The sequence below is a fragment of the Micromonospora sp. CPCC 205561 genome (assembly GCF_036906775.1).
In the GTDB taxonomy this organism is placed as follows: domain Bacteria; phylum Actinomycetota; class Actinomycetes; order Mycobacteriales; family Micromonosporaceae; genus Micromonospora.
The window spans coordinates 1-57671 of the sequence record NZ_JBAKHV010000012.1; the positions used below are offsets into that span (position 1 = coordinate 1).

Here is a 57671-nt window from a genome sequence, read left to right on the forward strand (position 1 = left end):
CGACGCGCGCCCCGCACCCGCGCGACCCGCGCCGGGTGCCGGCGAGACCGGCACCGAGGCCCGGCCGGCGCCCGGCCGCCCGACGGAGGCCGAGCCCACGGACGCCGAACCGACCGAGGCCGAGCCGACGGACCCCGAACCGCCGCGCGGCGGCACCGCCGCCGAGCCGCCCACCGAGGCCCGCCCACCGGCAGCGCCCTGGGGCGGGGCCGGGGCGCGCCCCGCGGGTGCCGTACTGTCCTGTGCGGCCGACCAGCCGCTCCCACGGGCGTCACCGCCGGGTTCGCCCTGCTGGCCCGGGATCTGGGCCCGCCCGCGCGGGGAACTGGGATCGCCGTACGAGTTCATTCCTCACACCCTGCCGTTGCGATGGGGCGGCGCTGCGCCGCCATCGGTTTGCCGTGAGATGGGACACCCGTCACCGCGGCACGCGCGTGCCGGTCGACTGGCGCCACTTGCGAATCATTCGGGCTAATCAGACCAACGATCCGTCGGTGACCCCGGGTCCACGGGTGCTGGCCGGGGTCGGCCGATCGAGCGGAGATCACCTTTGCGCCTCTCGCCTCCGTCGACCGGCCGCACCGGCGCCCGGGGCGGCCGTGCCGCCCGCCGCCTCCTGGTCGGGCCCGCTCTCGGGCCCCCCGGCCAGCCCGTCCCGGCCGAGCAGGTACTGCTCGACGAGATGGTTCCAGTCACAGCCGAGGCACACCTCCACCACGAAGACCTGGAACTCACGCACCGTCATCGCCAGCACCGGCAACTCGGCCAGCGTCCGGGCCTGGCCGGCGGACTGCCTGAGTTCGTCGCCGTAAATGTAGTGGACGTGGATGAGGTTCTCGCTCCGGCAGACGGGGCACCGCTCGTCGGTCGGTTCCCCGTGGAAGCGGGCAGCGTTCTTCAGGTACGGGGACGCGTCGCAGACGTCGTACGTGCCGACCCTGCCGGCGAGGAGTTCACGCAGCACCGCTCGCTTCCGGAGCGAGTAGTCGACAACCTGGCGCTGCGTACGCATGCGGAGAAGGGTACGCGGTCCCGCCCGACGGGGCGACCACGGTGACGATGAGTGACCGCGACACCCCGGAACGGGGATTTGCCCTGATCAAGACGATCCGCTAGCGTGCGATGTATCGGTCCGATACATCGCGGCGGTCATGGCCTCCGCGACGAGGGTACAGAGGGGATGGCCCGTGCTCGAGCTCGCCATCCTCGGCCTCCTCCAGGAGGCTCCGATGCACGGCTACGAGCTGCGCAAGGAGTTGGCCGCCAAGCTCGGTGCGATCCGGGCGGCGATCAGCTACGGCTCGCTCTACCCGACCCTGCGCAGGTTGCAGGCGTCCGGATGGATCACCGAGGCCGCCGAGGCGACAACCACCGCCGAGGAGGTCCCCGCGTTGACCAGCCGGCGAGGTCGGGTGGTCTACAAAATCACCGCGGAGGGCAAGGAACGCTTCGCCCAACTGATCGCGCAGACCGGGCCGGAGACGTACGACGACACGGGCTTCGGAGTGCACTTCGCGTTCTTCGCCCGGACCGACCAGGCGACCCGACTGCGCATCCTGGAGGGTCGCCGGCGGAAGATCGAGGAGCGTCGTGAAGGGCTTCGCGACGTGCTCGGCCGGGCGGCCGAGCGTCTCGACGCCTACACCCTGGAACTGCAGCGCCACGGCCTGGACGCCTGTGAGCGCGAGGTCCGCTGGCTGGAGGAGCTCATCGCCAACGAGCGCTCCGGCCGTGCCCCGACGGTCCCGGAAACCGGGACGGCCGGCGGCCGACGAGAAGACAACAGCCCGCCCCCGCCTGGAGAGTCCAGGACAGAGCGGCCGTGATGAAGAAGAAGGAGGCAGACGCTATGGGCTCCGTCCGCGTCGCCATCGTCGGTGTGGGTAACTGCGCCTCGTCCCTCGTGCAGGGCGTGGAGTACTACCGGAACGCCGACCCGAACGACCGCGTCCCGGGTCTCATGCACGTCACCTTCGGCGACTACCACGTCTCGGACGTGCAGTTCGTCGCGGCGTTCGACGTGGACGCCAAGAAGGTGGGCATGGACCTCGCCGAGGCGATCGTCGCCAGCGAGAACAACACCATCAAGCTCTGCGACGTGCCGCCGACCGGCGTCACGGTGCAGCGCGGTCCGACCTTCGACGGTCTGGGCCAGTACTACCGCGAGATCGTCGAGGAGTCCGACGCCACGCCGGTCGACGTCGCCCAGGCGCTGCGCGACGCGCAGGTCGACGTCGTGGTCTCGTACCTGCCGGTCGGCTCCGAGCAGGCCGACAAGTTCTACGCCCAGGCCGCGATCGACGCCGGCTGCGCGTTCGTCAACGCGCTTCCGGTCTTCATCGCCTCCGACCCGGAGTGGGCCAAGAAGTTCGAGGACGCGGGCCTGCCGATCGTCGGCGACGACATCAAGAGCCAGGTCGGCGCCACCATCGTGCACCGGGCGCTGGCGAAGCTGTTCGAGGACCGGGGCGTCGAGCTGCTGCGCACGTACCAGCTCAACTTCGGCGGCAACATGGACTTCATGAACATGCTGGAGCGCAACCGCCTGGTCTCGAAGAAGATCTCGAAGACCCAGTCGGTCACCTCGCAGATCCCGCACGAGATGAGCAAGAGCGACGTGCACATCGGCCCGTCGGACCACGTGCCGTGGCTCGACGACCGCAAGTGGGCGTACATCCGCCTGGAGGGGCGCTCCTTCGGCGACACCCCGCTCAACGCCGAGCTCAAGCTCGAGGTCTGGGACTCGCCGAACTCGGCCGGCGTCATCATCGACGCCGTACGCGCCGCGAAGATCGCGCTGGACCGGAAGATCGGCGGCCCGATCCTGTCGGCCTCGTCGTACTTCATGAAGTCCCCGCCGGTGCAGTACGCCGACCACGACGCGCACGCCGCCGTGGAGGCGTTCATCGCCGGTGACGTCGAGCGCTGACGCGCGACCACCAGCACCGCCGTCGAGGGCCGGGTCCACGGGACCCGGCCCTCGACGCGTCCGGCCCCGCAGCCGTACGCGCGACGACCATCGCCGTCACACGGGGTCGAGCGGTCGGCGACCTGCCGTTAGGCTGACCGACGTGGCATCCATCGCTCGCCGCGGCTCGCGCGGCGCGGCACTACGGGTCATCGGGGCGGTCGCCGGCGCGGTGTTCCTTCCGGTCCTCGTCGGCTGCGCGGCGCCGGGCACCGATCCGGCCACCGCACCGGCAGGCGGCGTGGCATCGGCCCGTCCGGCCACCTCCGCGGCGCCGGCCGAGGCCGACTGTGTCAGGGCGGGGGCGCCGGTCGCGCGCCCCGGGAACGTCGGCCGGCCCGGTGGCGGTGCCCCGGCGACCACGTCGCGTCCACCCGGCACCCGACATCCGCTGACCGACGAGCAGCGCCGCGCGGAGGAGTTCCGCCGCCAGCAGGCGACCAACGACGCCTTCCGGCAGCGCGGCACGCTCGACGAGGAGGCGGCCAGCGGTGCCCGGGCCTGCGCGGCGGACGTCAGGAGAAGCCTCAACCTGCTGTCCGCCGGCGGTCGGGACGAGCCCGGGCAGGAGGCCGTCCGGCGCGCGATCGTGGCTACGGGGCTGACCGAGGTCACCGTGCGGCCACCGGGTCGACTCGACCTCGGCCCCGCCGACGGGCTGATCTTCGCGGGCTGGACCGGCCGGGCGTGCGTCTTCGGCAGCGTCCGGCCGGGCGACGTCGCGGTGGAGATCGGCGCGCGCATCGCCGACGGCGGCTGCCTGCCCGCCCCGGGCTGACCCGGCCGGTGGTGGGACGGGCGGCCCGCCCCGGGATCAGGACCAGGCGTGTCGCAGGGCGACCCCGGCCTCCAACTCCAGCAGCTTCACCTTGCGGTCCAGGCCGCCGCCGAAGCCGACCAGTTTGCCGCCCGCGCCGACGATCCGGTGACACGGCACGAGCACCGGGATCGGATTGCGGTTGCAGGCCATCCCGACCGCGCGGGCCGCACCCCGGTCACCGAGCCGCCGGGCCACCTCGCCGTAGGTGAGCGTCTCGCCGTACGGGATGGTGCTCATCTCGCGCCATACGCCCCGTTCGAACTCCGACCCGCCCGGCGCCTTCAGCGGCACCGCGAAGTCGGTCAGCTCGCCGGCGAAGTACGCCCGAAGCTCCGCGATCGCCTGGCGGGCGGCGTCGTCGCCCGGCTCCTGGGTGGCGTCCTCGACCCGGCCGAGGCGGGCCCGGCAGACGTGGGTCCCGTCGGTGCCGACGGAGAACTCGCCGATCGGGGAGTCGAGCACGGTCCAGCGCATCCGCCCATTATCCCCCGGCGGCCCGACACGTCCCTCGGCCCGAGCGCCGCCGAGCCTGCGTCGCCGCGGTCCTGCCGGAGAGCCGGATCGCCAGCGGCTTCGGCGGCGGCGCGTTGCGGGGCACCGATACCGTGCGGGCCGTGGCCACGGGGACGCTGATCTTTCTCATCATCGGCGGTGCGGGCGTCGCGGTGCTCGCGCTGGCCCTGCTCGGTGCCGAGCTGCTCCACTTCGGCAATCCGGACTTCGACGGCCCGGTGTCGGTGGAGGCGGTCGCCGGGTTCACCGGAGCGCTCGGCTTCGGTGCCGCGATCGTCAACGAGCTGCTCGGCGGGCGTACGCCCGGAATGATCGCGGTGGCCCTGGCCGGCGGCGTTGCCGCGGCGGTACCCACCGCCTGGGCGGCGTCCCGGCTGAGCCGGGCGGCCCGCGACATGCGCACCGACCCCACCCCCACCCGTCACCACCTGGTCGGCGCGCTCGGCCTGGTGGTCACCCCGGTGCCGGCCGACGGCTACGGCGAGGTCCGCGTCCGGGTGGCCGGCCAACCGGTCAAGCTCAACGCCCGCGCCGACCGACCGATCGCGGTCGGCGCCCAGATCTTCGTGGTCGAGGCGCTCAGCGAGACCAGCGTGCACGTCGAGACCTACTGAACCCCCACAAGAAACAGGACGGTCACATGCCCCTTCTCATCGCCATCGGCGGCGCGGTCCTCCTCATCCTCGTGCTCGTGCTCTTCGTGCTCTCCCGGATCAAGGTCGCCGGGCCGAACGAGGCGTTCATCGTCACCGGCCGCAAGGGCCGCACCACCCAGACCGCCGACGGCGGCCGGTCGACCGACAACTCCGGGCAGAAGGTCGTGCTCGGCGCGTCCGTCTTCGTCCTGCCCGTGGTGCAGAAGCTCCAGTCGCTCGACCTGTCGAGCCGGCGGATCGACGTCGGCATCAAGGGCGCGGTCAGCAAGCAGGGCATCCGCGCCGACCTGCACGGCGTCGCGATCGTCAAGGTCGGCGGCACCGAGGACGCGATCCGCGCCGCCGCCCAGCGCTTCCTGCACCAGCAGGACGAGATCGAGGACTTCACCCGGGAGGTGCTGGCCGGCGCGCTGCGCTCGATCGTCGGCCGACTCACCGTCGAGGAGGTCATCCGGGACCGGGCGGCCTTCGCCAGCGCGGTCGCCGAGGAGGCCGAGCACTCGATGACCAACCAGGGTCTGGTGCTGGACACCTTCCAGCTCCAGGACATCCTGGCCGAGGGTTCCTACCTCCAGGACCTCGGCCGGCCGGAGGCCGCCCGGGTGCTCAAGGACGCGGCCATCGCCGAGGCGCGGGCCCGGCAGCAGGCCGAGCAGGAGCGGCTGCTCGCCGAGGAGGCGATCGCCGAGGCCAACCGGAACCTGTCGCTGAAGCAGGCCGCCATCCAGGCGGAGATCGACGCGGCCCGGGCCAAGTCCGCCGCCGCCGGGCCGCTCGCCCAGGCCGAGCGGGACCAGGCGATCCTCTCCGAGCAGCAGAAGGTCGCGGAGCGCAACGCCGAACTCAAGCAGCGCCAGCTCGACACCGAGGTGCGCAAGCCGGCCGACGCCGCCCGGTACAAGGTGGAGCAGGAGGCCGAGGCGTCCCGCAACGCGGCCGTGCTGAACGCCGACGCGCAGCGCCAGGCCGTCATCGCCGCCGCCCAGGCCGCCGCCGAGCAGGCCCGCCTCACCGGTGAGGGCGAGCGGGCCCGCCGGGCCGCGCTGGCCGAGGCCAACGCGATCGAGGGCGCCAAGGAGGGCGAGGCCGAGCAGCGCCGCCGCTCCGCGATCGCCGAGGCGGTCGAGCGGGAGGGCACGGCCGAGGCCGCGGCCATCCTGGCCAGGGGTCAGGCCGAGGCCGACGCGATGGCCCGCAAGGCCGAGGCCTTCGCGGCGTACGGCGAGGCGGCCGTGCTGGATCTGCTGGTCAAGGTGCTGCCGCAGGTGGTCGAGGCGGCCAGCGCCCCGATCGGCGCGATCGACAAGATGACCGTCATCTCCACCGACGGCGCCTCCTCGCTGACCAAGTCCGTGGCCGGCAACGTGGCCCAGGGGCTCCAGCTCGGCAGCGACCTCACCGGCATCGACCTGGCCGGCCTGCTGGCGAAGCTCGGCTCGGCGTCGGCGACCCCGGGCAACGGCCAGCCGTCGGTCGACGGCACCGCGGTCGAGGCCCGCTGACGCGACGCGATCGGCAGCGGCCCGGTCCGCTGACGCGACAGGGCGCCGTCCCCCTCCGGGGCGGCGCCCTGACCGTGTGGCGTGGCGCGCGGTACGCCTCCCCCGCCGACCGTCGGGACTACCCGGTGATGCCCTCGTCGCGGGCCCAGCGCCGCAGCTCCGCCTCGGCCTCGTCGCGGTCCAGCGGGCCGCGTTCCAGCCGCAGCTCCTTGAGGTGCTTCCAGGCGCGCCCGACGACGGGCCCCGGCGGCACGCCCAGCAGCTCCATGATGGCGTTGCCGTCCAGGTCGGGCCGGACCCGCGCCAGGTCCTCCTCGGCGGCGATCCGGGCGATCCGCTCCTCCAGCGCGTCGTAGTCGGCGGCGAGCTGGGCCGCCTTGCGCCGGTTGCGGGTCGTGCAGTCCGACCGGGTCAGCTTGTGCAGGCGCGGCAGCAGGTCGCCGGCGTCGGCGACGTAGCGGCGCACCGCCGAGTCGGTCCACTCGCCCCGGCCGTAGCCGTAGAAGCGCAGGTGCAGCCCGACCAGCGCGGTCACCTTGGAGGTGATCTCCTTGGGGTACCGCATCGCCTTCATCCGGGCCTTGGTGAGGCGGGCGCCGACCACCTCGTGGTGGTGGAAGCTGACCCGGCCGTCCGTGCCCACCGCCTTGGTGGCGGGCTTGCCCACGTCGTGCATCAGCGCGGCCATCCGCAGGACGAAGTCCGGCCCCTCCGTCTCGTACGAGACGGCGTTGCTCACGACGGTGAGGGTGTGCTCGTAGACGTCCTTGTGCTGGGCGTGCTCGTCGATCTCCAGCTTGAGCCCGGTCAGCTCCGGCAGGAAGCGCTCGGCGAGCCCGGTGTCGACCAGCAGCCGCAGCCCGGTGATGGGGTCGGCGCCGCAGAGCAGCTTGGTGAACTCGTCACGGACCCGCTCCGCGGTGATCCGGTCCAGATCGGCGGCCATGCCGACCATCGCCGCGTACGCCTCGGGGTGCACCGCGAAGCCCAGCTGGGCGGCGAACCGGGCCGCGCGCAGCATCCGCAGCGGGTCGTCGCCGAAGGACTCGGCCGGGGTGCCCGGGGTGCGGATCACCTTGGCGGCCAGGTCGTCCAGCCCGCCGTGCGGATCGGTGAACCGGTGCTCGGGCAGGCTGACCGCCATCGCGTTGATGGTGAAGTCGCGCCGCCGCAGGTCCTCGGCGAGGTCGGTGCCGTACTCGACGACCGGGTTCCGGCTGACCTGGTCGTAGGACTCGGCGCGGAAGGTGGTGATCTCCAGCCGCAACCCGTCGCGCTGGCACCCGATGGTGCCGAACTCCCGGCCCGTCTCCCAGATCGACTCGGCCCAGCCGCGTACCACGCGCAGGGTCTCGTCGGGATGCGCGTCGGTGCAGAAGTCCAGGTCGTCGCCGAGGCGGCCGAGCAGGGCGTCGCGGACCGAACCGCCCACCAGGTGCAGCTCGTGGCCGGCCCGCGCGAACCGGCGGCCCAACTCGTCGGCGACCGGGGAGACCCGGAGCAGTTCGGCGACGGCGTTGCGCTGTGCGGCGGTGAGTTCGCGGCGGTCGGCGGCGTGGGGAGCGGAGGCTTCGGACATGGGAGCGCCAGCCTATCGGTCCGGGCGGGGATGTGGTCCGCCGGGCGCGGGTAACGGGTGGCCGTTGACTATCGTCTGTGACGTGCGGGCCGTGCCCCGGCTCCGACGTACCTCTCTGCCTTGGAGGCGACAGAATGAGCGGCGGTCTCTACCGCAGCGCGAACGCCGCCCAGGGCGGTTCCGCGCCCGGCCGGCCGTCGGACGGCGCCACCTTCATCTCCGCCGAGCCGCTCAACCAGCCGGCGCTGGAGTCGACCGCGCCGCCGCAGGAGCAGGTGGGCGAGGCCAGCGCCGCGACCAACAGCGCGGTGATGGCGATCGGCAGCCTGGTCAGCCGGGGTACGGGCTTCCTGCGCAACCTGGTGATCGCGGCGGCGCTCGGTGGCGCGCTGGTCGGTGACGCCTACACCACCGCGCAGATCCTGCCCGGCATGGTCTACGAGTTCCTGCTCGGCGGCGTGCTCACCAGCGTGCTGGTCCCGGTGCTGGTGCGCCGGCGCAAGTCGGACGCGGACGGCGGCCAAGCGTACGCCCAGCGGCTGCTCACCCTGGCGGTGCTGGCGCTCGGCGTGGCCGCGTTGTTGGCAGTGCTGTCGGCATCGTGGTTGACGATGCTCTACGGCAGCGGCGAGTCGGCCGGCGAATATTCGAAGCTGGTCACGTCGTTGGCCCGCCTGATGCTGCCGATGATCTTCTTCTCCGGCCTCAGCGCGCTGATCAGCGCGGTGCTGAACACCCGGGGGCACTTCGCCGCCCCGATGTGGGCGCCGATCCTGAACAACCTGGTGGTGATCGCCACCGCCGGCCTCTACATCGCGATCTTCGGCGCGGACATCATCAAGCCGGACGAGATGACGACCGGGCGGATCCTGCTGATCGGCGGCGGCACCCTGCTCGGCGTCGCCATCCAGGCCGCCGGCCTGCTGCCGGCGCTGCGCAAGGTCGGCTTCCGCTGGAGGCTGCGCTTCGACTTCCGTGAGCTGGGCCTGCGCGAGCTGGGCCGGCTCGGGGCGTGGATGTTCTGCTACGTCGCGGTCAGCCAGATCGGCCTGATCGTGCTCTTCAACCTGCTGAACCGGGCCGGCCGGGAGAACGCCGCCGGCCCGCTGATCTACAACAACGTCTTCCTGCTGCTGATGACGGCGCACGGCATCATCGCCGTCTCGATCATCACCGCGCTGATGCCCCGGATGAGCGCGGCCGCCGCCGACGGCCGCTACGCGGACCTGGCCGCCGACCTGTCGCGGGGCACCCGGACGGTCACCGCGGTGCTCGCGCCGATCGCCGTCTGCTACGCCGTCCTCGCCACCCCGATCGCGTTCACCCTGTTCCGGTGGGGCGCCTTCGACGCGGAGAACGCCACCGCCACCTCGGTGGTGCTGCTCGCCGCCGCGCTCGCCCTGGTCCCGTTCGCGGTCAGCCAGCTCTTCACCTTCGCCTTCTACGCGCTGCCGGACACCCGCACCCCGGCGCTGATCAACATTCCGGTGGTGGCGCTGCGCATCGGGGTGCAGATCGTGCTCTTCGTAGCCTTCTCGGCGAGCTTCGCCGGCGCCGGCATGATGATCGGCAACGCCGTCTCCTACCTGGCCGCCGCGATCGCCTCCGCCTGGCTGCTACGCCCCCGCGTGGGCCGGATCGGTCTCGGCGAGATCATGCGGACCGGCGGGCGGGTCGCGGTGGCGGCGCTCGGCGCGGCGCTGGTCGGCCTGCTCGTGGTCAAGCTGCTGCCCGGCGACGACACGCCGACCCGGGTACAGGCCATCGTCCAGCTCGTGGTCGGCGGCGCGGTGATCGGCGGGACCTATCTCGGGCTGGCCACCGTCCTGCGGATCAGCGAGATCACCGAGGTCGTGGGCATGGTCCGGCGCCGGCTGGGCCGCTGACCGGGTCGCCTCCGGGCGTCGGCGCGACGGCGGCGGACGGACTGCACGCTCTGTGAACGAGGATCACCAGCCTGGGGATGCGCCTGTGGATAACTCCCCGATCCACCGCTCAGGCACCGAAAAGGCCTGTGGATAACCAACCGTACGGCTGAGCATGGCGACCCGGGCGGAGGGGAACCCGACGGCGTCGGCGCGTTCGCCGGAGCCCGGGGCCCTCCCGGTCGCCGCTTGTGGCCGACCTCTAGATTGGCTAGTACATGTGCCAGCAACGTGGCCGACAACGGTCGCAACCGGACAAGTCGACCGCCTGCTGGCAGGTCGACCCGGGAGCGGCGCGAAGATGACATGTCGGGGAGACGGCCAACCCGGGTAAGGTCGCTCTCGACGGGTACGGCAGGCGCCGACGCTCCGCGTCGACACCGGTCGGCCTGTTCCTTCGAAGGCAGAGCGGGAAGCCACATGCCCAGCAGCGCGGGTCCATCGATCGACACGATCACCGAGGGAGGACGGGTGACCCAGGTCGGCGAGGGTCAGGAGGCGGAGGAGAGCGCTCCTCAGGTCATGACCTTCGGTGCTCCCACGGCCGGTGAGATCCTCGCCGAGCGTTACGAGCTGGTCGAGCACATCAACAACGACAGCGCCGGTCGGCTGGTCTGGCGCGGGGTCGACGTCATCCTGCGCCGCCCCGTCGCGGTCGTGCTGCGCTACCCGGGCGGCGATTCCGCCACCGAGATGCTCCAGGGCGCCGTCGCGGCCAGCCGCGTGATCCACCCCAACCTGGTCGGCGTCTACGACGCGATCGACGAGGCCGAGCGGGCGTACGTGGTGCGCGAGTGGGTCGACGGGCAGTCGCTGCGCGAGCTGATCGCCGACGGCCCGCTGGACCCGGCCCGCGCCACCACCATCGGCAACGCCGTCGCCAGCGCCCTCGCCGCGGTGCACGCCACCGGCATGGTGCACGGCAACGTCCACCCCGGCACGGTGATGATCAGCGATGACGGCCGGGTCGTGCTGGCCGACGCGCGCACCGACGGCGCCGACAGCCAGCAGAGCGACGTCCGCGCCATCGGTGGCGTCCTCTACTTCGCCCTGACCGGCCACTGGCCGCACGCCGAGGCCCCGCTGCGCGGCGCCACCGCCGGCCACGGCCGGGCCGCCATCCCCGATGCCGTACGCGACGCGGCCGGCACGATCGCCGCCCCCCGGCAGGTACGGGCGGGCGTGCCGGCGTACCTCGACGACCTCACCATGGACCTGCTCGACGCCGAGATCGAGCCGCCCTCGTCCGACGTGCTCGCGGCCGAGCTGGCCCGGCTGGACGTGCCGGCCGACGAGCAGTTCCTGGAGAACGCCGGCCCGCTGCGCTTCGCGGCCGAGACCGGCGAGGAGCCGTCCCCGCTGGCGGCCGCCGGCGGGCGCAAGGTCGCCATCGGCATCGCCGGCCTGCTGGCCGTCGCCCTGGTCGGCCTGCTGATCGGCATCAGCACCCTGCGCGGCGGCGACGACCCGAAGCCCAGCCCGGTCGCCGCGCCCTCGTCGAACGCGCCCGTCGGCGAGGCCGCGCCGGCCGCCGTCACGGCCGGGCCACTGAAGATCAGCACGGCGCGGATCATCGACCCGGACAGCAAGAGCCGGGACGAGCTGGACGGCGCCGAGAAGGTCCACGACGGCAACGAGGACGAGGGCTGGGAGACCGACACCTACGAGAACCGGCCCAACTTCGGCAACCTGAAGAAGGGCATGGGGGTCTGGATCGACCTCGGCAGCCAGCGCACCGTCAAGTCCGTGCAGGTGATCCTCTCCGCCCGGGGCGCGTCCGCCCAGCTCCTCGCCGGCGCCAGCGACCAGCCCTCCACCTCGTCCGGGGACAAGACGCTGGTCGCCGAGTATCAGCGGACCCGGATCGGCCAGCCGTTCGAGGAGCACGAAGGCACCAAGATGACCTTCAACGGCTTCAACGCCGACCAGAAGTACCGCTACCTGCTGTTCTGGATCACCGAGCTGCCCGAGAGCGACGGCGGCTACAGGCTCGGCGTCCAGGAGATCACGGTCCAGGGGTCGTGAGCCGGAAGCCGTACCCCGGGCGCCGCACCCGCCGGACGCGGTGACGGGCGTGGGCGCGGAGCGGACGACCGGCGGACCGGTGGGCGGAGCGAGCGGCCCACCGGTCGCGTCGTCGGTGCCACCCCCCGGCTCGGCGGACCTCGACCTCCTGCACGCCCACGTGGCCGGCGACCGGGACGCGTTCGCCGAGCTCTTCCACCGGCACCGCGACCGGCTCTGGGCGGTGGCGCTGCGCACCCTCAACGACCGCGAGGAAGCCGCCGACGCCCTCCAGGACGCGCTGCTCTCGGCGCACCGGGCCGCCGCCCGCTTCCGGGGCGACTCGGCGGTCACCACCTGGCTGCACCGCATCGTGGTGAACGCCTGCCTGGACCGCATCCGCCGCCGCCAGTCGCATCCCACCGTGCCGCTGCCGGACGGCGTCCGGGACGACGCCGGCTTCGCCACCGGAGGCGTCGAACCGGCGGCGCCCGTGCAGGACCACGACACCGCGCTCGTGGTCCGTCAGGCGCTCGCCGGGCTGCCGGTCGAGCAGCGGGCGGCACTGATCCTGGTCGACGTGCAGGGCTACCCGGTCGCCGAGGTGGCCCGGATCCTCGGGGTGGCCGAGGGAACGGTCAAGAGCAGGTGCGCCCGGGGCCGGGCCCGCCTGGCGACGCAGCTCGGGCACCTGCGCCCCCGACCCGTGCCGCAGCCCGCCCCGCGACCGGCGGAGTCGGGCCTCGCGTCCGGCCCGGACGTGCCGGCCGTCACCCGAGGGAACCCGGGGCCGCCCGAGGGCGTCCGATCGGGGTCGGGACGATCCCGGCGGGACAACCACCAGGAGGACGCGTGACGGCCGGGGCGTTCAGGGAGGTCGACCACGACCTGCTCGCCGACTACCTCGGTGGGGCGCTGGACGGCACCCCGGAGGAGGAGGTCGTCGCCCGGCTGGTCGACGAGGACCCGGCCTGGGCGCAGGCGTACGCGCTGCTGGCCCCGGCCATGGCGGACGTCGGCGCCGGCCTGGCCGCCTGGGGCTCACCCGCACCCGAGATGCCGGCGGACGTCGCCGACCGGATCGTCGCCGCCCTGTCCCACGCCACCGGTCCCGCCGACCCCACCGCGATCGACTCCGAGCCGGACCACTCCGAGCCGGGACACGATGCCGGGCCGTCAGCGGGCAGGACGGGCGTCGGCGCGGTGCCGGCCCAGCCGCTCGGCGGTTCCGGGCGACGTCCCGCCGGCGTACCCCGGTCGGAGTCCGGCGGCCGGAGCACCGGGCCGGGCCGACGGCGACGCCGCTGGACGCGGCTGGCCGGGCCCGTCGCGGTCGCCGCGGCGTCGATCGCGGCGGTCGGGCTCGGTATCGGCCAGCTCACCGGAGACCAGCGGGGCGACGGGGCCGCGGACAACGCGTTGTCCGCCCCGGGGAGCCGGGAGAGCACCGGTCCCGTCCTCGGCACGCCGTTCCGGGTCCACGGCGAGCCGTCGGTGCGCAGCGGCAAGGACTACTCCCCGCGCTCCCTGACCGACCTTCCCGCAGCGCCGAAGTCGCTGCGTCCCACCGCCGCCTCGCCCGGCGGGCAGCCCGACGTCGAGGCGGAGCGCGGGCGGGTGCCCGGCTCCGCGACCGGCCTCGACCGGCTCACCGCTCCCGTCGCGCTGGACGCCTGCATCGCCGCCATCACGGCCGAGCACGGCAGCGGGCCGCTGGTGGTCGAGGTGGTCGACTACGCCCGGTTCCAGGGCCGGCCCGCGCTGGTCGTGCGCTTCACCGACGCCACCGGAGCGACCTGGGCCTGGGCGACCGGGCCGGAATGCGGTGTCCCCGGGTCCGGCTCGGACAGCCGCTACCGCACGCGGGTAGGGTGAATTCGCGGTCACCGGGCGGTTGCCCGTCCACGTGACCTGACCCACCGGCTGACCGGCTCGGGAATTCCCGGTTCGTACGATGACGTTCTGCACATCAGACTGCCGGCACCGCGAGGGGCGTCGGCACCGGATCGGCATCGGTGCGCGCCGATGACGAACAACACAATCGGGAGACGGCAGTGGACGAGGTCCGCAACCTGATCATCATCGGCTCCGGGCCCGCCGGTTACACGGCGGCGGTCTACGCGGCGCGCGCCAACCTCAAACCGCTCATCATCGAGGGCGTGCAGTCCGGCGGTGCGCTGATGACGACCACCGAGGTGGAGAACTTCCCCGGTTTCGCCGACGGCATCCTCGGTCCCGAGCTGATGGACAACATGCGCAAGCAGGCCGAGCGGTTCGGCGCGGAGTTCCTCACCGACGACGTGACGCGGGTCGAGCTGAAGGACACCGGCAGCCTGGGCTCCGACGCCGTCAGCACCGTCTGGGTGGGTCAGACCGCGTACCGGGCCAGGGCCGTGATCCTCTCCACCGGCTCCGCGTGGCGCCCGCTCGGGGTCCCCGGCGAGCAGGAGTACCTCGGCCACGGCGTCTCGTCCTGCGCGACCTGCGACGGCTTCTTCTTCCGCAACCAGCACATCGTGGTGGTGGGCGGCGGCGACTCGGCGATGGAGGAGGCCAGCTTCCTCACCCGGTTCGCCGACTCCGTCACCATCATCCACCGCCGGGACTCCTTCCGGGCCAGCAAGATCATGGCCGAGCGGGCGCTGGGCAACGACAAGATCAAGGTCGAGTGGAACACCGTGGTCGAGGAGATCCTCGGCAACGACGGCAAGGTCTCGGGGGTGCGCGTACGCAACACGCACACCGGCGAGGCCAAGGTCCTCGACGTCACCGGCGTCTTCGTGGCCATCGGTCACGACCCGCGCAGCGAGCTCTTCCGGGGGCAGGTCGAGATGGACGACGAGGGCTACGTCAAGGTCGAGGCGCCCAGCACCCGGACCAGCGTGCCCGGCGTCTTCGCCGCCGGTGACCTGGTGGACCACACCTACCGGCAGGCGATCACCGCCGCCGGTACGGGCTGTGCCGCCGCGCTGGACGCCGAGCGCTTCATCGCCACGCTGCAGGGCTGAACAACCGAACACACCCGGAGGAGGGTCATAGTGGGAGCAACGAAGCCGGTCACCGACGCGAGTTTCGCCGCCGACGTACTGAAGTCCGACAAGCCGGTTCTGGTGGACTTCTGGGCCGAGTGGTGCGGTCCGTGCCGCAAGGTGTCGCCGCTGCTGGAAGAGATCGCCGGTGAGATGGGCGACCAGGTGACGATCGTCAAGCTGAACATCGACGAGAACCCGGAGACCGCCCGCGCCTACCGGGTGATGTCGGTCCCGACCCTCACCGTCTTCAAGAACGGCGAGCCGGTGCAGTCGATCGCCGGCGCCAAGCCGAAGGGCGAGCTGGTCAAGCTCATCGAATCGGCTCTCTGAACAGCGCGGACACGCGTCGACCCCGTCCCCGGTCCGCCCGGGCACGGGGTCGACGTCTTTTTCCCGGCGCGCCGCACCTGGAGCCGCGGAACCGCATAACCTCAAGCCGGGGCCGCCCGGCCAGCAACCGTCCGCGCAGAGGGGGTCGTGCGTGCGTCCGATCCGACCCGGTGACCGGGGACCCGCGGTGACGGAGATCCGTACGGTGCTGACCGGCCTCGACCTGCTCCCTCCGGCGACGCCGGACGCCGACGAGTTCGACGCGCACACCGAGCGCGCCGTGCGCGCCTTCCAGCAGTCCCGAGGGCTCAGCGTGGACGGTCGGGTCGGCGCCGAGACCTGGCGGGCCCTGGACGCCGCACGCTGGCGGCTCGGCGCGCGCACGCTCTACCACGCGGTCCCCGAGCCGCTCACCGGCGAGGACGTCCGCTCGCTCCAGGAGCGGCTGCTGGAGATGGGGTACGACGTCGGGCGCGCCGACGCCATCTACGGCGTACGTACCTCCCGGGCGGTGGCGCAGTTCCAGCGCGAGGTCGGGCTGACTCCCGACGGCTCGTGCGGGCCGCACACCATGAACGCGCTGCGCCGGCTCGGCCGCAAGGTCGTCGGCGGGCGGCCCCAGTGGCTGCGCGAGTCCGACGCCATCCGCCAGTCCGGCCCGACGCTGGTGGGCCGCACCGTCGTCATCGATCCCGGGCACGGGGGCACCGACCCGGGCGTGGTGGTGCCGGACGGGCGGCTGCGCTGGACGGAGGCGGACCTGGTGCACGACCTGGCCAGTCGGTTGGAGGGCAGGCTGGCCGCCTCCGGGGTCCGGGTCCAGCTCACCCGTGGGCCGGCCCCCGAGGAGTGCCTGCCGGACGTCGGCCGGGCCGAGCTGGCCAACTCGCTCGGCGCCGACGTCTTCATCTCCCTGCACCTCGACGGGCACGACAACCCGGAGGCCGAGGGGGTGGCGACCTACCACTACGGCACCGACAACGGGGTGACCTCGGCGACCGGGGAGCGGCTGGCCGGGCTGGTACAGCGGGAGATCGTCGCGCGCACCGGGCTGCGCGACTGCCGTACGCACGCCAAGGCCTGGGACCTGCTCCGGCTCACCCGCATGCCAGCCGTACGGGTGGAGGTCGGCTACCTCACCTCGCCCGGCGACCGGGCCCGGCTGACCGATCCCCGGTTCCGCGACCGGGTGGTCGAGGCCGTCGTGGCCGCCGTGCAGCGGATGTACTTCCCCGTCGAGCGCGACGTGCCCACCGGCTCGATCGACGTGAGCGAACTGCGGGCGGTGGTGGCCGCCGGCACGGTGGTGGACTGAGCCGCCGCCTGCCGGCCGCCACAGGTTCCCCGGCCGGCACGCGCCTGGCCGGACGCGCCGACGCGGCGTCAGCCGGCGGACGTGCGGGTGGCCGGGGCCGGCCGGACCGGGCGGAGCAGCGTCTCGGGGCTCATCGAGCCGAGCAGCTTCTCCAGCGCGTACTCGACGTCGGACTTCCAGCTCAGCGCGGTACGCAACTCCAGCCGCAGGCGCGGGAAGCGCGGGTGCGGGCGGACCGTCTTGAAGCCCACGGAGAGGAAGAAGTCGGCCGGTGCGACGCAGGCCCCGGCCGGGTCGGCCGCGTCACCGAACTTGGCGTCGCCGAAGGCCTCGATCGCCTTGATGCCCCGCTTGGTGAGATCGCGGGCGACGCCCTGCACCAGCATCCGGCCCAGTCCGCCGCCCGCGAAGGCGGGCACCACGTTGGCCGTCATCAGCAGCGCCGCGTCGGCGGAGACCGGCGAGGTGGGGAACGCCATCGAGCGGGGCACGTAGGCCGGCGGGGCATAGAGCACGAACCCGGCCGCCATGCCGTCGACGTATACGAGCTTGCCGCAGGAACCCCACTCCAGCAGCGTCTGAGAGACCCAGGCCTCCTTCTCCAGCCCCGGGTCGCCGGTGGCGCAGGCCCGGTCCGCAGAAACCGGATCAAGCTCCCAGTAGACACACTGCCGGCACGGGCGGGGCAGGTCCTCCAGGGTGTCGAGGGTCAAGCTGACCAGACGTCGCGACATTCGTGCATCCCCACATTAGGCTCGGAGGTGAGACCGGCACGGAACGACAAGGCCGCCTTCCTGCCCCCGACGAGCGATCGTACGCCGCAATCGGACGCCGCGGGAGGGGACGCGCGAATGCCCCTCCCTCCGAGGCGCCGACCGGGTCCGCGATGTGGACGCCCGTCGTCGTCACGGTGGCGTCCTGCCCGCCGGCGACTAGGATCGACACCGGCGTCCCGCGTCGCCATGGTCGCCGGCGTCCCGGGTACGCGGGGCGGAGCCACCCGAGCAGCCATCGAGGTGATGTCATGACCGGCACGACGCTCGACGACTACACCGACCGGTACGCCCGGCGCGTGCGGGGCATGACCGCCTCGGAGATCCGCGCACTCTTCGCCGTGGCCAGCCGGCCGGAGGTGGTGTCGCTCGCCGGCGGCGCCCCCTACATCGCCGCGCTACCGCTCGACGCGGTCGGCGAGATGCTCGGCCGGCTCGGTGCGGAGCACGGCGTCACCACCCTCCAGTACGGCATCGGCCAGGGCACCCCGGAGCTGCGCGAGCGGATCTGCGAGGTGATGGCGCTCTCCGGCATCGACGCCGCCTGCGGCGCCTCCCCCGACGACGTGGTGGTCACCGTGGGCGGGCAGCAGGCCCTCGACCTGGTGGCCCGGCTCTTCCTCGACCCGGGTGACGTGGTGCTCGCCGAGGGCCCGACCTACGTCGGCGCGCTCGGGGTGTTCCAGGCCGCCCAGGCGCAGGTGGCGCACGTGGCGATGGACGACGAGGGGCTGATCCCGGAGGCGTTGGAGGCGGCCATCGCCGAGCAGGCGCGCGCCGGGCGGCGGGTCAAGTTCCTCTACACGATCCCGACCTACCAGAACCCGACCGGCGTGACGCTGACCGAGGAGCGGCGTGAGCGGGTGCTCGACATCTGCGAGCGCGCCGGCCTGCTCGTGATCGAGGACGACCCGTACGGCCAGCTGGGTTTCGCCGGGGATGCGCCGGCGCCGCTGCGCGCGCGACGCCGCGACGGGGTCTTCTACCTGAGCACCTTCTCCAAGACCTTCGCTCCGGGCCTGCGGGTCGGCTGGATCCTCGCGCCGCACGCCGTGCGCGACAAGCTGGTGATCGCCAGCGAGGCGCAGATCCTCTGCCCGAGCGGCTACGCGCAGGCTGCCGTCTCCACCTACCTCGGCACGATGCCCTGGCGGGAGCAGCTCAAGGTCTACCGCGAGGTCTACCGGGAGCGACGCGACGCCATGCTCGCCGCGCTCGACGACCTGATGCCCGCCGGCACGACCTGGACGACGCCGGCCGGCGGTCTCTTCGTCTGGGCGACCCTGCCCGAGGGCCTCGACTCGAAGGCGATGATGCCGCGGGCCATCGCCGCCCGGGTGGCGTACGTGCCGGGCACCGGCTTCTACGCCGACGGCACGGGCAGCGGCAACATGCGGCTCAACTTCTCGTTCCCGTCTCCGGAGCGGATCCGCGAGGGGGTGCGCCGGCTGGCCGGCGTGATGGAGCAGGACATCGCCACGCGGCGGGTGTTCGGGGCGGTCGGCCGCCCGGGGGCGCGGCGCGGGCAGGCCGGCTCGGACACGCCGGGACCCGACTTGGCATGATTCCGGCATGGCTCCCACCGCTGCCGACCGTTCCGTCGTGACCGACTCCGCCGTCACCGCCGACCTGCGGGTGCTGGTGCTCGCCGGCGGGCTCTCCTACGAACGCGACGTGTCGCTGCGGTCCGGCCGCCGGGTGCTCGACGCGCTGCGCGCCGTCGGCATGGACGCCGAGCTGCGGGACGCCGACGTGGCGCTGCTGCCGGCCCTGACCGCCGACCCGCCGGACGCCGTCGTGATCGCCCTGCACGGCGCCACCGGCGAGGACGGGTCGCTGCGCGGCGTGCTCGACCTCTGCGGCATTCCGTACGTGGGGTGCGACGCCCGCGCGTCGCGGCTCGCCTGGGACAAGCCCTCCGCGAAGGCGGTCCTCCGCGAGGCGGGCATCCCCACCCCGGACTGGGTCGCCCTCCCGCACGACCGCTTCTCGGAGCTGGGCGCCGTGGCGGTGCTGGACCGGATCGTCGACCGGCTGGGGCTGCCGCTCATGGTGAAGCCCGCCCAGGGCGGTTCGGGGCTGGGCGCCGCCGTGGTCCGGGACGCCGCGTCCCTGCCCGCCGCGATGGTCGGCTGTTTCGCGTACGACCCCACGGCCCTCGTCGAGCGCTACGTGCCCGGCATGGACGTGGCCGTCTCCGTGGTCGACCTGGGCGACGGGCCGCGCGCCCTGCCCGCGGTGGAGATCGTGCCCCGCAACGGGGTGTACGACTACGCCGCCCGCTACACCGCCGGCCGGACCACCTGGCACACGCCCGCGCGGCTGGAACCGCAGGTGGCCGACGCGGTCGCCGACGTCGCCCTGGCCGCGCACGCCGCGCTGGGCCTGCGGGACCTCAGCCGCGTCGACCTGATCGTCGATTCGACCGGGCAGCCGCACGTCCTGGAGGCCAACGTCTCGCCGGGGATGACAGAGACCTCTCTGCTGCCGCTCGCCGTCCAGGCGGCCGGCCTGGACTTCGGCAGGATGGTCGGCGCCCTGGTGGCGCGCGCGGCGGCCCGCCACCGCTGAGCGCGGCACCGTTCCGCCGCGCTCGTTGCGCCTCGCCTTCCGGCGCGCTGATTCCGCCACGCTCTCCGCCACGCTCTCCGCCACGCTGTTCCGCCAGCTGTTTCCGACGCGACACGGGCGGTCGCCGGTAAATCCGCGGCGGCTGCCCGCCCGGGTCGGGTCAGTCGTCGGAGCGATCGCCGTCTGCGGTCGTCGCGATGCCCGGCTCCTGCGCCGGCGGGGTCTCCTCGGCCGACTCGATCACCGACACAGCCTCACCCGGCGGGAATTCATCGCCCTCCGGGGCGGGCTGCCCCGTGAAGCTGGAGGGCGCCTGCCACTTGATGCGCGGCGGCTCCGCCAACGGCCGGCCACCGAACTCCGCCAGCCAGGCGGCGACCATGGCGAGATTCTCTCGCCACTGCGCCTCCGAAATGGGCGGCAGGATGGAGTCCCACAGGGAGAGGAAGGTCCCCCGCAGCTGGAGTTGCCCGTGGGGTCGGGCGAGGAACCACATGTGCAGGTGAGCCGAGCCGTCGCCCCAACGGTTGACGTGCACTCGGGCGACCCCGTCGAGGGAGCGGATCGCCCGCTCCAGACGCACGGTCATCACGCCCAACTCGGCGGCGAGGAGGTTCGGCAGGTCGCCGAGATCCAGGTGCGTGCGGGATTCCAGGATCAGCACCATCGGCAGCCCGGTGGGGCGGTCCATGGCTCGTACGCGCCATCGCTCGCCCACCCAGATGTAGGCGTCGTCAGGCGCATTGCAGGCCGTGCATTCCCGATGCCCCTCGCCCTTGCGTGGCGGTTCGACCGGGACCGGATCATCGAGCTTCTTGACGCGAAGGTCGCCCTCGAAGGGGAAGGACGGCCACTGGGTGAAGTCCGGAACAGAGGGAGGGGTGTCGTGCACGACGCTGACACTAACCGGTTCCGGCACCGCTGTCCCTACCCGAACGCCCCAGCGGACGGGACCGCCGGAGCTGCGGTGAGGCGCGGCGGATGAGGTTGTCCACAGGCATCCACAGGCGGATGAGAGGCCGGACACGTACCGTCATCCACAGGCTGGCACCCTGTTCCACGCGGGGTTTCACGTGAAACAGGGTGCCCCTGTGGATAACCGCTGTGGATAACTTTCGGGGCTCCCGTGGATGTCGGCGAGGCCGACGGATGTGGTTTCACGTGAAACGGCCGTAGCGCCACGGAGTGCACCCTCACCTTGCCTCTCTTCGTGGGACGGCGACATCGGAGAGCGCCCCGTCAGCCACGCGTGCCGCCGCCAGCCGGGGACCGCCGGAGGGGAACTCCCTGTTCTCCAGCAACGCGTCGGAGATGTCAGCCGCCTGGCCCACCGGCCGTGACGCGGAGCCAGGGAATCGGGCCGTGGCGCCGCTCGTCGTCCGCAAACTCGTGGCGACCGGAGGACAGGTTTCACGTGAAACCAGGCGCCTAGGCGCCTGGTGGTTCCTCGGCCAGCCCGTCCCGATCCGCGAACGCCCCGACGAGCGCCTCCGCGGTGCAGCAACGGCTGCCCGAGACGGCACGGCCCTCAAGGAGGGAGCACTGCGCTACGGCTCCAGCCGAAGCTCGAACGAGACGCGTCACCCAGGATTCCGATGCTCCTCGGTCCACGTGAAACCGGCGAGAAGTTGTCGACGCGGAGCCGCACCCGCCGAGCCACCGTACGTGGTGCTTGCCGACCGGGAGGCGCTTCGGCGCGAGTGCCGGCCTGGACACGAAGCCCCTCGACACCCGTCCCTGAGCCCGCTGAAGGGCGGCAGGAGGCGGCACCCTGACTGGGAGCCGGGCGCTCGATCGCAGCGCCCCTGGCGCCTCCTGGTCGGCGCGCTCCACGTCGGCCGGGGGCGCCGGGTGGGAGCAACGACGCGACGGTATCGGTGCGGGTCGAGAACCGACCGTTCAACCGCTCGGGCGTCGGCGAACGACCGGCTTGCGGCGCCCCGGGAGGCGGCCCTCCCGAAGCCGGCAGCCCGAACTCATGGGATCACGCCACGGCCAGGCCCGGACACGGCCAATGCCGGAAGGCGGACCCCGGGGGACAGGGCAGAGAGCGGCAGCTTGGCAGGCACGGCTCCCGGGCAGACCGGAGTGCGGCACTTCGAAGGCGGCCACGCGCCGGACGGGCCGGATGTCGACCCGCGGGACAGCGGCCGCCCGGGACGCGACCGTCTCCGGCAGAACGGCCACGTCCGGAGCACGCGGTCCGCCGGGAGGAGAACGGCACGCCGGCATACGCGCCACCGGGAGGAGACGGCCACGCCGACGTGACGCCCGCCGGGACCGACGACCACGCCGGAGGGCGTCCACAGGAGTCGCAGCGGTCGCCCGGACGAACGGCGGTGCCGCAACCGGCGCGTGCCGCAGGGAAGGCAGGGAGCCGTAGACGCTCGGTTGGTCACCGCCCACCGGCAGGGCTGGCGCCCGTCGGGGGGATCTGGTCCTACGGGGCCGACCCGAGGCGGCCGGCCCGAGCCGGCCCGACGGGGTTGCGACGAAGTCGGAACGTACGGTCGCAAGGGTGAGGCCGTCCCGGGCGGACATGGAACGGCCGCGTGACCTCAGGGGCTCACGCGGCCGGCGGTACGAAGAGAGGGTCAGGCCTCCGGTTCCTCCTCCTGGCCGACGCCGATGATGCCGACGATCCGCTCCAGGTCGTCAACCGTCGCGAACTCGATCGTGATCTTGCCTTTGCTCCGGCCGATGTCCACCTTCACGCGGGTGTCGAAGCGGTCGGAGAGGCGATCGGCGAGGTCCGTCAGGGCCGGCGCGTGCGGCTTCGACCGGCGCTTGGCCGGCTCCTTCTTGCTCGGGCCGTCGCTCAGCGCCAGGGCGACGATCTCCTCGGTCGCGCGGACCGAGAGTCCCTCGGCGACGATCCGGAGCGCGAGCTGATCCTGCGCCTCGGGCTCGTCGAGGCTCAGCAGCGCGCGGGCGTGCCCGGCGGAGAGGACGCCGGCGGCGACCCGCTTCTGCACCTGCGGAGGCAGGTTGAGCAGCCGGATGGTGTTCGAGATCTGCGGCCTGCTCCGCCCGATCCGCCGGGCCAGTTCCTCGTGGGTCGCACCGAACTCGTCCAGCAGTTGCTGGTAGGCGGCCGCCTCCTCCAGCGGGTTCAGGTTCGCCCGGTGGATGTTCTCCAGCAACGCGTCGCGGAGCATGGCGTCGTCGCGGGTGTCCCGGACGATGGCCGGGATGTGCTCCCGCCCGACGGCCTGCGCGGCCCGCCAGCGCCGCTCGCCCATGACCAGCTCGTACTTCTCATCGTCGAGCTGCCGTACGACGATGGGCTGGAGGAAGCCCACCTCCTGGATGGAGATCTTCAGCTCCTCCAGGGCGTCCTCGTCGAAGACCTGCCGGGGCTGCTTCGGGTTCGGCACGATGGAGTCGACCGGGATCTCGGCGAACCGGGCACCCGGTACCGGGTTGAGCGCCGGCCCGGGTTGCGCCTCCTCCACCGGCGGGACCGGCATCGGCGGGGTCACCACCGGCGGTGCCGTCTCGACCTGGTCGACGCTCTCGACCGTTACGGCCGCGGCGTCGGCCGCCGGCTCAGTCGCGACGACGGTCGGCGCCGGCCCGGTCGGGATGAGGGCACCGAGGCCCCGTCCCAGACCGCCCCGAGGTCGGTTCTTCATGCCACGCCTCCCAGCGACTGTGCCCCACTACGCATTCCGGCCCACCGGCTCCTTGATGCCACGTTCGGCGATCTCCTGGGCGGCTTCGAAGTAGCTCGTCGCCCCCCGCGATCCCGGATCGTAGGTCATCACCGACTGGCCGTAGCTGGGCGCCTCCGAGACCCGCACGTTGCGGGGGATGACCGCCTGGAGCACCTTGTCGCCGAAGTGGTTCCGGACGTCCTGCTCGACGGCGTCGGCCAGCCGGGTACGTCGGTCGTACATGGTGAGCAGGATGGTGGAGACGTCGAGCTTGGGGTTGAGGTGCTGCCGGACCAGGTTGATGTTGTTGATCAGCTGGTTCAGCCCTTCCAGCGCGTAGTACTCGCACTGAATCGGGATGAGCACCTCCTGCGCCGCCACGAGCGCGTTGACCGTGAGCAGTCCCAGCGACGGCGGGCAGTCGATGAAGACGTAGTCGAAGTGGCCGGGGTAGGCGGCGATGGCCCTCACCAGCCGGGACTCGCGCGCGACCACCGACACCAGCTCGATCTCCGCGCCGGCGAGGTCGATCGTGGCCGGTACGCACCAGAGGTTGGGGATGCCCTCGACCGCCTGGGCCACCTCCTCCAGCGGGACGCTGTTGATGAGGCAGTCGTAGACGTCCGGCACCCCGGTGTGGTGCGGCACGTTGAGCCCGGTCGAGGCGTTGCCCTGCGGGTCGAGGTCGACCACCAGGACCCGGTTGCCGTGCAGGGCGAGCGCCACCGCCAGGTTCACCGTGGTCGTGGTCTTCCCCACGCCGCCCTTCTGGTTCGCGACGCACATGACCCGGGTCCGTTCCGGACGAGGCATGGTCACCTCGCCACTCGGATTAAGGATCTGCACGGCGCGCATCGCCTCCATAGCCAACGGTGGGTCATCCTCTTCGCGCGTCGGGGTTTCACGTGAAACGTACGCGGCCTCGGCGCCGGCCCCGTGGGAGCCGGCCGGGGGCGCGGGCGTGTCGGTGACGGAAACGGGGTCGGGGTCGGGGGACGCGTCCGGAACCGCGTCGGGGGTGGGCTGCTGCGGTACGGCGGGCTCGAACCGGGCCGAGGCCGAGGCGTTACGCCGGATGGGGACCACCCGGCCGCCGGCCGAGTTGCCGGGGCGTGGGGCGTCGGGTGTCGCGCGTGCCGGGGCGGCCGGCTCGACGCCCTCCGGGCGAACCGGCGCGTCCCAGCCCGACGGTCGGGCCGACCGGCCACGGGACGGCTCGTCGGGTGACCAGCTCGGGTAGTCGGTTTCACGTGAAACCGGGTCGCCCGTCGACCTGGTCACGCGCGGATCGTCGTACCTGCCGTCGTCATGCACCTGTCATCCCTGCCCGCTTCGGATGGTCGGTCCGCACCCCGTCAACTGGCCGCACGCGAATCGCACCGCGGAGCGTACGGCCCGGCGGGAGCGGTCAGGACCGGTGAACGTCCGTTGCCGCCCGCTCCACACTATCGACGCGCGGCCAGCCTACGGCTCACGGGCGTGACTGGTCCACGTCGGGTTCTCATCCTTCCCGTTCACCCGTACCGTTTCAACGAGGCAGAGGCCGGCCGGGAAGCCGGTACGCGGCATCCGGCGGAACTCAGCCCCGCCGGTTACGGCCGCCACGTGACCTCTTCGGGGTCTTGGGCCGGGCCGGGGCGACAACCCGCTCCCGCACGATCTCGACCACCGTGGTCGGCGGGTCGATCACGCCCTCCCCGCAACGGCGCACCTCGGGTTCGCCGCCGCCCAGCCGGGTCACGGTCCCGGCGTGCTCGGTCACCTCGTCGGCGGCCGACGCCCCCTTGAGCGCGATCAGTCTGCCGCCGGGCACGGCCAGCGGCAGGCACCACGTCGAGAGCCGGTCCAGCGGCGCGACGGCGCGTGCGGTCACCACGTCCCCGCTCAACGGGCCGACGCCGGTCGCGCCGGACGCCGCCTCGTCGGCCCGCCCCCGGAAGACCCGCACCGACTTCGCCAGGCCGAGGTGCTGCACCGCCTCGATGAGGAAGGAGGTGCGCCGGGCGAGCGGTTCGATCAGGGTCACCGTGAGGTCGGGCCGGGCGATGGCCAGCACCAGCCCGGGCAGTCCGGCCCCGGAGCCGACGTCGAGCACCGTCGCGCCCTCCGGGATCCGCTCGGCCACGGCCGCGCAGTTGAGCAGATGGCGGTCCCAGATCCGGGGTGCCTCGCGCGGGCCGATCAGGCCGCGGACGACGCCGTCGGTGGCCAGCAGCTCGGCGTACGCGGCGGCCAGGTCGAGCCGGTCGCCGAAGAGGGTGCGCGCCGCGTCGGCCAGCTCCGGCGGCAGCACGGCGACGGCGGGGGCCGGATCCGCCTCGCCGTCGGCGGCGGACCGGGAGTCGTCGGGGGTCACGGTCGGCTCGGCCGGAACAGGCGACGGCCCGGGCGGCGTGCCACCCGGGCCGGCCACGGCACCGGCCGTGGTGTCGTCGTGGGTCACCCGGTCAGTCCGCCGGCCGGACGATGATGCGCCGGTTCGGCTCGACGCCCTCGGACTCGCTCTCGACGCCGCTCATCGCGTTGACCACGTCGTGCACGCACTTGCGCTCGAACGCGGACATCGGGTCCAGCCGCACGGGCTCGCCGTGCTCCTTGACCTTCTCGACGGCGTTCTTGGCGACGGCGGCGAGTTCCTTGCGCCGGTTGGCCCGGTAGCCGCCGACGTCGAGCAGCAGCCGGCTCGGGGTGCCGGTCTGCCGGAAGACGGCGAGCCGGGCGAGCTCCTGGAGCGCCTCCAGGGTGGCGCCGCGCTGACCGACCAGGTTCTGCAGCCGGCCGCCCACCACCTCGACGACGGGACGCCCGCCGGAGACCAACTCGTCGATGTCGCCGTCGTAGTCGAGGATGTCGAGCAGGCCCTCGACGTAGTCGGCCGCGATCTCGCTCTGCCGGAACAGCTCGCTCTCGCCGACGGTCTTCTTCTCCCGGGTGCCCGACTCCTCGCCGGTCTCCTCGGTCTCGCCGTCCACCTCGGTCGGCTCGGTGCCCTCGTCGTCCAGGGACTGGTCGGCGTGCGGGGTGCTGGTGTCGGTCACGGTGTCATCTCCGTACTCGCTCGGCCGGACCGTCGGTCCGCTGGTTTCCCGGGGCCGGCGGGAGGTCGCCGGTGCCCACGGGCACGTCTGTCGTACGGGCAGTCTCGCCCGTGACCGCGCCGTGCGCGGCGGGTTCCGTCCGGCGCCGGCCGTACGGCGGCTGCACGGTGCGGAACGGGCCGCCGCCGGTCTCCCGACGGCGGCCCGGAGGTCGTCAGCCCTGCCGCTTGGCGGGGCCGCTCTTCCTGGGGTTGACCGGCTTGGCGCCCGGCTTGGGGCCGGCGACCTTCGGCGCGGCCGGCTTGGCCGGGGCCTGGGGGGCCGCCTTGGTGCGGCCCAGCAGGCCGCCCGTCTTCGCCGGCTGCACGGGGTTGCGGGCCGAGGTGCCCGGCTTGCTGGCGGCGGTCGGCGGCGGCGGGAACTTCCGCAGCACCCACTGCTGCTGCGCGAGCGTGAAGAGGTTGTTCGTGACCCAGTAGATGATGACACCGATGGGGAAGATGGCGCCGGAGATGAGCAGCGACAGCGGGATACCGTAGAGCATCAGCTTCTGGATCATCCGCTGCTGCGGGTCCTCGGCCCAGCCGGTCTTGAGGATCATCTGACGGCTGGTGAGGTAGGTGGTGCCCATCATCACCAGGACCAGGATGCCGGCGATGATCTTCACGGTGGTGCCGTTGGCGCCGAGCCGGGAAAGCTCCTCGGCGGTCGAGCCGAACTTGCCGGCGATCGGGGCGGTGAAGAGCTTCGCCGCCGAGGCGCTCTCGAACTGGCCGAGCGTCCAGCCGTAGAGGGTCTTTCCCGCTTCGCTCTTGTCCGGGTTGAGGCGGCGGAGGACGTGGAAGAGACCCAGGAAGACGGGGATCTGGAGGAACATCGGAAGGCAGCCCATGAGCGGGTTGGCCTTTTCCTTCCGATAGAGCTCCATCATCTCCTTCTGGAGCGTCTCCCGGTCACCCTTGTGCTTCTCCTGCAACGCCTTGACCTGCGGCTGGAGCGCCTGCATTGCACGTTGCGACTTGATCTGCTTGACGAAGACGGGGAAGAGGATCACCCGGACGGTGACCACCAGGAAGACGATGGCGAGGATCCAGGCCCAGTTGGTGCCGATCACCGCCGCGTCCGGCACCCCGATGGCGTCCCAGGCCCCATGCCAGGCCAGCAGGATCCACGAAATCGCGTAGTAGATCCAGTCGAGACTCAATTCTCAGGCTCCAGTCACATCGGCACGGCGGCGGGCGCCCGGCTCCGGCACCGGGTCGTGTCCACCTGGGTGGAAAGGGTGGCAGCGCAACAGCCGCCGGGCCGTCAGGCCAGCTCCCCGGATCGCGCCGTGCCGGGCCACCGCCTCCAGGGCGTAGGCGCTGCACGACGGGTAGAACCGACAGCGGGCCGGCAGAGCCGGACTTATCCACCGACGGTACGCGACGATCGGCCCGCTCAGCACCCGGGCACCGGTCGTCGACGGCCGCGGCGCGGCCGGTCCCGGGGTCACCGGGCCCGCCGTCCCCGGGGCACCCTCGCGGCGGCGATCGCCGCGTCCAGGTCGGTGCCGAGCCGGGGGTAGGACGCGTCGGCCGCGGCCGGCAAGGCCCGTACGACCAGGGTGCTTCCCGTGGGCAGACCGGCCAGCCGCTCGCGGACCAGATGCCGCAGGCGGCGCCGGACCCGGTTGCGGACCACGGCGTTGCCGACGGCCTTGGACACGACGAAGCCGGCGCGGGCCGGCGCGGAGGGTTGCTCCGCGCCGTTGCTCCGCGCCGGCTCCGGCGAGGTTGCTGTCGCGACGTCGAGGACCGTCGGCAGGCTCAGGTGGACGACGACCGCGCCACGGCCGGCGCGTCGACCACCCCGTACCGCTGCGGCGAAGTCAGTGCTGCGCCGCAGTCGCTGTGCGGCCGCCAGCACGACTGCCCACGTCCCCCGGACCTGCCCCGGTCGGCCTCAGGCCGACAGGCGGGCGCGGCCCTTGGACCGACGGGTCGAAAGGATGGCGCGGCCGGCCCGGGTGCGCATGCGCAGCCGGAAGCCGTGGGTCTTCGCGCGCCGGCGGTTGTTCGGCTGGTAGGTGCGCTTGCTCACGTCAGGCTCTCCGTTTTCGTACGCCCCGGGCGAGGGGTCGCCGGGGTCGTGTGGCGGTCCAGGCCACCTCGGCGGTGGCCCCCGATCGGTGCTGCCCGGCGATGCGGGACCTCGGCGATGCGGGGAGGCAACCGCGGACAGCAAGCACCCATCACCCTAGCAGAGGGCGAGAGAGCAGCCATTCCACCCTACGCAGGGCGGCAATCACCGTCAAACACCTCCAGCCGGGGGCGGAGACCGGCCCGGCCGACGACCGAAGCGGCGGTTTTCGCTGATGTCGCCAAGGGTCGCCGCGCGTCAGCGGTTGATGGCGCGCCGACAACGCTGTTACCGTGCCCGATTGCGGTCAGCGTCGAAAGGTCCGGTCGACGCCGGCGGGCAAGACCGGACAAGGCAGTGAATCGTTCGGCACGGTGAAACCCGCTTCAGAGCCCGTTCAGGCAGGGGCAGGTCCGACCCGCGTCCGGCGGGCGGCCACAATCGGTACGTACACAGGCTGTGGATAACTTGTGGACGAGGACCGGTCGGCCGTCCGGGTGGGTGTCGTTCCACCCGCGCGTACGCGGCGGGCCCGGGGCGACCGACCGGAGAAGACGGCGGCGTCGGCGGAGCAGAGGCGAGGGGGTGGCACGACGGTGGCCGGTACGACCGACCTTGCCGCGGTGTGGACGGCGACGACCGACGAACTCGCCGACGAGATCATCTCCGCGCAGCAGCGGGCGTACCTGCGGCTGACCCGGCTGCGGGCCATCGTCGAGGACACCGCGCTGCTCTCCGTCCCGGACGCCTTCACCCGGGACGTGATCGAGTCCCGGCTGCGCCCGGCGATCACCGACGCGCTCACCCGCCGGCTCGGCCGCCCGATCCAGGTGGCGGTCACCGTGCGGGTGCCCGAGGACGGCTCGGGCCGCCCGGCGGGCACCGTCTACCGCAGCCTGCCCGAGGCCGGGCCGGCCGACCGCGACGCCGGGCCGCTCGACTTCCCCGACGCGCCGGTGGGCTTCGACGGGCCGGTCGGGCACCGGGAGGGCCTCGCCCAGGATTCCGGGCAGCCGCCCGCCCAGCGCCGGCACGACCCGTCGCCCCCGGCGCACGACGACGGGCACCGGGAGGATCCGGTCGACCGGGGCGCGCAGGAGGCGCTGTTCAGCACGGCCTTCGCCGAGCCGCCGCGGCCCGACCGGTCGGCACCGGCCCGGCGCGCCCCCGACCGACGGGGCTTCGACGAGCAGGCCGCCCGGCTGGACCCGCCGGCCGCCGACGCCCGCGGCTACGAGCAGCGCTACCGCGAGGACGCCGCCTCCCCACGGGACCAGCACGTGATCCGGTCGCTTCCGCGCGACACCGGCACCGACAGCGGGCCGGGTCGGGGTGGCGGAGATCACCGGCCCGGTGGCCGCGACGACCGCCGGCCGCCCGGTGCCGACGCGGGCGGCAACCGGCTCAACCCGAAGTACATGTTCGAGACGTTCGTCATCGGCTCGTCCAACCGGTTCGCCCACGCGGCGAGCGTCGCGGTCGCCGAGTCGCCCGCCAAGGCGTACAACCCGCTGTTCATCTACGGCAGCTCGGGGCTGGGCAAGACGCACCTGCTGCACGCCATCGGGCACTACGCCACCACGCTGGGCAATGCGCGCTCGGTCCGGTACGTCTCGACCGAGGAGTTCACCAACGACTTCATCAACTCGCTCCGGGACGACAAGACCAGCGCGTTCCAGCGGCGCTACCGCGACGTCGACATCCTGCTGATCGACGACATCCAGTTCCTGGAGAACCGCGAGCGCACCCAGGAGGAGTTCTTCCACACCTTCAACACCCTGCACAACGCCAACAAGCAGATCGTGATCACCTCGGACCGGTCGCCGAAGCAGCTGGCGACGCTGGAGGACCGGCTGCGCACCCGCTTCGAGTGGGGGCTGCTCGCCGACATCCAGCCGCCGGACCTGGAGACCCGGATCGCGATCCTGCAGAAGAAGGCGGCGCAGGAGCGCCTCTACGCCCCGCCGGACGTGCTGGAGTTCATCGCCTCGCGGGTGTCGAACTCGATCCGGGAGCTGGAGGGCGCCCTGATCCGGGTGACGGCGTTCGCCAGCCTGACCCGCTCCACCGTCGAGCTGTCGCTCGCGGAGGAGGTGCTGCGGGACTTCATCCCGGACGGCGCGGGCCCGGAGATCACCGCCGACCAGATCATGGTCTCCACCGCCGACTACTTCGGGGTCAGCCTGGAGGACCTGCGCGGCCACTCCCGCTCCCGGGTGCTGGTGAACGCCCGCCAGGTGGCCATGTACCTGTGTCGGGAGCTGACGGACCTCTCGCTGCCCCGGATCGGGCAGGCGTTCGGCGGGCGGGACCACACCACCGTGATGCACGCCGACCGCAAGATCCGCCAGCAGATGGCCGAGCGCCGGTCGCTCTACAACCAGATCGCCGAGCTGACCAACCGGATCAAGCAGAACACCTGAGCGGCGACCTCAGGTCGCAGCGCGGCGTCAGGCGCGCCGAATCGGAGCCGTCGTCGCGTACGCCCTCCGCCCGGGAGCACGCGGGAGCAGACGGAAACGCCCGGCCGGGACCCACCGGCCGGGCGTTTTCGCCTTTCCGCGGCCGCCTCGGCTTGACCCTCGACATGGTGTAGGCCACAGCATCGGGGCCGTGTCCGTCCACCGCCCGGATCGTTGTCCACAGCTCGTTGTCCACCGCCTGTGGACAACTACCCACCGTCCACCGCCCGGTTACCCACAGGCTGTGGAAAAGTCCTGGGGACGAGCTGTGGACGGCTGGGGACAACGGCGTGGTTGTCCACCGTTTCGGACCTGCCTGTGGGGAACCTGTTGAAGGTTCTGGGGATGACGTCGTCCGCGCGGCTCGCGGTTGTCCACAGGACTGGGGAGAAAGTCGGTGGACAACCGGTGGACAACCGGTGGATAACCGTGGACAACCTGGGGACGCCGGCCGCCTGTGGACGGAGAGCGTAGTTATACCCGGGGTTCTCCACAGCTAAACCACCGGTGGATAACGTGCCTGAGCTGCGAAGACGTGGGTTCTCCACAGTTTGCACAGGTGCGATGAAGATGACGAGTTATCTCTTCTAAGAGAACAAAAACCAATCATCACCGTTGAGCTTCCTGTGGATCGGGCCCGGCGCTGCCGTCGGCAGTCGCCCGGGCACCTGGATCCACGGGGTCGGGCGCGCAGCCGATGCCCACGCGCCCTAAGGTGCGATGGGTACCCGCACGGACAGGCGGGTCGGTAGGCAGCGGTCGGCATGAGAGAGTTGTCGCTGACGTCGACGCGGAGGCATTGATGAAGTTCCGAGTGGAGCGCGACGCGCTCGCCGAGGCCGTGGCCTGGACCGCGAAGAGCCTGCCCAGCCGGCCGTCCGTACCGGTGCTCGCCGGCGTGATGCTGCGCGTCACCGACGGGAACCTCCAGGTCTCCGGCTTCGACTACGAGGTCTCCAGCCAGGTCACCGTCGAGGTGCAGGGGGACGCCGACGGCGCCGCCCTGGTCTCCGGTCGGCTGCTGGCCGAGATCACCAAGGCGCTGCCGGCCAAGCCGGTGGACATCGCGGCCGTCGGCGCCCACCTCGAACTGGTCTGCGGCAGCGCCCGGTTCACCCTGCCCACCATGCCGGTCGAGGACTACCCGTCCCTGCCGGAGATGCCGGAGAGCACCGGCACCGTCGACGCCGCCGCCTTCGCCGCGGCGGTGGCCCAGGTCGCCATCGCCGCCGGGCGCGACGAGACGCTGCCGATGATGACCGGCGTACGCGTCGAGCTGTCGGGCGGCACCCTGGCCATGCTCGCCACCGACCGCTACCGGCTGGCCCTGCGTGAGATGCAGTGGAACCCGGACGACCCCGAGGTGAGCCTCAACGCCCTCGTGCCGGCCCGCACCCTGCACGACACCGCCAAGGCCCTCGGTCCCATCGGCGGCCAGGTCACCATGGCGCTCTCCCAGGGCGCGGCCGGCGAGGGCATGATCGGCTTCGCCGGCGGCACCCGGCGTACCACCAGCCGACTGCTCGACGGGGCGAACTACCCGCCGGTGCGCTCGCTCTTCCCGGCCGCCCACAACGCCGAGGCGCGGGTGCCCGTCAGCACCCTGATCGAGGTCGTCAAGCGGGTCGCCCTGGTGGCCGAGCGGACCACCCCGGTGCTGCTGAGCTTCAGCGCCGACGGCCTGGTGGTCGAGGCCGGCGGCACCGAGGAGGCGCGCGCCAGCGAGGCGATGGAGGCCACCTTCACCGGTGACCCCCTGACCATCGGCTTCAACCCGCAGTACCTGATCGACGGCCTCGCCAACATGGGGGCCCAGTTCGCCGTGCTCTCGTTCGTCGACGCCTTCAAGCCCGCGGTGATCTCGCCCGCAGGCGAGGATGGCGAGGTCATCCCCGGGTACCGGTACCTCATCATGCCGATCCGCGTCTCCCGCTGATCGCACCCCGCGAAGACCCCGACGCACGGAGGTAGGAACACATGCAGCTCGGCCTGGTAGGGCTCGGCCGGATGGGCGGCAACATGCGCGAGCGGTTGCGCGCCGCCGGGCACGAGGTGGTCGGCTTCGACCACAACGCGGAGCTGAGCGACGTCGCGACCCTGGCGGAGCTGGCGGAGAAGCTGGAGTCGCCGCGGGCGATCTGGGTGATGGTCCCCGCCGGCGTCACCGACGCGACCATCGACGAGCTCGCCGGCGTCCTCGGCGAGGGCGACATCATCATCGACGGCGGCAACTCGCGGTTCAGCGACGACGCGCCGCGCGCGGAGCGGCTCAACGAGCGCGGCATCGGCTACCTGGACGTCGGCGTCTCCGGCGGCGTCTGGGGCCGGCAGAACGGCTATGCGCTGATGGTCGGCGGGGCCCAGGAGCACGTCGACCGGCTCATGCCGATCTTCGAGTCGCTGAAGCCGGAGGGCGAGTTCGGCTTCGTGCACGCCGGGCCGGTCGGCGCGGGGCACTACGCCAAGATGGTGCACAACGGCATCGAGTACGGCCTGATGCACGCCTACGCCGAGGGCTACGAGCTGATGGCGAAGTCCGAACTGGTCACCAACGTGCCGGGGGTGTTCAAGTCCTGGCGCGAGGGCACCGTGGTCCGCTCCTGGCTGCTCGACCTGCTGGACCGGGCCCTCGACGAGGACCCGGAGCTGGCGGAGCTGAGCGGCTACACGGAGGACACGGGCGAGGGCCGCTGGACGGTCGACGAGGCGGTCCGGCTGGCCGTGCCGCTGAACGTGATCACCGCCTCGCTCTTCGCCCGCTTCGCCTCCCGCCAGGACGACTCGCCGGCCATGAAGGCCGTCGCCGCGCTGCGTCAGCAGTTCGGCGGCCACGCCGTCCGCAAGCGCTGACCGGCATCCACAGCCTGTGTACGTCCGCCGGCTCGAACTGGTCGACTTCCGCTCGTACGAGCGGATCGGCGTGGACCTGGAGCCGGGGGCGAACGTCCTGACCGGCGCCAACGGCGTCGGCAAGACGAACCTGGTCGAGGCGCTGGGCTACGTGGCGACCCTGGACTCGCACCGGGTCGCCACGGACGCCCCCCTCGTCCGGATGGGCGCCTCCTCGGCGGTGATCCGCTGCGCGGTGGCGCACGAGGGGCGCGAGCTGCTGGTCGAGCTGGAGATCGTGCCGGGCAAGGCCAACCGGGCCCGGCTGGGGCGGTCCCCGGCCCGCCGGGCGCGCGACGTGCTCGGCGCGCTGCGGCTCGTGCTCTTCGCCCCGGAGGACCTGGAACTCGTCCGGGGCGACCCGGCCGAGCGACGCCGCTACCTCGACGACCTGTTGGTCAGCCGCCAGCCCCGCTACGCCGGGGTGCGGGCCGACTACGAGCGGGTGGTCAAGCAGCGCAACGCCCTGCTGCGCACCGCGTACCTGGCCCGCAAGACGGGTGGGTCGCGGGGCGGTGACCTGTCGACCCTGGCGGTCTGGGACACCCACCTGGCCCGGCACGGCGCGGAGCTGCTCGCCGGCCGGCTGGAGCTGGTCGCCGCGCTGGGTCCGCACGTGACGAAGGCGTACGACGCGGTGGCGGCGGGCCGCGGGGCGGCCGGGATCGCGTACCGGGCGTCGGTGGAGCTGTCCGAGCCCACCACCGACCGGGCGACGCTGGTGGCGGCGCTGACCGCCGCGCTCGCCGAGTCCCGCTCCGCCGAGGTCGAGCGGGGCACCACGCTGGTCGGCCCGCACCGCGACGAGCTGGCGCTGACCCTGGGCCCGCTGCCCGCCAAGGGGTACGCGAGCCACGGCGAGTCCTGGTCGTACGCCCTGGCCCTGCGGCTGGCCGGCTACGACCTGCTCCGGTCCGACGGCATCGAGCCGGTCCTGGTGCTCGACGACGTCTTCGCGGAGCTGGACGCCGGGCGGCGGGAGCGGCTCGCGGAGCTGGTCGGCGGCGCGAGCCAGTTGCTGGTGACGTGCGCGGTCGACGAGGACGTGCCGGTGTCCCTGCGCGGTGCCCGGTACGCCGTCGGCGAGGGGACGGTACGACGTGTCGGATGACCACCTTCCACCGGCCCGCCTGGGTCCGGGGCGCGGCGGACCGGCGGGCGGAGACCCCGCCGGCAAGGCGCGCGGCGGCGACGGGGGCGGCGGCAAGGCCGGCGACCCAGCGGCGGGCGGCGGCGCGGCGGGCTCGAACGGGCCGGAGCTGGCCCGGGCGGTGCTGGACGCGGCGCGGGCCCGCCGGGAGGCGGCGGCACGCACGCGTCGGCGTGGCCCCGGCGGGGGTGGCGACGGCGGCGGGCAGGAGCGGCGGCTGCGCGGCTACTCGGGCCCCGGGCCCGACCCGCGTGACCCGCAGCCGCTCGGGGCGGTGCTGAACCGGCTCGTCAAGGCGCGCGGCTGGCAGCAGCCGGCGGCCGAGGCGACGGTCTTCGGCGCCTGGGAGCGGGTGGTCGGCGCGGAGGTGGCCCAGCACAGCCGGCCGGTGAAGCTGGAGGACGGCGAGCTGACCGTGGAGGCCCGCTCGACCGCGTGGGCCACCCAGCTGCGGCTGCTGGCCGGCTCGCTGCTGAAGCAGATCGCCAGCGAGGTGGGCCACAACGTGGTGCGCAAGCTGCACATCCACGGCCCCGCCGCGCCGTCCTGGTCGAAGGGCCCCCGCCGGGTCCGGGGTCGTGGCCCCCGCGACACGTACGGCTGACCGTCAGCTTTCCCCGCGCCGGGCCTCCCGCTCGGCGCGCCTGCGTTCCCGCTGCTCGCGGCTCCACTGCTTGCGCCGCTCCAGGTCCTGCTTCCAGGCCTCCCGGGCGTGCTGCGAGCCGCCCTGCACCGCGCCCTGCACCTCCGGCGGTCCCGCCGCCGCAGGCGGTCAGGCGTCGGCGTAGACGGCGAAGCCCCGGTCGGCGCAGCGCCGGTAGAAGGCGGCCAGGACCGCCAGCTCGGCGCAGGTGAAGTTCCACTGCGGCGGCTCGCCGTTCTCGTCGCGCAGCGCGTCCAGCCGGCTGTCGAGCCAGCGCAGCTGCTGTTCGGCCAGGCGTCCGTCGGCGAGCAGCGACCGCAGCACCTCGCTTACCGAGTCGAAGGTCACCGCCTCGCCGTGCGGGCGGTGACCCGCCACGAACCGCTCGATGCCGCCGGCGATCCAGCCGCAGCCGTCGGGGTCGATCACCGGGTCCTCGTCCTCGGCCGCCGCGTCCGTGGCGTAGAGCACACCCTCCAGGCCGAGCAGCAGGTCCACCAGTTCGGTGTACGCGGTCGCCCGCACGGTGCCGGTCTTGGCGATCAGCTCGGCGAGCGCCGCGGTGGGCGCGGAGATGCGCGGCATGTCGACGATGTCGCCGAAGTCGACGAACTCGGCCGGCGCGACCGGGTCGTAGAAGCGGCCGGTCCGCGGCCACTGCACCGCGACGTTGTCCAGCCCCATCTGGCGTCACCTCTTCGAGAGCGCGGGTAGTTCGATCGGCTCGATCGTCCGGTTCCGGCCGGAAAAGATCAAGGCCGGGCGGACGGCGTGGCGGAGGCGGTTCGTTCCGTCGTCCGCCCGGCACCGATCGTCGGGCGGCGCCGCCCCCGATCGCCCCCTGGCGTGTAGGGGGAGTCGCGGGCGGCGAGGTTCGGCCGGCTACGTCGGTCTCAGCCGCCCCGCAGGGGTGCCGAGTGGTGGTTCTGTCGCTGGCGCACAGTAAGATTGACGCAGAGACGAAGACCCGGTGCGGAGCGACGAGACCCGGGCCCGGAGCGGGGCCCGCCATCATCGTCCACGTCGGGTCGAGCCGATCGCGATCCGCGGGCAACCGCGGCGACCGGCGCGTTCGACCCGTACCCGGAATTGTCCCCGGTGCCGGTCCGCGCGTCGACGTCGCGTCCTGTCCGCCGAACCCGCGCCCGGCGCGCCACCAGGCGCGCGGGGCGCGAGAAAGTGGCCGAGGGTGGCAGCGCAGGACAAGCAGGAGTACGGCGCCGGGTCGATCACCGTTCTCGAGGGGCTGGAGGCGGTCCGCAAGCGCCCCGGTATGTACATCGGGTCGACCGGTGAGCGCGGTCTGCACCACCTGGTGTGGGAGGTCGTCGACAACGCGGTGGACGAGGCGCTGGCGGGCCACTGCGACACCATCGACGTGGTGCTGCTCGCCGACGGCGGGGTCCGGGTCACCGACAACGGCCGGGGCTTCCCGGTCGACCTGCACCCCAAGCTGAAGAAGCCGGGTGTCGAGGTCGCGCTGACCGTGCTGCACGCCGGCGGCAAGTTCGACGGCAAGGCGTACGCGGTCTCCGGCGGCCTGCACGGCGTCGGCGTCTCCGTGGTGAACGCCCTCTCCACGAAGATGGCGGTGGAGATCCACAAGTCCGGCTCCGTCTGGCGGCAGCAGTACCACAACTCCAAGCCGACGCCGCTGGAGAAGGGCGAGCCGACCGACCGGACCGGCTCGGCGGTCGCCTTCTGGCCCGACCCGGACGTCTTCGAGACCGTCGACTTCGACTTCCAGACCATCTACCGGCGCCTCCAGGAGATGGCCTTCCTCAACCGGGGCCTCACCATCCACCTGCTCGACGAGCGGGTCCCGGAGGGCGAGGAGGGCAAGCCGCGCGAGGTCACCTTCTGCTACAAGGGCGGCATCGCCGACTTCGTCCGGCACCTCAACGCCTCGAAGAACCCGATCCACAAGACGGTGGTCGAGTTCGGTTCCGAGGAGGAGGGCATGTCGGTCGAGATCGCCATGCAGTGGAACGAGTCGTACGGCGAGTCGGTCTACACGTTCGCCAACACGATCAACACCCACGAGGGCGGCACCCACGAGGAGGGCTTCCGGTCCGCGCTGACCAGCGTCGTCAACCGGTACGGCACCGACAAGAAGCTGCTCAAGGGCGACGAGAAGCTCTCCGGCGAGGACATCCGCGAGGGTCTCGCCGCGATCATCTCGGTCAAGCTCGCCGACCCCCAGTTCGAGGGGCAGACCAAGACCAAGCTGGGCAACACCCCGGTGAAGAGCTTCGTGCAGCGCGTCTGCAACGAGTGGCTGGTCGACTGGTTCGACCGCAACCCGGCCGAGGTGAAGATCATCATTCAGAAGGCGTCCCAGGCCGCCCGGGCCCGGATCGCCGCCCAGCAGGCGCGCAAGCTGGCCCGACGCAAGTCGCTGCTGGAGTCCGGCTCGATGCCGGGCAAGCTGGCCGACTGCCAGTCCACCGACCCGCGCGAGTCCGAGGTCTTCATCGTCGAGGGCGACTCGGCCGGCGGCTCGGCCAAGCAGGGGCGCGACCCGCGGACCCAGGCGATCCTGCCGATCCGGGGCAAGATCCTCAACGTGGAGAAGGCCCGCATCGACCGGGTGCTGAAGAACAACGAGGTCCAGGCGCTGATCACCGCGCTGGGCACCGGCATCCACGACGACTTCGACATGGAGAAGCTGCGCTACCACAAGGTGGTGTTGATGGCCGACGCAGACGTCGACGGCCAGCACATCCAGACGCTGCTGCTCACGCTGCTCTTCCGCTTCATGCGCCCACTGGTCGAGATGGGGCACGTCTACCTGGCCGCCCCGCCGCTTTACAAGATCAAGTGGAACAAGCGGGGCGATGACGCGCAGTACGCGTACTCGGACCGCGAGCGGGACGGCCTGATCGCACTGCGTCAGCAGAAGAAGCCCAACGCGAAGCCGGACGACATCCAGCGGTTCAAGGGTCTCGGCGAGATGAACTACCCCGAACTGTGGGAGACCACGATGAACCCGGCCACGCGTACGCTGCGTCAGGTCACGCTCGACGACGCGGCGACCGCCGACGAGTTGTTCAGCGTGCTGATGGGTGAGGACGTCGAGGCGCGCCGCTCCTTCATCCAGCGCAACGCCAAGGACGTCCGGTTCCTGGACATCTGACGGGCGTCGGCGGGCCGGCCGGTCGTCCACCGGTCGGCCCGCCGATCCACAGGGTTATCCACAGCATGGCCGGTTTCCACAGCCGTTATCCACAGCACGAAAACGACTCTGAGTCTGATAAGGGTTAACAGTGACCGATATCCCCGAGTCCACACCGAGCGAGCCCGAGCTTCCCGAGACCGTCGCCGCCGTCGTCGCGCACGACCGCATCGAACCGGTGGGGCTCGAGGTGGAGATGCAGCGCTCCTACCTCGACTACGCGATGAGCGTCATCGTCGGGCGGGCGCTGCCGGACGTCCGGGACGGGCTCAAGCCGGTCCACCGCAAGATCCTCTACGCCATGTTCGACTCCGGCTACCGGCCGGACCGGGGCTACGTGAAGTGCTCCCGGGTGGTCGGCGACGTGATGGGCCAGTTCCACCCGCACGGCGACTCGGCGATCTACGACGCGCTGGTCCGGATGGCCCAGACCTGGTCGCTGCGCTACCCGCTGGTCGACGGCAACGGCAACTTCGGCTCGCCCGGCAACGACCCGGCCGCCGCGATGCGCTACACCGAGTGCAAGCTCGACCCGCTGGCCATGGAGATGCTGCGGGACATCGACGAGGACACCGTCGACCTCCAGGACAACTACGACGGCCGGGCCAAGGAGCCCACCATCCTGCCGTCGCGGATCCCGAACCTGCTGGTCAACGGCTCCGAGGGCATCGCCGTCGGCATGGCCACCAAGATCCCGCCGCACAACCTGCGCGAGATCGGCGCGGCGGTGCAGTGGTGCCTGGAGCACCCGGACGAGGACGAGGCCACCACCCTCGACGCGCTGCTGGGGATCGTCAAGGGGCCGGACTTCCCCACCCACGGCCTGATCGTGGGCACCCAGGCGATCCAGGACGCCTACCGCACGGGGCGCGGTTCCATCCGGATGCGCGCCGTGGTGGAGGTCGAGGAAGACAAGCGGGGGCGCCCCTGCCTGGTCGTCAGCGAGCTGCCCTACCAGGTGAACCCGGACAACCTGGCCGAGCGGATCGCCGAGCTGATCAAGGAGGGCAAGCTCGCCGGCATCGCCGACATCCGGGACGAGTCCTCCGGGCGTACCGGCATGCGGATCGTGCTCGTGCTCAAGCGCGACGCGGTCGCCAAGGTGGTGCTGAACAACCTCTACAAGCACACCCAGCTCCAGGAGACCTTCGGCGCCAACATGCTGGCGCTGGTCGACGGGGTGCCGCGCACGCTCAACCTGGCCCAGTTCATCCGCTACTACGTCGAGCACCAGATCGAGGTGATCCGCCGGCGGACGGCGTTCCGGCTGCGCAAGGCGGAGGAGCGGGCGCACATCCTGCGCGGTCTCTCCAAGGCGCTGGACGCCCTCGACGAGGTGATCGCCCTGATCCGGCGCTCACCGACGGTGGACGACGCCCGCCAGGGCCTGATCCGGCTGCTGGACATCGACGAGATCCAGGCGACCGCGATCCTGGACATGCAGCTGCGCCGCCTCGCCGCCCTGGAGCGGCAGCGGATCCTTGACGACCTGGCCAAGCTGGAGCTGGAGATCGCCGACCTCAAGGACATCCTCGCCAAGCCCGAGCGGCAGCGCAGGATCGTCTCCGAGGAGCTGGGTGAGATCGTCGCCAAGTGGGGCGACGAGCGGCGCACCAAGATCGTCCCGTTCGAGGGCGAGGTCTCCATGGAGGACCTCATCGCCCGCGAGGACGTGGTCGTCACCATCACCCGCACGGGCTACGCCAAGCGGACCAAGGTCGACCTCTACCGCTCCCAGCGGCGCGGCGGCAAGGGCGTCAGCGGGGCCACCCTCCGGCAGGACGACATCGTCAGCCACTTCTTCGTATGCTCGACCCACGACTGGATGCTCTTCTTCACCAACAAGGGGCGCGTCTACCGGGCGAAGGCGTACGAGCTTCCCGAGGCCAGTAGGGTGGCCAAGGGCCAGCACGTGGCGAACCTGCTCGCGTTCCAGCCCGACGAGCAGATCGCGCAGATCATCGAGATTCCGAACTACCAGGTGGCCCCCTACCTGGTACTTGCCACGAAGAACGGCCTGGTGAAGAAGACTCGGCTTGAGGAGTTCGACTCCCCCCGGTCCGGCGGAATCATCGCGATCAACCTGCGCGACGAGGACGAGCTGGTCGGGGCGGCGCTCGTCGCTCCCGAGGAGGATCTGCTGCTGGTCTCCAAGAACGCGCAGGCGATCCGCTTCAACGCCAGCGACGAGGCACTGCGTCCGATGGGCCGGGCCACCTCGGGAGTGATCGGCATGCGCTTCAGCGAGGAAGACGTGCTGCTGGCGATGGAGGTCGTCCGCGCGGGGCTGGACGTCCTGGTGGCCACGAACGGGGGATACGCGAAACGCACCCCGATCGAGGAATACCCCGTGCAGGGCCGGGGAGGTAAGGGCGTGCTGACCGCGAAGATCACTGAGCGGCGCGGTGGTCTGGTCGGCGCGGTGGTGATCGACCCGGACGACGAGCTGTTCGCGATCACCAGCAACGGTGGTGTCATCCGGACTCCGGTGAAGCCTGTACGCCGTACACGTGACCGGAACACAATGGGGGTCAAGCTGATGGACCTCCCGGATGGCGTGACTATCGTGGCGATTGCTCGCAATGCCGACGAGCCTGACGAACAGGACTAGTTGAATGACGGAGACACAGGCGAAGTCGGGGAACACGGGGACCTCGGCCACCCCGGTCGACGAGGAGGCCGCGAAGAGCGGCACACCAGCGACCGGCCGCGCGGCCGTGGGCCGGGCGACCGTCCCCGCCGACGCGCCTGCCCCGAAATTCACCCGGGCTCCCGGAATGACACCGCCCCCGGACAAGCCCTCCGAGGACGCGGACGGGTCGGACAAGACCGAGGCGGTGGGGGCCGAGAAGCCGGCCCCCGCCACCACGGCCGCCGCCAGGCCGACGACGACGCAGCCGCTGAAGGCCGGTGCCGGCCAGCTGGGCGGCGTCACCGCCACCCAGCCCCGGATCACGGGCAACACCGGCACCCAGCCCCGCGTCACCGGCACCGCGAAGCCGCAGTCGGACGGGGCCCGGCCGACCGGCGCGGGCCGCCCGGCCAACGGGGGCGGCCTGCCGCCGGGTGTCAGCGGCGCGGCAGCCGTCGGTGCCGCGCGCGTGGGTGACGCGGTGCGCGCCGCGCGTACCTCGGTCAGCTCGGCCGCCTCGCGCGGACCGCGCCGGGCCCGGCTGAACCTCAAGCGGATCGATCCCTGGTCCGTGATGAAGTTCGCGTTCGCCGTCTCGGTGGTGCTCTTCATCGTCGTGGTGGTCGCCACCTCGGTGCTCTACCTGGCCCTCGACGCGATGGGCGTGTTCACCAGCGTCAACGACAGCCTGACCGACCTGGTCAGCGCGGGCGGGGGTCAGAGCACCAGCGGCTTCCAGATCACCGCCAAGGGCGTGATCCTCAGCTCGGCGCTGATCGGCCTGGTCAACGTCGTGCTCTTCACGGCGCTCGCCACGCTCGGGGCGTTCGTCTACAACGTCTGCGCCGACCTGGTCGGCGGCATCGAGCTGACGCTCGCCGAGCGCGACTGAACCACCCGGGAGCCGGGGCACCGCCGAACGCGCGGAGCCCCGGCTCTCCCGTCTCCGGGCGGGTCGCCGGGCGGTGTGGGGCGCCGAGCGGCCGCGGAATTGCCTGGGCCGTGCGAAGGGCCTCCGGTAGGTTCAGGGGGACGGCAAGGGCCGCACGGCGCGGGCCGCCCCCGATTTGGGGCCGGACGGACCGATGGGTTAACCTTGCTCGTCGCTACGCGGGGCTATAGCTCAGTCGGTTAGAGCGCAGAGCTGATAACTCTGAGGTCGCTGGTTCGATTCCAGCTAGCCCCACCGCACACCGTCCGACGGCAAGTCGAGCGCGAGGGGTAGGCCCCAATGTTGAAGAAGCTCCTGATTCTGGCCGGCATCGTCGGTGTGGCGGCCGTGGTGGCCAAGAAGGTCAAGGCTTCCAACGACGAGCGCGCGCTGTGGCACGAGGCGACCACCGCTCCCGACCTTCGCTGACAGCGCGGATCACCGGCGGCACCGTCCGTCCCGGGGGCCCTAGCTCAACTGGCAGAGCACTGCCTTTGCAAGGCAGGGGTTAGGGGTTCGAGTCCCCTGGGCTCCACCAGCACTTTCCCTGGTTGATCTCGGTCCCGAGTACAGCCATTCGTACAGCCAAGCGGTCACGCCGTTCCCTCCTCGCCAAGGATCCGGTCGATGGCCGAGGCAGCCTGGCGAGCCCGTGCCGGCAGGACGTGCCCGTAGGTGTCGGCCGTCATCCGGATCGTGGAGTGCCCGAGCAGCTCCATCACCGTGCGCAGCTCCTCGCCCTGGTCGAGGAGGAACGTGGCGAACGCGTGCCGCAGGTCGTGCGGGTGCAACCACTCCAGCCCAGCGGTCGCGCGGAGCTGCTCGCCCTGGCTCTGGCCCTGGCCCGCTCCACGACGTGTGGGTCGGCGGCAGACGGGATGGCAGGCGAGGCAGTCGGCGCAGGCCGGGACAAAGGAGCCGCTCCTGGCAGATCCAACCAGGAGGTCGAGCCAAACGGGACGCCGGTCGGCACCAGCGGGTCCGGGCCCGTCCTGTCCATCACCGGGAGCCGGATGAGCGGCGACCTGCTGCTGCCGCCCGGATACGCCATTCCGCAGCCAGGATGGCGAAGACAAGTTGGTCGGCCCACTCTCCGCGGTGCAGGTAACTCTCCACGTGATGCGCCTCCTGGCGCATGCCGAGGCGGGTCATCAGGCGGGCGGACGCACCATTTCTGCTATGACATCGGGCGTAAATTCGGTGTAGATCGAACTCGCTGAAGCCCCAGTCCATCACAGCCGTAGCGGCTTCCGTGGCCAGCCCACGACCCCCATGGTCGGGGTGAAAGACGTACCCGAGTTCGGCCGCTCGGTTCAGCTCACTACGCCAGACCAACTCCACGATCCCGACAACCCCGGCATCTGTCGCCGCAGCCAAGGTCAGGCAGTCGCCCTCCGCACGCAGCACATCCTCGCCCGACATGGCGAGCACCGACGCCCGTGACTGCTCGCGGGTGCGCGGCTCGGCCCCGTACATCCAGCGGACGACGTCGGACCGACACTGCCACGCATGTACGTCGTCGAGGTCGTCCAACGTGATGGAGCGCAAGGTGAGGCGCGCTGTCCGAATTGGAAGGGCCGGGCGGAACATCAATCGATCTTAGGGTAGTCAGGAATCGGAGATCACCGGCACGCACGAGGGGCGCCGGGACGACGGTGATGGCTTCACCACGCCAGAACCGCAGACCGGCTCGACCTGCTCGTGCAACTCGATCGGCGTGGCTACCACGATGGTCGCTACGCGGAGTCGCGAGGCTCGTCGGTCGTCCCCGAAGCTAGCGTCACCGCGTCACTTCCGCACGAGCCCGGCCGTCAATATGTCGTCACCCCTTCGGGTAGGGCGCCGGCTCGTAGCCGTCGAGCCTCGGGTCGCGGCGTGGCTTCCTTCCGCCGATTGCACGGATGCCTACTGCGGAAAGCAGGTAGCTCAGGGTCTGGCCCGTCCACCCGACTTGCGAGCCGCTGCCCTGCGCAACCCGACACCGGTGACTCAGTGGTATGTGTCCTCGTGGGACTTGCGGTAATCGATGATGGCGTCGAGCTGTCCCGCGGCGGCGTGGGTGACCCAGGCAGGGTTGCCCAGCAGGATGCGGCCGAGCGCGACGAGGTCGAACTCGCCGGCCGCCACCCGCTCAACCAAGCCGGAGACTGACTCGGTACCGCCGGGCCGCAGGAAATCGCGAGTTAGGCCGACCGAGCCCACCGTGATCGTCGGCAGGCCGGTGAGCCGCTTGGCCCAGCCGGCGAGGGTCAGACCCGAGCCGGGGAACGCCGGCTGCCAGAACCGCCGCTGGGACGCGTGCAGCGCGCTCGCGCCGGCCTCGGCGAACGCGGTCAGGATTGCGTCCAGCTCAGCGGGAGTCTCCGCGATTCGGGCGTCAAACCGCCGCTCTTTGAACTGCGAGAACCGCACGATCACCGGCCGGTCCGCAGGGAACTGCGCGCGGACGGCGCGCACGACTGCGGCCGGAAATGCCGCCCGCCGCGCCGGCGAGCCGCCGAACGCGTCCGTGCGCCGGTTGGTGAACGGCCATAGGAATTCGTCCAGCAGGTAGCCGTGCGCGGCGTGGATCTCGACCGCGTCGAATCCGGCCCTGGCCGCCACCCTTGCCGCCTCGGCGTACGACTCCAGCAGCTCGTCGATGTCGGCCCCTGTCATCGCGTGGCTTGCCGGCCGACCCGACTCACGAACACCTGACGGAGTCCACGCCTCCACCCCGTCGACCGGCTCCCGCAGGCTGCCCAGGTGCCACAGCTGCGCGGCGATGCGGCCGCCCACCGCGTGCACCTCATCGACCACACGCCGCCAGCTTGCCTCGGCGTCCCCTGCGGTCATCCGCGGCACCGCGTCCTCGTGGCCTGCGGTGAGATGGCCGACCCAGACCCCCTCGGTGATGATGAGCCCGATGCCATGCTCCGCCCTGCGGCGGTAGTACCCGGCTACCTCGGGCGCCGGCACCCCGCCCGGCGAGCGGAACCGGGTCATCGGTGCCATGACGAATCGGGAGGCCAGCGGCAGACCGGCGAACGTGACTGGCTCCAGCAGCGCTGCTACCGGCAGGTTGACGTCCGGGCGCGAGGTAGGGATCGCTGTCATGGCCGCACGATAGAAGTTGACACCGGTGTCAGGGGCAAGCCAGCAGTGACGCCGGTCTCACGCCACAGCGCGTGCCGCAGATCCGCCGGTCGGCCCGTCGACCGTCACGTCCTCAATGATGCAGTCCAGCGCCAAGACCGTACGGGCGAGCTGGGCCATCTCCGCGACGGCGCGCTCGCGCTCCTCGCGGAGCCGGTCGGTCAGCCACGACGTGCGAATGTCCGGTCTCGTCATGCAGGGCAGCAGCTCATACATGCGCCTACTGCTCAGACCCGCGTCGAACAATCGCTGAATCAGCAGGACCCGCTCGACCGCCGCTTCTGGGAAGATCCGCTGGCCGCTCGCCGTACGCATCGACACGAGCAGACCCTGCTGTTCGTAGTAGCGGATCGACCGGGCGCTCACCCCGGTCCGGGCCGCAAGCTCGCCAATCCGCATCGTGCCCCTCCCGCCCGACCCCCGTGGCTTGACACCAAGGCACGAATCTATGTCGTCGCGACCGTCGAGCGAAAGTCTCGGCGCACCAGGGCGCTGCTCCACCCCATTCATGGGCAGCGGCACCCGACAAGCCAGCTGGCAGGGCGCCTGTTCTCTGCCAACCCGCCGCCTGACGAATCCGTCCCAGCACATGCCCGACAGCCGACCTTGGCTTCTCGGTCGTCCCGGTTGCGGTCGGTGACCTCTGAGTGCCGGCGGGCGCAGGTGAACTCGGGCAGGGAGCGAACCATTGCCGCCAAGACGCCGTGCGGGAGGGGAAGGCCGCCCAGCTCGCTGACCCCGACCCATGCGATGTCGTCATGCTCGTCAGGCGCACGGTTGATCGGAGAGCCGACCCACTCTCCGATCTGCCAGACGCCCACGTGAACGGCGTCCTCACCACTGCCGGCATGCAGCACGCCCAACCGCGAAGCGGACTCCGCCACGATGTGAACACCGAGTTCCTCGTGCATCTCACGCGCGAGGGCTTGTAGTTCCGACTCACCCGCTTCGACTTCTCCGCCGGGCAGATCCCAGACATCTGGGTACGCCCGTTTGGTCGGCCTGCGGTGTGCTAGCAGGACCGCGCCGTTCTCGACGAGTGCGCCTGTGACGACGACATGCATGACGGGAGTAGAGCACAGGCATAGGACAAGCTCGTTCCAGCCGAAGGGGACGCCCTGACGTACGAATCGGCATCGCGCCACCCGGCGCCAGCGCGGGCCGCCGCCGGAGCGTGGCGCCGAGAACGCGGCGGGGCAGACCCGGCCCCGAGCACGCGGCGGCGCCCCGATGTGCCGGGCAGACGGACCCGCCCCCGAGCCGGCTTTTCGATGGAGTCCGACCGGAGGAGCCACTAGGCTCGCCCGATGCCTCTGCGGCCGCACCCGGAAGACCGCGCCGACTCGCTGCTCCTCGCCGACGACGGCACGGCGCTGGCCCGGTTGCGCGTCCGTGACGAGGCGGGAGAGCGGGTCGCGGCCGCGGTCGCGCCGCTGCCGGGGGCGGCGCGCGAGCGGCTCGCCGAGCAGGCGCGCCGTGACCTCGCCGGCTTCCGGCTGGAAACCGCCGACGACGGCCTGGTGGACGCCCTGGTGGCCGGCGGTCTCCGGCTGCACCGGGCGGCGACCGACATGCGTCACGATCTGGGCCAGGTGCCGGCGCCAGTGGCGTTGCCCGCCGGGTGGTCCCTGGGGAGTCCGGGCTGGGACGAGGATCTGGCGGTAGCCCTGGCGGCGGCGTACGGGCCGGAGCATCCGGACGGGCCGTGGCGGGCCGGCCACAGCGAGCAGGTCCGGGCGATGTTCGACGGTGGCGAGCCCGTACCGCCGCTCCTGTCGGCCTGCGCGCGCCTGATGGATCCCGACGGGCACAGCGCCGGCCACGTCCTGTGCGCCGGGCCCGTGCCCTGGACCGCCGACGTCTGCGCCTGGATCCTCAACCTCGCCGTCGCGCCGCGCGCCCAGGGCCGCGGCTTCGGTCGGGCATTGCTCACCCACGCGATGCGCGGAGCGTACGAGGCGGGGCTGCCGGCCGTCGGCCTGTCGGTGGTCGACGGGAACCCGGCCCGCCGGATCTACGACGGCGCGGGTTTCCGTCCGCTCGTCCGGGTGCTCTCGGTGCTCCTGCCCGCACCCTCGGATCCGCCGGTTCCCGCTCCGCCGGGGCAGCCCTCCTGGTGAGGGCGGCGGGACCGCCGCCCCACCCGTGGCCGGGCTCCGTCCGCCGGGAGGGCGGGCAGCGCCGGGGCGGCCGGCGGCGGGTCTCCCGTCACCCGCCGGCCGAGCGGCGCAGCAGCGCGAGGAGCCCGTGCCCGTCCTCGATCCGGGCGTCCGGCTCGACGCCGGGAAGCGCCGCTTCCCGATCGGTGCGGGGCGACCGCATCAGGATCGCGGCGCCGGTGCCGGCCCGGCGGGCGCAGACGACGTCGCGGTGCACGCTGTCGCCGACGAACCAGCAGTCCTCGATCGGTACCGCGATCGCCCGGGCCGCCAGGTGCGCCAACCGCGGGTTCGGCTTCCGGGGCCCGGCCTCGTCGCTGTAGAACTCGGCCGAGAACAGCCCGGACAGCCCGGCCGAGGCGAGGAAGTCCCGGTGGGCGGCACCGCAGAGGGTGTTGCTGACCACCGCCATCGGGAGGCCGGCCGTGGCGGCGTGGTGCAGCGCCTCGCGGACGCCGGGACGCACGGCCCACTGCTCCCGCCACGTCCAGGCGTACGCCAGCGCGGTCGCCTCCCGCTCGACGGCGTCGCGGGCCTCCTGGGGCCAGGACCGGGTCACGAAGTCGGCCCACACCTGGCCGTGCGGCAACTCGACGGGGTCGTCCGCGCTGCCCACGTCGTCGCGCCACCGGGCGTACGCCCGGTGGCCCTCGCCCAGGTCGCGTGCGATCCGCTCGCCCGGCACCGCTGCGCCGACCAGCTCCGACAGGCGCCGCACCAGCGCGGGGGCGGCCGGTGGCTGAGGCGGCGCGTCGGCCAGGACGCCGCCGAAGTCCAGCAGGAGAGCGCGAGGGGTACGAAGCATGCCGCCCATCCTCGCTCATCGGTGCGGTCCGCCGGCGTGCCGCGACCGGTGGGTGGGCGGTCGCCCGCGGGGCGCCGCCGCCGGCAGGTTAGCGTCGGATCGTGACCACCGGAAACCCGCGCCTGCTCCCGGCCGACAGCGGCATCGCCGAGGCCGCCTCCGTCCTGCGTACCGGCGGGCTGGTGGCGTTCCCCACCGAGACCGTCTACGGGCTCGGCGCGAACGCGCTGGACGCGCGGGCCGCGGCCCGGATCTTCGAGGCGAAGGCGCGGCCCAGCTTCGATCCGCTGATCACGCATCTCGCCGACGGCGCCGAGCTGGAGAAGCTGGTGGGGACGGTGCCGGCGGCGGTGGCCGCGCTGGCCGAGCGCTTCTGGCCCGGGCCGCTCACGCTGATCGTGGACCGCCCGGCGGCGATCCCGCCGATCGTCACCTCGGGGCTGGCGACGATGGCGGTCCGGGTGCCGGACAACGAGCACGCGCGGGCGCTGATCGCCGAGGCCGGCGTGCCGGTGGCCGCGCCGAGCGCGAACCGGTTCGGCCAGCTCAGCCCGACGCGGGCCGAGCACGTCGTGTGGGGCCTGGGCGCGGCCGTGGACGTGGTGCTCGACGGCGGCCCGACCCGGTGCGGAATCGAGTCGACCATCGTGGACGCCCGGGGCGAGCGGCCCGTCGTGCTGCGCCTCGGCGCCCTGCCGGTCGAGGCGTTGGAGGAGGCCGCCGGCCCGGTGACCGTACGCCCGGGCAGCTCCGGGCAGCCCGTCGCGCCCGGCACCCTGACGGCGCACTACGCCCCGCGTACGCCCTTGCGGTTGGCGCCGGGCGGCGCGCCGCCGGCGGCCGACGGGGTCCGGCGCGGCTACCTGGCCTTCCGGGCCCGGCCGGTGGGCGACTGGGCGGCGGTGGAGGTGCTCTCCGCCGCCGGTGAGCTGACCGAGGCCGCCGCGCGGCTGTTCGACGCGCTGCACGGGCTGGACGCCGCCGGCGTCGACGAGATCCTGGTCGAGCCGGTCCCCGAGGCCGGCGTCGGCCGCGCGATCAACGACCGGCTGCGCCGCGCCGCCGCGACCTGGCACCCGGCGGGCTGACGGGCGGGGCGGCCCGGGCCCGGGCGGTGGCTTCGGCGACCGTGGCGCGTCCGGCGCATGGGCCGGACCGCCGGGGGTAGGAGACAGTCAACAACCCCCGGAAGTGAGGTGTCATGCCAATGCCTACCGCACGCGAGATCATGACGAGCGACGTGACCTGTATCCGCGAGCAGGACGACCTCAGGACGGCCGCGAAGCAGATGGCCCAGTTGGGCGTCGGGTCGCTGCCGATCTGTGGGGACGACAACCGGCTCAAGGGGATGCTCACCGACCGCGACATCGTGGTGAAGGTCCTCGCCGAGGGGCGCGACCCGGCCCGGGTCACCGCCGGCGAGCTGGCCCAGGGCGAGGCGGTGACCATCGGCGCGGACGACGACGCGGCCGAGATCCTGCGGACCATGAGCCAGCACAAGGTGCGCCGGCTGCCGGTCATCGACGGGCACGAGCTCGTCGGCATCGTGGCCGTCGCCGACGTGGCCCGTTCCCTGCCCGAGCGCCCGGTGGGCGACCTCATCGAGGCGATCTCCGAGCGCGCCTGACCGAGCGTCACGACCAACTGCCGCCTCCGGTCCGCTCCGGGGGCGGCAGTGCCGCTCAGGCCGACGACGCCGGCGGGGACGACAGGCCGGACGGGGTGAGCGGGGCGGTCTCGCCGCGGGCGATGGTGCGGACGCTCCCGGCGAAGCCGCGCCGGCGCGCCTCCGCCACGAAGTGGCCCAGCGGCGAGCGGAACACCGGGTAGTCGTCGTAGTGGATCGGCACGGTGAGCTTCGGACGGACCAGTTCGGCCAGGTCAGCACCCTGCCGCGCGTCCATGGTGAGCAGGATCCCGGCGATCCGCGTGCCGCCGAGGTGGATCAGCATCGCGTCGATGTCCGGGTACCGCTCGGGGATGTGGGCCAGCATCGGCCGGTTCAGGGTGTCGCCGGTCACGTAGAGGCGGAACTGGCGGGCCCCGTCACGTTCCAGGTCGATCATCGTGCCCATGACGTCGGGCAGCAGCCGGTCCAGTGCGCCCGGCCCGTGCTTTCCCGGCATCGAGGTCAGCCGCAGCGTCTCGCCGTCCCGGCGCAGCTCGCGGGAGTTCCAGGTGGGCAGCCCCTCGGCGGCCCGGAAGCCCCAGCGGCGCAGCTTGCGCTCGGCGGCGGGGGTGGTGACGATCGGCAGTTCCCGGTCGAGTTCCCGGCGGGCTACGCGGTCGAAGTGGTCGCCGTGCAGGTGGGACAGGACCACCGCGTCCAGCGACGGCAGCTGGGCGATCCGCAGCGCCGGGTCGGTACGGCGGCGCGACCAGAGCCCCTTGCCCAGGTACGCGCGCTGACCCCGGTGCAGGAAGTTCGGATCGGTCAGCAGGGTGAACCCGCCGATCCGCAGCACCGTGGTGGCAGTGCCGATGAACGTGACCTCCGGCTGCGTCGTCACCCTGACCACCCCCACCCGGAGCCGTACCCCGGATCGGCGCGGTCATGCCGGCGGGCGGTCCCGGTCGGGGGACGCCGTCGGCGGGCGGGAACCGGACCGGGGCAGGCGTTCCGCCAGGCGGGTGAGCGCTCCGTTGGCGAAGGTGGCGCCGAGCGCGCTGCCCGTCGCGATGGTCCAGCCGACCGGGCCGAGCGGCGTGCAGCCGAAGAACTGGCTGACCCCCGGCGTCTGGACGACCGCCACCAGCACCCCGAGCGACGCGGCGGTGGAGCCGAGCACGGCGGGGCTGGTGCCGCCGGCGAGCACGGTCTGCCCGAGCTGGGTGCCGACCAGCGAGACCAGCGCGACGGTCCTCGCCCGCCTGCGTCGCCCGGTGTGGCGGGCCAGGGTCCAGCCGACGGTCGCGCCCAGCGTTGTGGCGGTGGCGCGCAGCCCGATCTCCCGCAGCATCGTCTCGCCGAGCGAGGTGTCCGGGCCCTCCCGGAGCAGCCCGTCGGCGTGCTCCGCGCCCGGTGGCCGGATCGCGATCGCCAGCGCCGGGGCCAGGTCGGTGAGCAGGTTCACCAGGAGCAACTGCCGCCCGGTGAGGGCCGAGCGGCCGGTGGCGGCGGCGGTCAGCACGCTGAACGCGATCTCGCCGAGGTTCCCGCCGACCAGGATGCTGAGCGCGTGGCGTACCGAGGACCACATCGCCCGGCCCTCGACCAGTGTGGCGATGATGGTCTCCAGCCGGTCGTCGGTGACCACCAGGTCGGCCGCCGCGCGGGCCGCGGGGGTGCCCCGCCGACCGAGGGCGATGCCCACGTCGGCCAGCCGGATGGCGGGCGCGTCGTTGGCGCCGTCGCCGGTCATCGCCACCGTACGCCCGCACTTCTGCAACGCCTGGATGATCCGGACCTTGTGGGCGGGCGTGCAGCGGGCCACCACGTCGGTGGCGGCGAGCCGCGCCGCGAGGGCCTCGTCGTCGAGCTGGTCGAGTTCCACCGCGGTGACCACGCGCTGGTCGTCCCGGTCGCTGATGGTGGCCGCGATCGCCTCCGCGGTCGCCGGGTGGTCGCCGGTGATCATGATGGTGTGCACGCCGGCCTGGCGGATCCGGCGTACGGCGGGGGCGGCGCTCTCGCGTACCCCGTCGGCGAGGGCCAGGAAGCCGACGAAGGTCAGTTCGTGCACCTGCTCGTCGGTCACGTCGGGCGAGGGGACCCGGCACTCGGCGACGGCGAGGACGCGGTGTCCCGCCCCGGCCCGGTCGGCGAGCATGGCGTGCAGGCCGCCGCGTCCCTCGTCGTCGAGCGGCTCGTCGCGGCCACCCGACGTACGCCAGGCCGCGCAGCGGGGCAGCACCGACTCCGGCGCCCCCTTCACGCTGAGCAGCAGCCCGTCCCCGGTGCGGCCGACGGTGGCGTGGTAGCCGCGGGACGGCTCGAACGGCAGGCCGCCGACCGGCTCCCAACCCGGGGCGCCGGTCCGCTCGGTCACCCCGGCCGTCTCGGCACCGGACCGGACCGCGCGGTCGGTCTGCTGGGCCAGGTCGCGGGGGTCGGCGGCGGCCGGGGTGGCGCGCAGCGCCGCGGCGAGGGTCGGGCGCAGGCCGTCGTCGAGCCTGTCGAGGGGCGCGTACCGGCCGTCGTCGCCCACCCCGGCGAGCATCAGCTGCCCCTCGGTGAGGGTGCCGGTCTTGTCGAAGCAGAGCACGTCCACCCGGCCGAGCGCCTCGATGGTGCGCGGGTTGCGGACCAGCGCGCCGTGCTCCGCCAGCCGCCGCGCGGCGGCCAGCTGCGCGGCGCTGACCAGGAACGGCAGTCCCTCCGGCACGGACGCGACGGCCAGGTTCGCGGCGGTGGCGGCGGTCTCCGACAGCGGTACGCCGCGCAGCAGCCCGGCGCCGGCCACCGCCACCGCCGAGCCCGCGGCGAGCGGGATCGCCGCGCGGGTCAGCCGACCCAGCCGCGCCTCCACGCCGCTGGCCGGCGGGGCCTGCCCGGCCAGCGCCAGGCTCCGCCCGGCCTCGGTGTCCGCGCCGGTGGCCACCACCACGGCGGTTCCGTGGCCGGCCGCGACGGTGGTGCCCTCGTAGAGCATCGACCGGCGGTCGGCCAGGGCGGCGGCGACGACCGGTTGGTCGGTCTTGCCGACGGGCAGCGACTCACCGGTGAGCGAGGACTCGTCGGTCTCCAGGCCGGCCGACTCCAGCACCCGGCAGTCGGCGGGGACGGCGTCGCCCGCTTCGAGGACGATCACGTCGCCGGGCACCAGATCCTCGGCCGGCAGCACCTGTTCCGTGCCGTTCCGGCGTGCCCGGGCGGTCACCGCCGAGCGGGACAGCAGCTCGGCCAGCGACCGTTCGGTGTGGTGCTGGTGCACCGCCCCGAGCAGCGCCGAGCCGCCGACCACCCCGCCGACCAGGGCCGCGTCGACCGGCGAGCCGAAGGAGGCGGAGAGGACCGCCCCGGCGGCGAGGACCGGGGTGAGCGGGTTGGTCAGCTCGTCGACGAAGGCGCGGAGCAGCCCCGTGGGCCCTGGAAGCCCGCCGGGCGCGTCCACCCGCCGGCGCCGGGCCTCCTCGGTGGCGAGCCCGTCCGGCCCGGCGCCGAGCCGATCGAGCACGGTCGCGGCCGGCATCAGGTGCCAGGCGGTGATCGTCGGCGTGGGGCTGCCCGTCCGGTCGGGCAGCCGACGGGCCCGCAGGACGCCGTGCGCGAAGGCCAGCGCGGCGGCGCCGTTGACGGCGGCCAGCGCGCGACCGGGCAACCGCGCCGGCGCGGCGGTGAGCGCCCCCAGCGCGCCGAGGCCGGTGCCGGCCGCGGCCAGGCCGATGTTCTGCCGGAGCATCCGACGGGCCACCCCCGTCGCCTCGACCACCAGCGCCACCACCCGCAGGTCGTCGCCGACCAGGAGGTGCGCGCCCCAGGGCGGGAGGTCCTCGGGGGCGGCGACGCCCAGGCCGCAGTCGGCCACGCCGAGCGCGGCCCGGTTGCCGGAGGCCACCATCACCACCGCGCCGTCGCGCTGCAACGCCCGCACCGACTCGGGCAGCCGGTCGCCGCCCGGGAGGTGGACGTCGGCGAAGCGGTGCCGTCGGTCGTCGTCGCCGACCACCACCACCCGCAGGCCGGCCTGGCGGGCGGCGGCCGGCAGGGCATCGACACCGGGCGCCGGTTCCGGCTCGACCCGCAGCACGGCGGCCAGGGTCCCGCCGTCGGCCAGTCCGAGCAGCGTGCCGCCGCCCTCGCGCAGCCGCCGGCTGTCCGGGGTGTCGCCCGGGTGCTCGGCGTCCAGCCCGGTCAGCGGCCCGAGCCGCCAGCCGTCGGCGTCGCGCGGCTCGGCGGGCGCGGCCGGGTCGAAGAGGGCGAAGGCGCGCGCGGCCACCTGCCCGGTGTCCGCCCCGGCCAGCGGCGCCAGGTCCGTCAGCACGGCCCGGTCGGAGCCCAGCACGGCGGCGTCCAGCACCAGCGTGTCGATCCGGTCGAGTTCGCGCAGCACGCTGCGGTCCATCACGATCACGCCGCGCCGGGCGAGGATCCGGCCGAGCTGCGCGGCATACCCCTCGCGTCCGCTGCCCGGGGCCTTCGGCAGCGTGGAGAGGCTCAGCGCGGCGGCCCGCTTCCGGCCGACCGCCGGCGTCGCGGCGGCTGCGGCGACGCCCGCGACGAGCGTCGCGTTCGCGTACTTCTCGGCGGGGCCGTCCGGCTTCGGTCGGGGGCGATCGACCTTCGGCGCCCGGGCCACGGCCCGCTCCGGGGCCCCGGTGAGTCGGGGCTCGGCCTGCGCCCAGGCGCGGAACTGGGCCCGCGCCTCGCCCCACTGCACCACCCGCTGCGCCCCGTCGAGCACGATTCCGACCCACGCGCCGGTGAGGCCCTGCACGACCGCCTCGGCGAGCGGGAAGACCAGGTCGGCGCGGGGGTCGGCGCGCAGCCCCCGGTCCGCCAGCGCGTGCAGCTTCGGGTGCAGGTCGACCGCGCCGAGCAGCCCGGCGACCTCTCCGGGCAGCGGCGCGAACGGCAGGATCCGGGTGGCGGCGGCGAGGGTCAGGCCCAGGGCGTCGGAGGCGAGGGCGCCGAGGGTGCGTGGCGTACGCGGCCCCTCCTCGGGCGGGTGCGGCGGCGGGATCTCAGGGTCGGGTTCGTGCGGGCAGACGCGTTCGGCGCGGGCCACGGTGGCGATGAGGTCCCGCAGGGCCGGCTCGGGCGTACCGACCGCCACGACGACCCGCCCCGACGGGGCGTTGACGCGGGCCCAGAGCACCCCGGGCATCGCCTGCACCGCCGCCTCGACCTGCCGGGCGAGGGTGTCGCCGCCGTCCTGGCAGACTCCGTGCACCTCGATGTGGTGCCGCCCCGGCCGGGACCAGACCCGACGCCGGGTCAGTCCCGCCGCCCGGGCCAGCCGGGTCGCGGCGGCGCCGACGTTCCGGGACGCCTCGCCGACGACCGGCGGCACGGCCACCGGCGGCAGGAGCCGGCCGGCGGCGCGGCCCAGCAGGGTCATCGAGGCGTACGACCGGACAGGCGCCGGTCGGGCCCCCCGCTGCCGCTGCTCCTGCCGTACGCCATCTCGCCTCCCGCGCCTGAGCTCCGGCGGCCGGCTTTCCCGGCGGACCGTCCGTTATGCCTGCGCCGGGGACTTCTCCCCGGCGCGGAGCGTGGCCCGCCCGGACGGCCGGGGGTACGCCCCGGCGCGGCACCGGCCGGGGCGGCGCAGGCCGGTCGGCGCGGGAGAGCCGGATCACCCTTGACCTCAATCCGGGTTGAGGTCCGAAGCTTGACCCCATGCTGATCGAACCGCTCCGCCCCGGGGTGGATCCGTCGGGCTCACGGGCCCGCGTCGGCCACCGGTCGCTCCGCCCGACGCGCCGGGCGGGTCGGCGGTGACCGCCACGGCGGTGCCGGCCGCCGACGAGGCGGGGCTCTTCGCGCCCCGGCTGCGGGCGATGACGATCGGCAGCGTCGCGCTGGTCTCGCTGCTCGCGTTCGAGGCGTTGGCGGTGGGTACCGCCATGCCGACCGTCGCCCGCAGCCTGGACGGGCTGGCCCTCTACGGGATCGCCTTCGGGGGCCCGTTCGCCGCGAGTGTGCTCGCCATGGTGGCCTCCGGCATCTGGTGCGACTCCCGGGGGCCACGGACCCCGATGTGGCACGGGCTCGTCTGGTTCGTGCTGGGGCTGGTGCTCGCCGGCGGTGCCACCACCATGGGCGTCCTGGTCGCCGGCCGGATCGTGCAGGGGTTCGGCTCCGGCCTGCTCTCGGTGGCGCTCTACGTGATCGTCGGGCAGGCCTACCCGGAGGCGCTGCACCGGCGGATCTTCGCGGCGTTCGCCGCCGCGTGGGTCGTACCGTCGCTGGTCGGGCCGGCGCTGGCCGGCCTGATCGTGGAACACCTCGGCTGGCGGTGGGTCTTCCTGGCGGTGCCGGCGGTGGCGGTGCCGGCGGTGCTGCTGATCCATCCCGGCCTGCGAGCGCTCGGCGTGACCGCGGTGACCGGGCTGCCCGCGGGCGCGGCGGCCCGGATCGGCTGGGCCTGCGGGGCGGGGGCGAGCGCCGCACTGCTGCACATCGGGGGGCAGCAGCGCGGCGCCGCCGCCGTCGCGCTGGTGGCGCTGGCGTTGGGCGGGCTGCTGGTGTGCGCGCCCCGGCTGCTGCCGGCCGGTTTCCTGCGCGCCGGCCGGGGCCTGCCCACGGTGGTCGGGCTCCGTGGGCTCGCCTCGGCCGCGTTCGTCGGCGCGGAGGTGGTGATCCCGCTGATGCTGTCCCGGGAGCGCGGACTGTCGCCGACGGCCGCCGGCCTGGTCCTCACCACCGGCGCGGTCGCCTGGTCGGCGGGCTCCTGGGTGCAGGGGCGGATTCCGTCGCCGCGTTCCCGGGCCACCCTGCCGAGGGCGGGGCTGACCTGCATCACCGCCGGTACCGCCGTGGTGGCGGTCACCGTCGTGCCGGCGGTGCCGATCTGGGTCGGGGTGCTGGGTTGGGCCGGGGCGGGGCTCGGCATGGGGCTGCTCTACCCGTCGCTTTCGGTGCTCACCCTGGAGCTGTCCGCGCCCGGGGAGCAGGGACGCAACAGCTCGTCGCTGCAACTGGGCGACTCGCTCTTCGCGGCGACCGTGCTGGCGCTGACCGGGGCGGTGCTCGCCGCCGGTACGGCCCCGGGGCCCGCCAGCTATGCCGGCACCCTCGCGGTGGCCGCCGGGCTGGCGCTGCTGGGCGTCGTGCTGGCGGGCCGGGTGGCGCCCCGCGCCGGTTGACCGGCCACCGGGACCCGGGCGCGGCTGGCGGTGCGCGCCGGCGTGCCGTTGCGGGAGGCGCCCGGGGATGCGCCGATCCGGCCCGGTCGCCACCGTCGGCCCGGGAGGATGGGCGGGCGACGAACCGCCGGCCATC

The 57671-nt window shown here is 73.0% G+C and carries 49 protein-coding genes, 2 tRNA genes and 2 pseudogenes; 29 read left to right on the forward strand and 24 right to left on the reverse strand.

Annotated features, from left to right (window positions below):
- Positions 1-348 (reverse strand): annotated as a pseudogene (locus V6V16_RS09450) (transglycosylase domain-containing protein); the annotation flags it as partial.
- A 196-nt stretch (positions 349-544) separates the two neighbouring features.
- On the reverse strand, positions 545-1012 hold the full coding sequence (locus V6V16_RS09455) for a DUF5318 domain-containing protein (RefSeq protein WP_334561469.1): 468 nt from the start codon (positions 1010-1012) through the stop codon (positions 545-547).
- Between the two features lie 175 nt (positions 1013-1187).
- Here V6V16_RS09455 and V6V16_RS09460 point away from each other — a divergent pair, with 175 nt between their 5' ends.
- The 3 genes from V6V16_RS09460 to V6V16_RS09470 all read left to right on the forward strand — a co-directional run bounded on the left by V6V16_RS09460 (position 1188) and on the right by V6V16_RS09470 (position 3746).
- Positions 1188-1826 carry a PadR family transcriptional regulator gene (locus V6V16_RS09460; RefSeq protein ID WP_334561470.1) on the forward strand — a complete coding sequence of 213 codons (639 nt, stop codon included), beginning with the start codon at positions 1188-1190 and terminating at the stop codon, positions 1824-1826.
- A gap of 23 nt (positions 1827-1849) precedes the next feature.
- A complete protein-coding gene (locus V6V16_RS09465) occupies positions 1850-2929 on the forward strand; it encodes an inositol-3-phosphate synthase (RefSeq protein WP_334561472.1) in 1080 nt (359 codons plus the stop codon).
- 142 nt (positions 2930-3071) lie between these two features.
- Entirely contained in the window at positions 3072-3746 is a 675-nt protein-coding gene (locus V6V16_RS09470; protein ID WP_334561474.1) for a hypothetical protein, read from the forward strand.
- A gap of 36 nt (positions 3747-3782) precedes the next feature.
- Here the strand turns inward: V6V16_RS09470 and V6V16_RS09475 are convergent, their stop codons facing one another.
- Complete coding sequence (locus V6V16_RS09475) at positions 3783-4262, reverse strand: methylated-DNA--[protein]-cysteine S-methyltransferase (RefSeq protein WP_334561476.1); 480 nt, start codon at positions 4260-4262, stop codon at positions 3783-3785.
- A 131-nt stretch (positions 4263-4393) separates the two neighbouring features.
- Between V6V16_RS09475 and V6V16_RS09480 the strand changes: the two genes are divergently transcribed.
- Complete coding sequence (locus V6V16_RS09480) at positions 4394-4915, forward strand: hypothetical protein (protein WP_334561583.1); 522 nt, start codon at positions 4394-4396, stop codon at positions 4913-4915.
- Between the two features lie 26 nt (positions 4916-4941).
- On the forward strand, positions 4942-6459 hold the full coding sequence (locus V6V16_RS09485) for a flotillin family protein (RefSeq protein ID WP_334561477.1): 1518 nt from the start codon (positions 4942-4944) through the stop codon (positions 6457-6459).
- Between the two features lie 118 nt (positions 6460-6577).
- Here the strand turns inward: V6V16_RS09485 and V6V16_RS09490 are convergent, their stop codons facing one another.
- Positions 6578-8038, reverse strand: a complete 1461-nt coding sequence (locus V6V16_RS09490; protein WP_334561478.1) for a CCA tRNA nucleotidyltransferase — start codon at positions 8036-8038, stop codon at positions 6578-6580.
- Between the two features lie 134 nt (positions 8039-8172).
- On the opposite strand from V6V16_RS09490, the gene murJ reads away from it, so the two are divergent.
- The 7 genes from murJ to V6V16_RS09525 all read left to right on the forward strand — a co-directional run bounded on the left by murJ (position 8173) and on the right by V6V16_RS09525 (position 16644).
- Positions 8173-9924: a murein biosynthesis integral membrane protein MurJ gene (gene murJ, locus V6V16_RS09495; RefSeq protein ID WP_334561479.1), complete on the forward strand. Its 1752-nt coding sequence runs from the start codon at positions 8173-8175 to the stop codon at positions 9922-9924.
- A 459-nt stretch (positions 9925-10383) separates the two neighbouring features.
- Entirely contained in the window at positions 10384-11988 is a 1605-nt protein-coding gene (locus V6V16_RS09500; RefSeq protein WP_334561480.1) for a protein kinase family protein, read from the forward strand.
- 49 nt (positions 11989-12037) lie between these two features.
- Positions 12038-12823, forward strand: a complete 786-nt coding sequence (sigM, locus tag V6V16_RS09505; protein WP_442934057.1) for an RNA polymerase sigma factor SigM — start codon at positions 12038-12040, stop codon at positions 12821-12823.
- On the forward strand, positions 12820-13842 hold the full coding sequence (locus V6V16_RS09510; protein WP_334561482.1) for a hypothetical protein: 1023 nt from the start codon (positions 12820-12822) through the stop codon (positions 13840-13842). Before sigM ends, V6V16_RS09510 begins: the two co-directional genes overlap by 4 nt.
- Before the next feature lie 179 nt (positions 13843-14021).
- Positions 14022-14975, forward strand: coding sequence for a thioredoxin-disulfide reductase (gene trxB / locus V6V16_RS09515; RefSeq protein ID WP_334561484.1), 954 nt, complete (start codon positions 14022-14024; stop codon positions 14973-14975).
- 30 nt (positions 14976-15005) lie between these two features.
- Entirely contained in the window at positions 15006-15329 is a 324-nt protein-coding gene (gene trxA / locus V6V16_RS09520; RefSeq protein ID WP_334561485.1) for a thioredoxin, read from the forward strand.
- A 151-nt stretch (positions 15330-15480) separates the two neighbouring features.
- Positions 15481-16644 carry an N-acetylmuramoyl-L-alanine amidase gene (locus tag V6V16_RS09525; RefSeq protein WP_334561486.1) on the forward strand — a complete coding sequence of 388 codons (1164 nt, stop codon included), beginning with the start codon at positions 15481-15483 and terminating at the stop codon, positions 16642-16644.
- A gap of 68 nt (positions 16645-16712) precedes the next feature.
- Here V6V16_RS09525 and V6V16_RS09530 read toward each other — a convergent pair whose 3' ends face one another.
- A complete protein-coding gene (locus V6V16_RS09530; protein WP_334561487.1) occupies positions 16713-17378 on the reverse strand; it encodes a GNAT family N-acetyltransferase in 666 nt (221 codons plus the stop codon).
- 290 nt (positions 17379-17668) lie between these two features.
- On the opposite strand from V6V16_RS09530, the gene V6V16_RS09535 reads away from it, so the two are divergent.
- Entirely contained in the window at positions 17669-18982 is a 1314-nt protein-coding gene (locus tag V6V16_RS09535) for an aminotransferase-like domain-containing protein (protein ID WP_334561488.1), read from the forward strand.
- A 7-nt stretch (positions 18983-18989) separates the two neighbouring features.
- Positions 18990-19988: a D-alanine--D-alanine ligase family protein gene (locus tag V6V16_RS09540; protein WP_334561490.1), complete on the forward strand. Its 999-nt coding sequence runs from the start codon at positions 18990-18992 to the stop codon at positions 19986-19988.
- Positions 19989-20271: 283 nt separating this feature from the next.
- Here V6V16_RS09540 and V6V16_RS09545 read toward each other — a convergent pair.
- The 9 genes and pseudogenes from V6V16_RS09545 to rpmH all read right to left on the reverse strand — a co-directional run.
- Positions 20272-20880: pseudogene (locus tag V6V16_RS09545) on the reverse strand (hypothetical protein); the annotation flags it as partial.
- A 1702-nt stretch (positions 20881-22582) separates the two neighbouring features.
- Positions 22583-23623 carry a ParB/RepB/Spo0J family partition protein gene (locus V6V16_RS09550; protein WP_334561491.1) on the reverse strand — a complete coding sequence of 347 codons (1041 nt, stop codon included), beginning with the start codon at positions 23621-23623 and terminating at the stop codon, positions 22583-22585.
- Positions 23624-23650: 27 nt separating this feature from the next.
- Complete coding sequence (locus V6V16_RS09555; RefSeq protein WP_334561492.1) at positions 23651-24958, reverse strand: ParA family protein; 1308 nt, start codon at positions 24956-24958, stop codon at positions 23651-23653.
- Positions 24959-25223: 265 nt separating this feature from the next.
- Entirely contained in the window at positions 25224-25937 is a 714-nt protein-coding gene (gene rsmG, locus V6V16_RS09560; RefSeq protein ID WP_334561584.1) for a 16S rRNA (guanine(527)-N(7))-methyltransferase RsmG, read from the reverse strand.
- 154 nt (positions 25938-26091) lie between these two features.
- Positions 26092-26682: a Jag family protein gene (locus V6V16_RS09565; RefSeq protein WP_334561493.1), complete on the reverse strand. Its 591-nt coding sequence runs from the start codon at positions 26680-26682 to the stop codon at positions 26092-26094.
- A gap of 214 nt (positions 26683-26896) precedes the next feature.
- Complete coding sequence (yidC, locus tag V6V16_RS09570) at positions 26897-27886, reverse strand: membrane protein insertase YidC (RefSeq protein WP_334561495.1); 990 nt, start codon at positions 27884-27886, stop codon at positions 26897-26899.
- A 3-nt stretch (positions 27887-27889) separates the two neighbouring features.
- Positions 27890-28177 (reverse strand): membrane protein insertion efficiency factor YidD, encoded by a 288-nt coding sequence (gene yidD, locus V6V16_RS09575; protein ID WP_334561497.1) that lies wholly within the window; start codon positions 28175-28177, stop codon positions 27890-27892.
- Positions 28174-28590, reverse strand: coding sequence for a ribonuclease P protein component (gene rnpA, locus V6V16_RS09580; protein WP_334561498.1), 417 nt, complete (start codon positions 28588-28590; stop codon positions 28174-28176). Before rnpA ends, yidD begins: the two co-directional genes overlap by 4 nt.
- 36 nt (positions 28591-28626) lie before the next feature.
- The gene (rpmH, locus tag V6V16_RS09585; RefSeq protein ID WP_089002791.1) at positions 28627-28764 is read right to left on the reverse strand and encodes a 50S ribosomal protein L34; all 138 of its coding nucleotides are present in this window, start codon (positions 28762-28764) and stop codon (positions 28627-28629) included.
- Positions 28765-29399: 635 nt separating this feature from the next.
- Between rpmH and dnaA the strand changes: the two genes are divergently transcribed.
- The 5 genes from dnaA to V6V16_RS09610 all read left to right on the forward strand — a co-directional run bounded on the left by dnaA (position 29400) and on the right by V6V16_RS09610 (position 35908).
- Positions 29400-31226, forward strand: coding sequence for a chromosomal replication initiator protein DnaA (gene dnaA / locus V6V16_RS09590; protein ID WP_334561499.1), 1827 nt, complete (start codon positions 29400-29402; stop codon positions 31224-31226).
- 841 nt (positions 31227-32067) lie between these two features.
- Entirely contained in the window at positions 32068-33201 is a 1134-nt protein-coding gene (dnaN, locus tag V6V16_RS09595; protein ID WP_334561500.1) for a DNA polymerase III subunit beta, read from the forward strand.
- A 41-nt stretch (positions 33202-33242) separates the two neighbouring features.
- Complete coding sequence (gene gnd, locus V6V16_RS09600) at positions 33243-34115, forward strand: phosphogluconate dehydrogenase (NAD(+)-dependent, decarboxylating) (RefSeq protein ID WP_334561502.1); 873 nt, start codon at positions 33243-33245, stop codon at positions 34113-34115.
- Positions 34116-34131: 16 nt separating this feature from the next.
- Positions 34132-35265 carry a DNA replication/repair protein RecF gene (gene recF, locus V6V16_RS09605; protein WP_334561503.1) on the forward strand — a complete coding sequence of 378 codons (1134 nt, stop codon included), beginning with the start codon at positions 34132-34134 and terminating at the stop codon, positions 35263-35265.
- Positions 35255-35908, forward strand: a complete 654-nt coding sequence (locus V6V16_RS09610) for a DUF721 domain-containing protein (RefSeq protein WP_334561504.1) — start codon at positions 35255-35257, stop codon at positions 35906-35908. Before recF ends, V6V16_RS09610 begins: the two co-directional genes overlap by 11 nt.
- 3 nt (positions 35909-35911) lie before the next feature.
- Here the strand turns inward: V6V16_RS09610 and V6V16_RS09615 are convergent, their stop codons facing one another.
- Positions 35912-36049, reverse strand: coding sequence for a hypothetical protein (locus tag V6V16_RS09615; protein WP_334561505.1), 138 nt, complete (start codon positions 36047-36049; stop codon positions 35912-35914).
- 27 nt (positions 36050-36076) lie between these two features.
- Positions 36077-36631, reverse strand: coding sequence for a hypothetical protein (locus V6V16_RS09620; protein ID WP_334561506.1), 555 nt, complete (start codon positions 36629-36631; stop codon positions 36077-36079).
- A gap of 505 nt (positions 36632-37136) precedes the next feature.
- Between V6V16_RS09620 and gyrB the strand changes: the two genes are divergently transcribed.
- The 6 genes from gyrB to V6V16_RS09650 all read left to right on the forward strand — a co-directional run bounded on the left by gyrB (position 37137) and on the right by V6V16_RS09650 (position 43223).
- Positions 37137-39083 (forward strand): DNA topoisomerase (ATP-hydrolyzing) subunit B, encoded by a 1947-nt coding sequence (gene gyrB / locus V6V16_RS09625; protein ID WP_334561507.1) that lies wholly within the window; start codon positions 37137-37139, stop codon positions 39081-39083.
- Between the two features lie 130 nt (positions 39084-39213).
- On the forward strand, positions 39214-41733 hold the full coding sequence (gene gyrA, locus V6V16_RS09630; RefSeq protein WP_334561508.1) for a DNA gyrase subunit A: 2520 nt from the start codon (positions 39214-39216) through the stop codon (positions 41731-41733).
- A 4-nt stretch (positions 41734-41737) separates the two neighbouring features.
- Positions 41738-42646, forward strand: a complete 909-nt coding sequence (locus V6V16_RS09635; protein ID WP_334561509.1) for a DUF3566 domain-containing protein — start codon at positions 41738-41740, stop codon at positions 42644-42646.
- A gap of 220 nt (positions 42647-42866) precedes the next feature.
- A tRNA-Ile gene (locus V6V16_RS09640) sits at positions 42867-42940 on the forward strand.
- A gap of 45 nt (positions 42941-42985) precedes the next feature.
- Positions 42986-43114, forward strand: a complete 129-nt coding sequence (locus V6V16_RS09645) for a DLW-39 family protein (protein ID WP_334561510.1) — start codon at positions 42986-42988, stop codon at positions 43112-43114.
- 33 nt (positions 43115-43147) lie between these two features.
- Positions 43148-43223 (forward strand) — tRNA-Ala (locus V6V16_RS09650).
- Between the two features lie 55 nt (positions 43224-43278).
- Here the strand turns inward: V6V16_RS09650 and V6V16_RS09655 are convergent.
- From V6V16_RS09655 to V6V16_RS09675, 5 genes are all read right to left on the reverse strand, one after another.
- The gene (locus tag V6V16_RS09655; RefSeq protein ID WP_334561511.1) at positions 43279-43761 is read right to left on the reverse strand and encodes a tyrosine-type recombinase/integrase; all 483 of its coding nucleotides are present in this window, start codon (positions 43759-43761) and stop codon (positions 43279-43281) included.
- The gene (locus V6V16_RS09660; protein WP_334561512.1) at positions 43685-44275 is read right to left on the reverse strand and encodes a GNAT family N-acetyltransferase; all 591 of its coding nucleotides are present in this window, start codon (positions 44273-44275) and stop codon (positions 43685-43687) included. Before V6V16_RS09660 ends, V6V16_RS09655 begins: the two co-directional genes overlap by 77 nt.
- Positions 44276-44674: 399 nt before the next feature.
- On the reverse strand, positions 44675-45781 hold the full coding sequence (locus V6V16_RS09665; protein ID WP_334561513.1) for an oxidoreductase: 1107 nt from the start codon (positions 45779-45781) through the stop codon (positions 44675-44677).
- Between the two features lie 57 nt (positions 45782-45838).
- Positions 45839-46219 carry a MerR family transcriptional regulator gene (locus tag V6V16_RS09670; protein WP_334561514.1) on the reverse strand — a complete coding sequence of 127 codons (381 nt, stop codon included), beginning with the start codon at positions 46217-46219 and terminating at the stop codon, positions 45839-45841.
- Positions 46220-46326: 107 nt separating this feature from the next.
- Positions 46327-46884 (reverse strand): NUDIX domain-containing protein, encoded by a 558-nt coding sequence (locus V6V16_RS09675; protein WP_334561515.1) that lies wholly within the window; start codon positions 46882-46884, stop codon positions 46327-46329.
- A gap of 243 nt (positions 46885-47127) precedes the next feature.
- Between V6V16_RS09675 and V6V16_RS09680 the strand changes: the two genes are divergently transcribed.
- Positions 47128-47940 (forward strand): GNAT family N-acetyltransferase, encoded by an 813-nt coding sequence (locus tag V6V16_RS09680; protein ID WP_334561516.1) that lies wholly within the window; start codon positions 47128-47130, stop codon positions 47938-47940.
- An 88-nt stretch (positions 47941-48028) separates the two neighbouring features.
- Here the strand turns inward: V6V16_RS09680 and V6V16_RS09685 are convergent, their stop codons facing one another.
- Positions 48029-48784, reverse strand: coding sequence for an HAD family hydrolase (locus V6V16_RS09685; RefSeq protein ID WP_442934058.1), 756 nt, complete (start codon positions 48782-48784; stop codon positions 48029-48031).
- A gap of 101 nt (positions 48785-48885) precedes the next feature.
- Here V6V16_RS09685 and V6V16_RS09690 point away from each other — a divergent pair, with 101 nt between their 5' ends.
- Together V6V16_RS09690 and V6V16_RS09695 are read left to right on the forward strand one after the other, a co-directional pair.
- On the forward strand, positions 48886-49872 hold the full coding sequence (locus V6V16_RS09690; RefSeq protein WP_334561518.1) for an L-threonylcarbamoyladenylate synthase: 987 nt from the start codon (positions 48886-48888) through the stop codon (positions 49870-49872).
- A gap of 119 nt (positions 49873-49991) precedes the next feature.
- Complete coding sequence (locus V6V16_RS09695; RefSeq protein ID WP_334561519.1) at positions 49992-50411, forward strand: CBS domain-containing protein; 420 nt, start codon at positions 49992-49994, stop codon at positions 50409-50411.
- 55 nt (positions 50412-50466) lie between these two features.
- On the opposite strand, the gene V6V16_RS09700 is transcribed toward V6V16_RS09695, so the two are convergent.
- Positions 50467-51294: an MBL fold metallo-hydrolase gene (locus tag V6V16_RS09700; RefSeq protein WP_334561520.1), complete on the reverse strand. Its 828-nt coding sequence runs from the start codon at positions 51292-51294 to the stop codon at positions 50467-50469.
- Positions 51295-51336: 42 nt separating this feature from the next.
- Entirely contained in the window at positions 51337-55785 is a 4449-nt protein-coding gene (locus V6V16_RS09705; protein WP_334561521.1) for an HAD-IC family P-type ATPase, read from the reverse strand.
- A gap of 379 nt (positions 55786-56164) precedes the next feature.
- Here V6V16_RS09705 and V6V16_RS09710 point away from each other — a divergent pair, with 379 nt between their 5' ends.
- Positions 56165-57535: an MFS transporter gene (locus tag V6V16_RS09710; protein WP_334561522.1), complete on the forward strand. Its 1371-nt coding sequence runs from the start codon at positions 56165-56167 to the stop codon at positions 57533-57535.
- The last annotated feature ends 136 nt before the right edge of the window (positions 57536-57671 follow it).

Bases quoted from the DNA above. Each gene is read 5' to 3' on its own strand.
- V6V16_RS09455 (WP_334561469.1), bottom strand. From the start codon at position 1,012: ATGCGTACGCAGCGCCAGGTTGTCGACTACTCGCTCCGGAAGCGAGCG.
- V6V16_RS09465 (WP_334561472.1), top strand. From the start codon at position 1,850: ATGGGCTCCGTCCGCGTCGCCATCGTCGGTGTGGGTAACTGCGCCTCG.
- V6V16_RS09475 (WP_334561476.1), bottom strand. From the start codon at position 4,262: ATGCGCTGGACCGTGCTCGACTCCCCGATCGGCGAGTTCTCCGTCGGC.
- V6V16_RS09485 (WP_334561477.1), top strand. From the start codon at position 4,942: ATGCCCCTTCTCATCGCCATCGGCGGCGCGGTCCTCCTCATCCTCGTG.
- V6V16_RS09490 (WP_334561478.1), bottom strand. From the start codon at position 8,038: ATGTCCGAAGCCTCCGCTCCCCACGCCGCCGACCGCCGCGAACTCACC.
- murJ (WP_334561479.1), top strand. From the start codon at position 8,173: ATGAGCGGCGGTCTCTACCGCAGCGCGAACGCCGCCCAGGGCGGTTCC.
- V6V16_RS09500 (WP_334561480.1), top strand. From the start codon at position 10,384: ATGCCCAGCAGCGCGGGTCCATCGATCGACACGATCACCGAGGGAGGA.
- V6V16_RS09530 (WP_334561487.1), bottom strand. From the start codon at position 17,378: ATGTCGCGACGTCTGGTCAGCTTGACCCTCGACACCCTGGAGGACCTG.
- V6V16_RS09535 (WP_334561488.1), top strand. From the start codon at position 17,669: ATGACCGGCACGACGCTCGACGACTACACCGACCGGTACGCCCGGCGC.
- V6V16_RS09540 (WP_334561490.1), top strand. From the start codon at position 18,990: ATGGCTCCCACCGCTGCCGACCGTTCCGTCGTGACCGACTCCGCCGTC.
- V6V16_RS09550 (WP_334561491.1), bottom strand. From the start codon at position 23,623: ATGAAGAACCGACCTCGGGGCGGTCTGGGACGGGGCCTCGGTGCCCTC.
- dnaN (WP_334561500.1), top strand. From the start codon at position 32,068: ATGAAGTTCCGAGTGGAGCGCGACGCGCTCGCCGAGGCCGTGGCCTGG.
- gnd (WP_334561502.1), top strand. From the start codon at position 33,243: ATGCAGCTCGGCCTGGTAGGGCTCGGCCGGATGGGCGGCAACATGCGC.
- V6V16_RS09620 (WP_334561506.1), bottom strand. From the start codon at position 36,631: ATGGGGCTGGACAACGTCGCGGTGCAGTGGCCGCGGACCGGCCGCTTC.
- V6V16_RS09635 (WP_334561509.1), top strand. From the start codon at position 41,738: ATGACGGAGACACAGGCGAAGTCGGGGAACACGGGGACCTCGGCCACC.
- V6V16_RS09645 (WP_334561510.1), top strand. From the start codon at position 42,986: ATGTTGAAGAAGCTCCTGATTCTGGCCGGCATCGTCGGTGTGGCGGCC.
- V6V16_RS09660 (WP_334561512.1), bottom strand. From the start codon at position 44,275: ATGTTCCGCCCGGCCCTTCCAATTCGGACAGCGCGCCTCACCTTGCGC.
- V6V16_RS09665 (WP_334561513.1), bottom strand. From the start codon at position 45,781: ATGACAGCGATCCCTACCTCGCGCCCGGACGTCAACCTGCCGGTAGCA.
- V6V16_RS09670 (WP_334561514.1), bottom strand. From the start codon at position 46,219: ATGCGGATTGGCGAGCTTGCGGCCCGGACCGGGGTGAGCGCCCGGTCG.
- V6V16_RS09675 (WP_334561515.1), bottom strand. From the start codon at position 46,884: ATGCATGTCGTCGTCACAGGCGCACTCGTCGAGAACGGCGCGGTCCTG.
- V6V16_RS09680 (WP_334561516.1), top strand. From the start codon at position 47,128: ATGCCTCTGCGGCCGCACCCGGAAGACCGCGCCGACTCGCTGCTCCTC.
- V6V16_RS09685 (WP_442934058.1), bottom strand. From the start codon at position 48,784: ATGCTTCGTACCCCTCGCGCTCTCCTGCTGGACTTCGGCGGCGTCCTG.
- V6V16_RS09695 (WP_334561519.1), top strand. From the start codon at position 49,992: ATGCCTACCGCACGCGAGATCATGACGAGCGACGTGACCTGTATCCGC.
- V6V16_RS09705 (WP_334561521.1), bottom strand. From the start codon at position 55,785: ATGACCCTGCTGGGCCGCGCCGCCGGCCGGCTCCTGCCGCCGGTGGCC.